58 protein-coding genes (1 of these 58 running past the window's edge) are annotated in these 53973 nt (G+C 70.4%); 27 read left to right on the plus strand and 31 right to left on the minus strand.

The genetic code is table 11. From position 1 onward, the window contains the following. Window positions 1–233: 233 nt before the first annotated feature. Both ACRSBM_RS20060 and ACRSBM_RS20065 read left to right on the plus strand, forming a co-directional pair. On the plus strand, window positions 234–1085 hold the full coding sequence (locus ACRSBM_RS20060) for a universal stress protein (protein WP_434445148.1): 852 nt from the start codon (window positions 234–236) through the stop codon (window positions 1083–1085). A 6-nt stretch (window positions 1086–1091) separates the two neighbouring features. Then, window positions 1092–1508 carry a hypothetical protein gene (locus tag ACRSBM_RS20065; RefSeq protein WP_434445149.1) on the plus strand — a complete coding sequence of 139 codons (417 nt, stop codon included), beginning with the start codon at window positions 1092–1094 and terminating at the stop codon, window positions 1506–1508. 104 nt (window positions 1509–1612) lie between these two features. Here the strand turns inward: ACRSBM_RS20065 and ACRSBM_RS20070 are convergent, their stop codons facing one another. Continuing rightward, entirely contained in the window at window positions 1613–2554 is a 942-nt protein-coding gene (locus ACRSBM_RS20070; RefSeq protein WP_434445150.1) for an alpha/beta hydrolase, read from the minus strand. 68 nt (window positions 2555–2622) lie between these two features. Further along, window positions 2623–3198, minus strand: a complete 576-nt coding sequence (locus tag ACRSBM_RS20075; protein ID WP_434445151.1) for a TetR/AcrR family transcriptional regulator — start codon at window positions 3196–3198, stop codon at window positions 2623–2625. Window positions 3199–3292: 94 nt separating this feature from the next. Here ACRSBM_RS20075 and ACRSBM_RS20080 point away from each other — a divergent pair, with 94 nt between their 5' ends. After that, window positions 3293–4342: an NAD(P)H-binding protein gene (locus ACRSBM_RS20080; protein WP_434445152.1), complete on the plus strand. Its 1050-nt coding sequence runs from the start codon at window positions 3293–3295 to the stop codon at window positions 4340–4342. Here ACRSBM_RS20080 and ACRSBM_RS20085 read toward each other — a convergent pair. Both ACRSBM_RS20085 and ACRSBM_RS20090 read right to left on the minus strand, forming a co-directional pair. Further along, window positions 4335–6338: a neutral/alkaline ceramidase gene (locus tag ACRSBM_RS20085; RefSeq protein WP_434445153.1), complete on the minus strand. Its 2004-nt coding sequence runs from the start codon at window positions 6336–6338 to the stop codon at window positions 4335–4337. The two genes, ACRSBM_RS20080 and ACRSBM_RS20085, sit on opposite strands and share 8 nt — an antisense overlap. Before the next feature lie 25 nt (window positions 6339–6363). After that, window positions 6364–7224, minus strand: coding sequence for an EamA family transporter (locus ACRSBM_RS20090; RefSeq protein WP_434445154.1), 861 nt, complete (start codon window positions 7222–7224; stop codon window positions 6364–6366). 68 nt (window positions 7225–7292) lie between these two features. Here ACRSBM_RS20090 and ACRSBM_RS20095 point away from each other — a divergent pair, with 68 nt between their 5' ends. Both ACRSBM_RS20095 and ACRSBM_RS20100 read left to right on the plus strand, forming a co-directional pair. After that, a complete protein-coding gene (locus ACRSBM_RS20095; RefSeq protein WP_434445155.1) occupies window positions 7293–8141 on the plus strand; it encodes a LysR family transcriptional regulator in 849 nt (282 codons plus the stop codon). An 89-nt stretch (window positions 8142–8230) separates the two neighbouring features. After that, window positions 8231–9844, plus strand: a complete 1614-nt coding sequence (locus tag ACRSBM_RS20100; protein ID WP_434445156.1) for a long-chain fatty acid--CoA ligase — start codon at window positions 8231–8233, stop codon at window positions 9842–9844. Between the two features lie 7 nt (window positions 9845–9851). Here the strand turns inward: ACRSBM_RS20100 and ACRSBM_RS20105 are convergent, their stop codons facing one another. Further along, on the minus strand, window positions 9852–11561 hold the full coding sequence (locus ACRSBM_RS20105) for a helix-turn-helix domain-containing protein (protein WP_434445157.1): 1710 nt from the start codon (window positions 11559–11561) through the stop codon (window positions 9852–9854). Window positions 11562–11697: 136 nt separating this feature from the next. Here ACRSBM_RS20105 and ACRSBM_RS20110 point away from each other — a divergent pair, with 136 nt between their 5' ends. From ACRSBM_RS20110 to ACRSBM_RS20120, 3 genes are all read left to right on the plus strand, one after another. Then, a complete protein-coding gene (locus tag ACRSBM_RS20110; protein WP_434445158.1) occupies window positions 11698–13083 on the plus strand; it encodes an MFS transporter in 1386 nt (461 codons plus the stop codon). A 133-nt stretch (window positions 13084–13216) separates the two neighbouring features. After that, window positions 13217–14731 (plus strand): tannase/feruloyl esterase family alpha/beta hydrolase, encoded by a 1515-nt coding sequence (locus tag ACRSBM_RS20115; protein ID WP_434453143.1) that lies wholly within the window; start codon window positions 13217–13219, stop codon window positions 14729–14731. A 102-nt stretch (window positions 14732–14833) separates the two neighbouring features. Further along, entirely contained in the window at window positions 14834–15304 is a 471-nt protein-coding gene (locus ACRSBM_RS20120; protein WP_434445159.1) for a hypothetical protein, read from the plus strand. Between the two features lie 51 nt (window positions 15305–15355). Here the strand turns inward: ACRSBM_RS20120 and argG are convergent, their stop codons facing one another. After that, complete coding sequence (gene argG / locus ACRSBM_RS20125) at window positions 15356–16801, minus strand: argininosuccinate synthase (RefSeq protein ID WP_434445160.1); 1446 nt, start codon at window positions 16799–16801, stop codon at window positions 15356–15358. Between the two features lie 93 nt (window positions 16802–16894). Then, the gene (locus tag ACRSBM_RS20130; protein ID WP_434445161.1) at window positions 16895–17374 is read right to left on the minus strand and encodes a hypothetical protein; all 480 of its coding nucleotides are present in this window, start codon (window positions 17372–17374) and stop codon (window positions 16895–16897) included. A 76-nt stretch (window positions 17375–17450) separates the two neighbouring features. Here ACRSBM_RS20130 and ACRSBM_RS20135 point away from each other — a divergent pair, with 76 nt between their 5' ends. Then, entirely contained in the window at window positions 17451–18272 is an 822-nt protein-coding gene (locus tag ACRSBM_RS20135; protein ID WP_434445162.1) for a siderophore-interacting protein, read from the plus strand. Window positions 18273–18362: 90 nt separating this feature from the next. On the opposite strand, the gene ACRSBM_RS20140 is transcribed toward ACRSBM_RS20135, so the two are convergent. Continuing rightward, the gene (locus tag ACRSBM_RS20140) at window positions 18363–18737 is read right to left on the minus strand and encodes an acyl-CoA thioesterase (RefSeq protein WP_434445163.1); all 375 of its coding nucleotides are present in this window, start codon (window positions 18735–18737) and stop codon (window positions 18363–18365) included. A 223-nt stretch (window positions 18738–18960) separates the two neighbouring features. Here ACRSBM_RS20140 and ACRSBM_RS20145 point away from each other — a divergent pair, with 223 nt between their 5' ends. Then, window positions 18961–19710: an NPP1 family protein gene (locus tag ACRSBM_RS20145; RefSeq protein ID WP_434445164.1), complete on the plus strand. Its 750-nt coding sequence runs from the start codon at window positions 18961–18963 to the stop codon at window positions 19708–19710. A gap of 4 nt (window positions 19711–19714) precedes the next feature. Here the strand turns inward: ACRSBM_RS20145 and ACRSBM_RS20150 are convergent, their stop codons facing one another. After that, on the minus strand, window positions 19715–20386 hold the full coding sequence (locus tag ACRSBM_RS20150) for a TetR/AcrR family transcriptional regulator (RefSeq protein ID WP_434445165.1): 672 nt from the start codon (window positions 20384–20386) through the stop codon (window positions 19715–19717). A 93-nt stretch (window positions 20387–20479) separates the two neighbouring features. On the opposite strand from ACRSBM_RS20150, the gene ACRSBM_RS20155 reads away from it, so the two are divergent. After that, window positions 20480–21205, plus strand: coding sequence for an SDR family oxidoreductase (locus ACRSBM_RS20155; RefSeq protein ID WP_434445166.1), 726 nt, complete (start codon window positions 20480–20482; stop codon window positions 21203–21205). Further along, entirely contained in the window at window positions 21205–22077 is an 873-nt protein-coding gene (locus ACRSBM_RS20160; protein ID WP_434445167.1) for an SDR family NAD(P)-dependent oxidoreductase, read from the plus strand. The genes ACRSBM_RS20155 and ACRSBM_RS20160 overlap by 1 nt, the downstream gene beginning before the upstream one ends. 12 nt (window positions 22078–22089) lie before the next feature. Here the strand turns inward: ACRSBM_RS20160 and ACRSBM_RS20165 are convergent, their stop codons facing one another. The 5 genes from ACRSBM_RS20165 to ACRSBM_RS20185 all read right to left on the minus strand — a co-directional run bounded on the left by ACRSBM_RS20165 (window position 22090) and on the right by ACRSBM_RS20185 (window position 25401). Then, complete coding sequence (locus ACRSBM_RS20165; RefSeq protein ID WP_434445168.1) at window positions 22090–22809, minus strand: polysaccharide deacetylase family protein; 720 nt, start codon at window positions 22807–22809, stop codon at window positions 22090–22092. After that, entirely contained in the window at window positions 22806–23303 is a 498-nt protein-coding gene (locus ACRSBM_RS20170; protein ID WP_434445169.1) for an MOSC domain-containing protein, read from the minus strand. Before ACRSBM_RS20170 ends, ACRSBM_RS20165 begins: the two co-directional genes overlap by 4 nt. Then, complete coding sequence (msrA, locus tag ACRSBM_RS20175; protein ID WP_434445170.1) at window positions 23282–23779, minus strand: peptide-methionine (S)-S-oxide reductase MsrA; 498 nt, start codon at window positions 23777–23779, stop codon at window positions 23282–23284. The genes ACRSBM_RS20170 and msrA overlap by 22 nt, the downstream gene beginning before the upstream one ends. Window positions 23780–23802: 23 nt before the next feature. Further along, complete coding sequence (locus tag ACRSBM_RS20180) at window positions 23803–24942, minus strand: AI-2E family transporter (RefSeq protein WP_434445171.1); 1140 nt, start codon at window positions 24940–24942, stop codon at window positions 23803–23805. A 63-nt stretch (window positions 24943–25005) separates the two neighbouring features. Beyond that, window positions 25006–25401: a nuclear transport factor 2 family protein gene (locus ACRSBM_RS20185; protein WP_434445172.1), complete on the minus strand. Its 396-nt coding sequence runs from the start codon at window positions 25399–25401 to the stop codon at window positions 25006–25008. An 83-nt stretch (window positions 25402–25484) separates the two neighbouring features. Between ACRSBM_RS20185 and ACRSBM_RS20190 the strand changes: the two genes are divergently transcribed. After that, complete coding sequence (locus ACRSBM_RS20190) at window positions 25485–25856, plus strand: winged helix-turn-helix transcriptional regulator (protein ID WP_434445173.1); 372 nt, start codon at window positions 25485–25487, stop codon at window positions 25854–25856. Here the strand turns inward: ACRSBM_RS20190 and ACRSBM_RS20195 are convergent. Then, the gene (locus tag ACRSBM_RS20195) at window positions 25853–27010 is read right to left on the minus strand and encodes an FAD-dependent oxidoreductase (protein ID WP_434445174.1); all 1158 of its coding nucleotides are present in this window, start codon (window positions 27008–27010) and stop codon (window positions 25853–25855) included. The genes ACRSBM_RS20190 and ACRSBM_RS20195 overlap by 4 nt on opposite strands. 15 nt (window positions 27011–27025) lie before the next feature. Next, window positions 27026–27787, minus strand: a complete 762-nt coding sequence (locus ACRSBM_RS20200) for a DUF4142 domain-containing protein (protein WP_434445175.1) — start codon at window positions 27785–27787, stop codon at window positions 27026–27028. Window positions 27788–27881: 94 nt separating this feature from the next. On the opposite strand from ACRSBM_RS20200, the gene ACRSBM_RS20205 reads away from it, so the two are divergent. Next, window positions 27882–28370, plus strand: coding sequence for a MarR family winged helix-turn-helix transcriptional regulator (locus tag ACRSBM_RS20205; RefSeq protein WP_434445176.1), 489 nt, complete (start codon window positions 27882–27884; stop codon window positions 28368–28370). Here the strand turns inward: ACRSBM_RS20205 and ACRSBM_RS20210 are convergent. Further along, window positions 28317–28874 (minus strand): TetR/AcrR family transcriptional regulator, encoded by a 558-nt coding sequence (locus ACRSBM_RS20210; RefSeq protein ID WP_434445177.1) that lies wholly within the window; start codon window positions 28872–28874, stop codon window positions 28317–28319. The genes ACRSBM_RS20205 and ACRSBM_RS20210 overlap by 54 nt on opposite strands. 200 nt (window positions 28875–29074) lie before the next feature. On the opposite strand from ACRSBM_RS20210, the gene lexA reads away from it, so the two are divergent. Further along, window positions 29075–29731, plus strand: a complete 657-nt coding sequence (gene lexA / locus ACRSBM_RS20215) for a transcriptional repressor LexA (protein ID WP_434445178.1) — start codon at window positions 29075–29077, stop codon at window positions 29729–29731. 33 nt (window positions 29732–29764) lie between these two features. On the opposite strand, the gene ACRSBM_RS20220 is transcribed toward lexA, so the two are convergent. Next, on the minus strand, window positions 29765–30658 hold the full coding sequence (locus tag ACRSBM_RS20220) for a LysR family transcriptional regulator (RefSeq protein WP_434445179.1): 894 nt from the start codon (window positions 30656–30658) through the stop codon (window positions 29765–29767). A 55-nt stretch (window positions 30659–30713) separates the two neighbouring features. On the opposite strand from ACRSBM_RS20220, the gene ACRSBM_RS20225 reads away from it, so the two are divergent. Next, entirely contained in the window at window positions 30714–31376 is a 663-nt protein-coding gene (locus ACRSBM_RS20225; RefSeq protein ID WP_434445180.1) for a type 1 glutamine amidotransferase domain-containing protein, read from the plus strand. A 46-nt stretch (window positions 31377–31422) separates the two neighbouring features. Here ACRSBM_RS20225 and ACRSBM_RS20230 read toward each other — a convergent pair whose 3' ends face one another. Both ACRSBM_RS20230 and ACRSBM_RS20235 read right to left on the minus strand, forming a co-directional pair. Further along, window positions 31423–32727, minus strand: a complete 1305-nt coding sequence (locus tag ACRSBM_RS20230; RefSeq protein ID WP_434445181.1) for a DUF6297 family protein — start codon at window positions 32725–32727, stop codon at window positions 31423–31425. Beyond that, entirely contained in the window at window positions 32724–33329 is a 606-nt protein-coding gene (locus ACRSBM_RS20235; protein WP_434445182.1) for an ABC transporter ATP-binding protein, read from the minus strand. The genes ACRSBM_RS20230 and ACRSBM_RS20235 overlap by 4 nt, the downstream gene beginning before the upstream one ends. Before the next feature lie 89 nt (window positions 33330–33418). Between ACRSBM_RS20235 and ACRSBM_RS20240 the strand changes: the two genes are divergently transcribed. Genes ACRSBM_RS20240 through ACRSBM_RS20250 form a run of 3 tightly spaced genes read left to right on the plus strand, consistent with a single transcriptional unit; the run spans window position 33419 to window position 35663 of the window. Continuing rightward, window positions 33419–34576 (plus strand): LLM class flavin-dependent oxidoreductase, encoded by a 1158-nt coding sequence (locus ACRSBM_RS20240; RefSeq protein ID WP_434445183.1) that lies wholly within the window; start codon window positions 33419–33421, stop codon window positions 34574–34576. Further along, entirely contained in the window at window positions 34573–34995 is a 423-nt protein-coding gene (locus tag ACRSBM_RS20245; RefSeq protein WP_434445184.1) for a MarR family winged helix-turn-helix transcriptional regulator, read from the plus strand. Before ACRSBM_RS20240 ends, ACRSBM_RS20245 begins: the two co-directional genes overlap by 4 nt. Continuing rightward, window positions 34995–35663 carry a CE1759 family FMN reductase gene (locus ACRSBM_RS20250; RefSeq protein WP_434445185.1) on the plus strand — a complete coding sequence of 223 codons (669 nt, stop codon included), beginning with the start codon at window positions 34995–34997 and terminating at the stop codon, window positions 35661–35663. Before ACRSBM_RS20245 ends, ACRSBM_RS20250 begins: the two co-directional genes overlap by 1 nt. Window positions 35664–35743: 80 nt before the next feature. Here the strand turns inward: ACRSBM_RS20250 and ACRSBM_RS20255 are convergent, their stop codons facing one another. Continuing rightward, entirely contained in the window at window positions 35744–36574 is an 831-nt protein-coding gene (locus ACRSBM_RS20255) for an SDR family NAD(P)-dependent oxidoreductase (RefSeq protein ID WP_434445186.1), read from the minus strand. A 58-nt stretch (window positions 36575–36632) separates the two neighbouring features. Here ACRSBM_RS20255 and ACRSBM_RS20260 point away from each other — a divergent pair, with 58 nt between their 5' ends. Then, on the plus strand, window positions 36633–37289 hold the full coding sequence (locus ACRSBM_RS20260) for a TetR/AcrR family transcriptional regulator (protein WP_434445187.1): 657 nt from the start codon (window positions 36633–36635) through the stop codon (window positions 37287–37289). Here the strand turns inward: ACRSBM_RS20260 and ACRSBM_RS20265 are convergent. From ACRSBM_RS20265 to ACRSBM_RS20275, 3 genes are read right to left on the minus strand one after another with little or no spacing between them, the layout of a single operon-like run. Continuing rightward, a complete protein-coding gene (locus ACRSBM_RS20265; protein ID WP_434445188.1) occupies window positions 37286–38035 on the minus strand; it encodes an ABC transporter permease in 750 nt (249 codons plus the stop codon). The genes ACRSBM_RS20260 and ACRSBM_RS20265 overlap by 4 nt on opposite strands. Next, window positions 38032–38760 (minus strand): ABC transporter ATP-binding protein, encoded by a 729-nt coding sequence (locus ACRSBM_RS20270; protein WP_434445189.1) that lies wholly within the window; start codon window positions 38758–38760, stop codon window positions 38032–38034. Before ACRSBM_RS20270 ends, ACRSBM_RS20265 begins: the two co-directional genes overlap by 4 nt. Beyond that, the gene (locus ACRSBM_RS20275; RefSeq protein WP_434445190.1) at window positions 38757–39749 is read right to left on the minus strand and encodes an ABC transporter substrate-binding protein; all 993 of its coding nucleotides are present in this window, start codon (window positions 39747–39749) and stop codon (window positions 38757–38759) included. The genes ACRSBM_RS20270 and ACRSBM_RS20275 overlap by 4 nt, the downstream gene beginning before the upstream one ends. Before the next feature lie 56 nt (window positions 39750–39805). On the opposite strand from ACRSBM_RS20275, the gene ACRSBM_RS20280 reads away from it, so the two are divergent. Further along, window positions 39806–41335, plus strand: a complete 1530-nt coding sequence (locus ACRSBM_RS20280; protein ID WP_434445191.1) for an FAD-dependent monooxygenase — start codon at window positions 39806–39808, stop codon at window positions 41333–41335. Further along, window positions 41325–41855: a hypothetical protein gene (locus ACRSBM_RS20285; protein ID WP_434445192.1), complete on the plus strand. Its 531-nt coding sequence runs from the start codon at window positions 41325–41327 to the stop codon at window positions 41853–41855. The genes ACRSBM_RS20280 and ACRSBM_RS20285 overlap by 11 nt, the downstream gene beginning before the upstream one ends. Here the strand turns inward: ACRSBM_RS20285 and ACRSBM_RS20290 are convergent. After that, complete coding sequence (locus ACRSBM_RS20290) at window positions 41840–42214, minus strand: YciI family protein (protein ID WP_434445194.1); 375 nt, start codon at window positions 42212–42214, stop codon at window positions 41840–41842. The two genes, ACRSBM_RS20285 and ACRSBM_RS20290, sit on opposite strands and share 16 nt — an antisense overlap. Window positions 42215–42342: 128 nt before the next feature. Here ACRSBM_RS20290 and ACRSBM_RS20295 point away from each other — a divergent pair, with 128 nt between their 5' ends. Continuing rightward, complete coding sequence (locus ACRSBM_RS20295) at window positions 42343–42729, plus strand: hypothetical protein (protein ID WP_434445195.1); 387 nt, start codon at window positions 42343–42345, stop codon at window positions 42727–42729. Window positions 42730–42737: 8 nt separating this feature from the next. Here ACRSBM_RS20295 and ACRSBM_RS20300 read toward each other — a convergent pair whose 3' ends face one another. Genes ACRSBM_RS20300 through ACRSBM_RS20310 form a run of 3 tightly spaced genes read right to left on the minus strand, consistent with a single transcriptional unit; the run spans window position 42738 to window position 45083 of the window. Then, on the minus strand, window positions 42738–44423 hold the full coding sequence (locus ACRSBM_RS20300) for a GMC family oxidoreductase (RefSeq protein WP_434445196.1): 1686 nt from the start codon (window positions 44421–44423) through the stop codon (window positions 42738–42740). Then, window positions 44420–44698 (minus strand): hypothetical protein, encoded by a 279-nt coding sequence (locus ACRSBM_RS20305; RefSeq protein ID WP_434445197.1) that lies wholly within the window; start codon window positions 44696–44698, stop codon window positions 44420–44422. Before ACRSBM_RS20305 ends, ACRSBM_RS20300 begins: the two co-directional genes overlap by 4 nt. A 52-nt stretch (window positions 44699–44750) precedes the next feature. Continuing rightward, window positions 44751–45083 (minus strand): putative quinol monooxygenase, encoded by a 333-nt coding sequence (locus ACRSBM_RS20310; RefSeq protein WP_434445198.1) that lies wholly within the window; start codon window positions 45081–45083, stop codon window positions 44751–44753. A 203-nt stretch (window positions 45084–45286) separates the two neighbouring features. Between ACRSBM_RS20310 and ACRSBM_RS20315 the strand changes: the two genes are divergently transcribed. Next, window positions 45287–47251 (plus strand): MDR family MFS transporter, encoded by a 1965-nt coding sequence (locus tag ACRSBM_RS20315; RefSeq protein WP_434453145.1) that lies wholly within the window; start codon window positions 45287–45289, stop codon window positions 47249–47251. 165 nt (window positions 47252–47416) lie between these two features. Here ACRSBM_RS20315 and ACRSBM_RS20320 read toward each other — a convergent pair whose 3' ends face one another. Further along, window positions 47417–50041: a BTAD domain-containing putative transcriptional regulator gene (locus ACRSBM_RS20320; protein WP_434445199.1), complete on the minus strand. Its 2625-nt coding sequence runs from the start codon at window positions 50039–50041 to the stop codon at window positions 47417–47419. Window positions 50042–50312: 271 nt separating this feature from the next. Between ACRSBM_RS20320 and ACRSBM_RS20325 the strand changes: the two genes are divergently transcribed. Further along, window positions 50313–51446 carry an endonuclease/exonuclease/phosphatase family protein gene (locus ACRSBM_RS20325; RefSeq protein ID WP_434445200.1) on the plus strand — a complete coding sequence of 378 codons (1134 nt, stop codon included), beginning with the start codon at window positions 50313–50315 and terminating at the stop codon, window positions 51444–51446. A 100-nt stretch (window positions 51447–51546) separates the two neighbouring features. Here the strand turns inward: ACRSBM_RS20325 and ACRSBM_RS20330 are convergent, their stop codons facing one another. Continuing rightward, window positions 51547–51837: a DUF1905 domain-containing protein gene (locus tag ACRSBM_RS20330; RefSeq protein ID WP_434445201.1), complete on the minus strand. Its 291-nt coding sequence runs from the start codon at window positions 51835–51837 to the stop codon at window positions 51547–51549. Between the two features lie 10 nt (window positions 51838–51847). Further along, the gene (locus ACRSBM_RS20335) at window positions 51848–52381 is read right to left on the minus strand and encodes a hypothetical protein (RefSeq protein ID WP_434445202.1); all 534 of its coding nucleotides are present in this window, start codon (window positions 52379–52381) and stop codon (window positions 51848–51850) included. Window positions 52382–52466: 85 nt separating this feature from the next. Between ACRSBM_RS20335 and ACRSBM_RS20340 the strand changes: the two genes are divergently transcribed. Next, the gene (locus ACRSBM_RS20340; RefSeq protein WP_434445203.1) at window positions 52467–53018 is read left to right on the plus strand and encodes a TetR/AcrR family transcriptional regulator; all 552 of its coding nucleotides are present in this window, start codon (window positions 52467–52469) and stop codon (window positions 53016–53018) included. Between the two features lie 5 nt (window positions 53019–53023). Further along, on the plus strand, window positions 53024–53973 hold the 5' portion of the coding sequence (locus ACRSBM_RS20345; protein WP_434445204.1) for an MMPL family transporter. Its footprint extends 1207 nt past the window's final position; only the first 950 of its 2157 coding nucleotides appear in the window; its start codon is at window positions 53024–53026; the stop codon falls past the right edge of the window.

Consider the following 53973-nt stretch of genomic DNA (forward strand, 5'->3'; position numbering starts at 1 on the left):
CAAAGCACTACTAGTGCCGTGACCGGCAGCCTTTGCCCCGTATTTCGACGTTCAGACGGGTGCGTCGTGGTGCCGGCCCCGCGTCCTCATCCTGGATGGCTGTGGGCGTGGGGCCGGTGCCGCGAGGCGCCCTGCTGGGCGCCGGAAGACGAGGTGAAGGTTGCCGGTCACGGCACTAGATCACATTTAGCGCCACCTCCGACCGGGTACCCCCTGGTCGGAGGTGGTTTCACATGTCCACGGTCGTGGTTGGTTTCGACGGTTCCGACCTGGCGCGCCGCGCGGCGCTCTGGGGCGCCGAGGAGGCGTCCCGGTCCGGTGCGGCGCTGCAGGTCGTCCAGGCGGTGCGCGCTCCGCTGCCGGAGCCCGTGTTCACGCCGATGTCGATCCCGGTGCCGGAGTTCGTCACCGAGGAGACGATGGCCAAGTCCGCCGAGGACCACCTCGCCGAACTCGCCGACGAGCTGAGGCGGAGCTGGCCGGACCTCCGGGTCTCCACGCACGTGCGGCTCGGCCGCCCGGTCGACGTCCTCGCCGACGAACCCGGCGACCTGCTCGTGCTCGGCTCCTCGGGCCGCACCGGCATCAGGGAGATGTTCCTCGGCTCGACCGCCCTCGAACTGGTGGCGACCTGCGGACGTCCCGTGATCGTGACGCGTTCCGGTCCGATGGAAGGCCGTGTGGTCGTCGGTGTGGACGGCTCGGACACCTCCACGGAGGCCATCGCGTTCGCCTTCGACTTCGCCGCCCGCCACGGCCGCGAACTCTTCGCCGTCCACGCGTTCAACGACGCCGGCTGGGCCGAACTCCCCGAGCCCGACGTGGACCACGTGCGCGCGGACCTCGCCCGGTTGCTCGACGACCAGCTCGCCCCGCACCGCTCCCGCCACCCGGAAGTGCACGTGGCGCACGAGGTCGCTTTCGACGCGCCTGCCCGGGCGTTGCTCCGTGCGGCCGAGGGCGCTGCTCTCGTCGCGGTGGGCAGTCACGGTCGTGGCGCGGTGACACGTGCAATTCTGGGCTCGGTGAGCCACGCTGTGCTCCACCACGCGCCGTGCCCGGTCGCGGTGGTCCATCGGAGGTGACGTGTGATGCGCGGGTTGGCTGCCGTGCTGTTGTGCCTGGTGCTGGCTTCGTGCGGCGCCCAACAACCACCAGGCGCTCCCGCGTCGAGCGCACCCACCACCGACACGTCCACGCCCAGCATCCCGGCCCCGCTGCCACCGTCGTCGGCTCCGCTGCCTCCCACCACCACCGCGCCGGCGACCACGCCGTCGCGGGCGTTGGACCCCGGCGTGACGACGGTGCGGGGCACGGTCTCGGCGGGCGTCGAGTCCGGCTGCACGATCCTCAGCACGGAGCGCGAGCAGTACCTGCTGCTCGGCGCCGACCCCGCTGTCGCGGTGGCCGGCGCCGTCGTGGAGGTGAGCGGGCGGGCTGATCCCGGTGCGATGACGACGTGCCAGCAGGGAACGCCGTTCCACGTGACCAGGACTCAGCGCGGTTAGCGTCCTGCGCCTGAAGTTCGCCGCCCTGTTTTCGAGGGTACGCGGGGAGCTTTCGTACTACGTGACAGTACGGAAGGCCCCCGCGTGCGTAGCAACGAGCGGGTTCAGGCTTGGTTCGCCAGGGCCTTGCGGAGGAACGACACGGCCTGGTTGATCGCGGCCTCGGCGGCGTGCGTGCCACGCAGGGCGTTCAGCATCACGAAGTCGTGGATGGCGCCCGCGTACCGCACGGCCGTGACGGGCACGCCGGCCTCGCGCAGCTTGTCGGCGTAGGCCTCGCCCTCGTCGCGCAGGACGTCGGCCTCGGCGGTGATCACCAGCGCCTGGGGCAGACCGGCCAGCTGCTCCCTGGTGGCGCGCAACGGGGAGGCGGTGATCTCGGCGCGCTCGACGGGGTTGGTCGTGTACTGGTCCCAGAACCACTGCATGCCGTCGCGGCGCAGGAAGTAGCCCTCGGCGAACTGGAGATACGAGTCGGTGCCGAAGGAAGCGTCCGTCACCGGGTAGAAGAGGACCTGGGCCTTGAGGTCGACGTCGCCGCCTTCCTTGGCCTGCAACGTCAGCGCCGCCGCCATGTTGCCGCCTACCGAGTCACCGGCGACGGCGATGCGCGAGGCGTCGAGACCGTACGAAGCACCGGAAGCGAGGATCCACTGCACGGCGGCGTAGTTCTGGTTGATCGCGACCGGGTAGCGGGCCTCGGGCGAGAGCGAGTAGTCGGGGAAGACGACGGCGGCGCCCGCGCCGACGGCGAGTTCGCGGACCAGGCGGTCGTGGGTGTGCGCGTTGCCGAACACCCAGCCGGCGCCGTGGATGTAGAGGATCACGGGGAGCTGCCCCTCAAGACCGGCGGGCTTGACCACGCGGACCTTGAAGCCGTCGAGCTCGACCCACTGCTCGTCGATCTCGGGCTTGACCACGGAGCCCGACTGGACGTCGTCGACGGCCTTGCGGCCCTCTTCGGGGGCGATCTCGAACAGGAACGGCGGCGTGGCGGTGGCGGCGGCGAACTCGGCGGCGGCCGGCTCGAGAACTGGGCGCTTCATGGCTTCCTCCTGGCGTTCCGGGGTTGATGCCATAAAGCTAGTGCGCGATTAAATCGTGCACAACGTAATCACTGCCTCACAGCGGGCGGGAATAGATCCAGGGTCGAGCGGATCGACTCGACGACGACGTCGAGACACGAAGAGAAGTCCTCACCCGTGTCGCTCCAGCGCTCGATCGCTCCCTCGAAGCAGATCGTGACGAGCCGCGCCACGAGACGGGCCTCCCCTGCCTCCGCACCGCGTTCCACCAGGGCGTCACAGAGGGCGGTCGTGATCGCGGCGCGCTTGGTGCGTTCGCGTTCCTGCAACTCGGGGCTCGACTCGATCACCGCGCGGCGCTCCGCCGTCCGCTCGACGCGCTCCACGAGGAACACGCCGATCCGGCGGGCGGCGTCGAGCGCGATGGCGGGCGGCGACTCCTCGGCCGAGGTGAGCACCGCCTCGGCCATCGCGGCCGGCAGCAGTTCCGCACCGGCGAACAGCACCTCGCGCTTGTCCGGGAAGTAGCGGAAGTACGAGCGGCGCGTGATCCCCGCACGCTCGGCGATCTGCGTGACGGTCACGTTGTCGTACCCGTGCTCCACGAACAGCTCCAGCGCCGCTCGCCTGAGACGATCTTCGGTTCCGGGATCCCACCTGGCCACAGCCCATCCTAGCAAAGCGATGTCTCAGTGTGTCGTCACCCGTGCTAGCATCAGTGATGACACACTGAGACATCACTTTTGCAGGAGTTCGCACATGAGCATCTGGGTTCTGGGCGCCACGGGACGCGTGGGCCGCGCCGTCACCACTCGCCTGCTCGACCGAGGCGAAACCGTGGTGCTGGTCGGCAGGGAGAGCGCGCGCCTGCGCGAGATCGCGGCGAACACCGGGCTGCGGGTCGTCATCGCCGACACCACGGAGAGCATCGCGGCGGCGATCAGGAAGGAGCGGCCGACCGTCGTCATCAACACCATCGGCAACTACGCCGAGTCCGCGACCACCATCGCCCGTGCCTGCATGCCCGGCGGGCACTACCTCGACCAGGCGGCGGACCTGGCCGCCGTCCCCCGGCTGCTCGGCCTGGACGACGAGGCCGCGGCCGCGGGCAGCACCCTCGTGACCGGCGCGGGGTTCGGCGTCCTCGCCACGGAAGCCGTCGTGGCAACGCTGTGCGAGGGCCGTCCGGCTCCCGCCGCGGTGCGGGTCGACGCCGTGGCATCGGTGGCCGTGGAGGACGGGATGCTGGGGACCGCCCTGGCCGCCTCGCTCGTCGACGTCCTGGCCACGGGTGGTCGCCGCTACCGCGGCGGCAGGCTGGTCAAGTCACGCATCGGCGCGGGCGCACAGCGCCTCACCCTGCCCGACGGAGAGCAGGCCACGACGTTCGAGGCACCCTCCGCCGAACTGCTGGCCGCTCAGCGCGCCGGCGACGCACCGGACGTCACCGTCACCACCGCCGTGCTGCCTGTCCCGCCGATGATCCGCGCCCTGCTCCCGCTCACGGGACGGCTGCTGGCGCTGGAACCGGTGCGCCGCTTCGCGATTCGCCGGATGGAGGGCATCCGGGCGAAGGCCGCGCCGAGGCCCAGGACGCACTCCTGGGGTCACGCGGTGGTCACCTGGCCGGACGGCACGAGCCGCGAGGGATGGCTGCGGGCCGACGAGGCCATGGACTTCACCTCGGGGACGTCCGCGGAGGTGGCGGTTCGACTCGCCAGGGGCGAAGGCAAGCCCGGCGCGTACACACCCGCGGCCGCCTTCGGCCCCGACCTCGCCACCGCGGCGGGCGGCGAGATCATCAGCTGACGGAGAAGCCCGCCGTCGCTCCCGTGAAGCCGGCGATCCTCCCGGTCCAGCCGGACTTCTCGTCGCCGTGGTGCACGATCCGGTAGGTGCCCGCAGGTGTGTCGGCGGGGATCTGCCAGGTGATCGTGGCGTTCGAGAAGGCGATGCCGACGCGTTCCCACTTGTAGCGCGTGGACCAGTCACCGTCGTCGGCCACGCGCACCCACTGGCCGTTCACCTGCCGCTGCACTTCGAGGAACGTTCCGTTGCGGTGCAGGTTGTTCTTCGGGTGCCCGGTGACGAACACGGCCGTGACGGTCTCACCGCGCGCGTACGACGGCTTGGGAGCGCTCAGCACGTCGCCGTACCTCTTGTCGGCGGGCTTGTCGTCGAGCACCACACCGGTCTGCAGGTTGATCTCGGTGAACGGCGGCTTGCCGGGGTTCGGACCGGCCGGCAGGGAGGTACCCGCCTTCATCGACGCGGCGAGCTTGGCGAACTCCTGCTGGTAGGCGGGCGCGGTGTTGCGGCCGAACAGGGTGGAGCCGCCTTCGTACTGCTGCGCGTCGTACTCCTCCGGCGTGGTGACGTACTGGCTGTAGTCGTTGGCGTAGCCCTGGATCAGCACGTTCTGCACCGGCACGCCGGCTTCGGCGGCGACCGCCCTGCGGATGCGGAGACCCGCGGTGATCGTGACCTCACCGGGCACCGCGACGAGGTGCAGCTGGCCGATGCGGACGATCTGCAGCGGCACGATGTTCGGCGTCGCGCCGATCAGGCCCGTTGCCACCAACGAGGCCTTGGGGTACTGGCAGTCCCGCAGCCACTGCGGGACCTCCATCTGCAACGGCTCGAAGAGCTTCTTCCACGGCGACTGCATGCCCTCGGAGAAGCCGGGGAGCGCGGGGCCGTCCTCGATGCTGCCCGCCATCGTCGACGCGCCGACGACTCCCGAGCACGTCGTGCCGGGCCGGCCGTTCGGGGTGTAGCGGCCCTCGACCTGCACGGCGGACATGTCGACGAACCGCATCCGGTAGTCCACGCCGCCGGTGACCGCGGCCTGCGGGCCGCGGTAGACCTCCTGCGCCTTGCGGTTCTGGCGCTCGCCGATGACGCGGGCGTTCTCCCACTCGTTCTCGGTGGGGCCGGAACCGGGCTTCAGGTTGAGGTTCGGTGACATGTCGCCCGCGTTGGTGTTAGGGAACGCCGCCACGAAGCCCGCGGTGTCGTCCAGGTACCGGACGCCTTCGTCGTCGTGCTCCCACTGGTAGGCCGCGTAGCCCTTGTTGTCCGGGCTGATCAGCGTGTTGGCGTTGGTGATCGACGTGTTGTGCGTCGCGAACCAGCTGATCGCGCCGACGTCGTCACCGGACTGCCGGAACTTCAGCACGGTCATCTGCGGGTCGATGCCCTGCGGGAAGAAACCCTTGTCGGGGTTGCGGTCGAACGCGACGCGCGACCGGTTGACCGACGCGTTCGTGAGCTCGCCGACACCGAGGCTGATCGAACCGGGCCGCACGTCGTCGTGCGCTTCGACGACCGACTCGGTGATGCCGTCGACCACGGCCGCCAACGCCTGCGGCTGCAGGCCGAGGATCGAGAGGTTGTAGGCGAGGTTGTGCGACTGGCCGCCGGGCCCGCTGTGCGTGTGCGTGGCGGAGAGCAGCAGGTTCTCGCGGGTGTAGACGTTGCCGTACTTGGCCTGGAGCTTGGCGAGCACGCCTTCCTGCACCGCACGGAAGATCATCGCGAGGTCGGCGTTGACGTACGCGACCCGCTTGTTCGTGGCGCGGTCGACCACGACGTAGGCGCGCGACCGGAGCCGTTGGTGGATGCCCGTCGTCTTCTGGTCGAACTTGGAGTAGCCCATCATGCCGTTCTCGGCGGCCGGGCCGGTGATGTCGGAGATACCCCGGCCCACCAGGTACGGCTCGGGTTCCGCCCACGCGAACGGGCCGCTGACCAGCGCCGCACCGACGAGTGCGGCGACAACCGTCAAGACTTTGGTCCGGCGCATGGACACCCCGCTAAGTGAATTGGATTCACGTTTCGTCCTGCACGGTAGGTGATCCAGACCACTTCGAGCAAGTCACCGCGAGTGCGTTGGCGGTCACGACGAGCAGGATTCCAGCCCAATGGTGGAGTTCGAGCATCTCCCCCAGCAGGACCAGGCCCGCCAGCGCGGCGAGCACCGGGTGCACGCTGCACACCAGGCCGAAGAGCCGCGCGGGCACCTTGCGCAGGGCGATCACGTCGGCCGCATAGGGCACGACGCTGCAGAACACGCCCGCTGCGACCGCGTACAGCACGGCCATCCCGGTCAACTGCCCCTGCACGATAAGGAGCACCGCGACCGGCACGTAGAGCAGCGCGGACACGCTCGTCGCCGCCGCCGGTGCCTGCAGGCCGGGCAGCCGCTGCCCGACCAGGCGGTTGAGCAGGATGTACGCGGCCCAGCTCGCCGCCGCGAGCAGGCCGGCGCCGATGCCGAGGTAGTCGCTGCTCGGACCGGGCAGCACGAGCACGTAGACGCCGAGCGCCGCCACCAGCACGAACAGGAGGTCCCGGCGGGTGCGCGACCCCGCGAGCGCGACCCCGAGCGGCCCCAGGACCTCCAGCGTGACGGCGAGGCCCAGCCCGATCCGGTCGACGGCCGTGTAGAGGCTGAGGTTCATCGTGGCGAACACCAGGCCGAGCGCGATCGTCGGCCACCACTGCGCCCAGGTGAATCTTCGCGGGTCCGGGCGGGCGACCGGCAGCAACACCGCGGCGGCCACGAACTGGCGGACGGCGACGACCCCGGCCGGGCCGATCGTGGCGAACGCGTGCGCGCCCACCGCGGCGCCGAACTGGTTGCTGGCGGCGCTGGCGGTCATCGTGGCGAACCCACCGAGGCTCTTCATGCCGCCAGCCTGTGGTCCGGGCATCGATACGGGAAATGCATGAGCCGCGTCAGCTATACGCTGGACGCATGGATCTGCGGCACCTGCGGGCGTTCGTGGCGGTGGTCGACGCGGGCACGTTCACCGACGCGGCAAGGGAACTCGACCTCACCCAGGCGTCGGTGTCCCGGTCGGTCGCGGCGCTGGAGACGGCGCTGGGCGTGCGCCTGCTGCAACGGTCGACGCGGCACGTCGCGCTCACCGCCGTCGGAACGCAGGTTCTCGAAGGAGCCCGGCGGGTGCTGGACGAGGTCGCCCACCTGCACCGGATCGCGTCGCAGTCGCTGACCGAGCTGCGGATCGGCTACGCCTGGGCGGCGCTCGGCAAGCACACCCGGCGCGTGCAGAAGGCGTGGGCGTCCGGGCATCCCGGGCTGCCACTGGTGTTCGTCCAGTCGAACTCGCTGACCGCCGGGCTGGCCGAGGGCACCGCCGACGTCGCCGTGCTGAGGAAGTCCCTCGACGACCCGCGGTTCGAGACGGCGTTGCTCGGCACCGAGCGGCGCTACGGCGTGGTCGCGACGGACAACGCGTTGGCGCGCAAGCGTTCTCTGAAACTCGCCGACCTCGCCCGGTACTCACTGGCCGTGGACGACCGCACCGGCACGACCACTGTGGACCTGTGGCAGCCGGGGAAGGCACCTGCCGTCGTGCGCAACACGCACAGCGTCGACGAGTGGCTGACCCTGATCGCCGCCGGGCAGGCCGTCGGCATGACGTCGGAGGCCACCGCGAGCCTCAACCCACGGCCCGGTGTCGCCTACCGGGCCGTGGTGGACGCGCCGCCGATCGCGGTGTGGCTGGCGTGGTGGAAGGACCAGCCGCCACGGCACCTCACCGATCTGATCACGCTGGCCTGCGCCGCCTACCGTGCCTGAGCAGTGTGCGAAATCGCTGCCAGAACAGGAAGATGAGTGGAAGGTTCTCCCCTCTCGCCGGTCCGGGAGCTCACTTAGGGTGACTTCTCATGGACGGGCTGATGCAGCCTCGACCGCTCACCATCGCGCACATCCTCGAGCGGGCCGAGCGACTTCACGCGCACAAGCAGGTCGTGACGGCCGGCGTCGAGCGGGTCACCTACGCCGAGGTGGCCGAGCAGACCCGGCGCCTCGCGACGGCGCTCGACTCCCTCGGCGTGCCGGCCGGTGCCCGCGTCGGCACGTTCGCGACCAACACCCGGCGCCACCTCGAGCTGTACCTCGCGGTGCCGGTCACGAAACGGGTGCTGCACTCGATCAACATCCGGCTCTCGGCGGAGCACCTGGAGTACATCGTCAACCACGCCGAGGACGACGTGGTGTTCGTCGATCGCGCGTTACTCCCCCGGATCTGGCCCAGCGCCGGCCGGATGCCGAAGGTGCGGCACTGGGTGGTGCTGCCCGACGACAGCGACGCGGAGATCCCGGCTGATCCGCGTGTCGTGGACTACGACGACCTGGTCGCGGGAGCCGACCCGTTCGAGGGCTCGCTCGAGGACTCGTTCACGCTCGCGGACGAGAACCTGGCCTCGGGACTTTGCTACACCTCCGGCACGACCGGACCGCCCAAGGGCGTGCTCTACAGCCACCGGTCGACGGTCCTGCACTGCCTGGGCACGCTCGCGGCCGGCTTCATCGGCCTGTACGAGAGCGACGTCGTGATGCCGATCGTCCCCATGTTCCACGCCAACGCCTGGGGTCTGCCCTACGGTGCGATGATGACGGGCGCCTCGCTGGTCCTGCCCGGCCCGTCCGCGGAGCCGGCCCACCTGCTGACGCTGATGGCGACCGAACGGGTCACCGTCGCCGGTGCCGTGCCGACGGTGTGGACGAGCCTGCTTCCCGAACTGCGGTCACACGACCTGAGCGCCACGCGGTTCCTGCTCGGCGGCGGCTCCGCGATCGCGCCGGCCCTGTCCGAGACCTACCGTGCCGCGATCGGCGTCCCCATCACCCACTCCTGGGGCATGACCGAGATCAGTCCGGTCGGGACGATCGGCGGCACCCGCACCCGGCACCGGGACGCGCCGGAGGAGGAACTGGTGGCGGTGCGGGCCTCCCAGGGCCAGCCCCTGCCGCTCGTGAACCTCCGCATCGCCGACGTCGAGACGGGAGCGGAGCTGCCGCGCGACGGCACGGCCGTCGGCGAGCTCCAGGTGGCGGGCCCCTGGGTGGCGGGCGGCTACTTCCTCGTGGACGCCGCGGACCGCTTCACCGCCGACGGCTGGCTGCGGACCGGCGATCTCGCCACGATCGACGCCGACGGGTACGTCCGGCTCGTGGACCGGATGAAGGACCTGATCAAGTCCGGCGGCGAGTGGATCTCCTCGGTCGACCTGGAGAGCGCCATCGCCTCGCACTCCGACGTCGTCGAGGTCGCCGTGATCGCCCGTCCGGACCCGGAGTGGGTGGAACGGCCCGTCGCCTACGTCGTGCTGCGCGACGGCAGCGCGGCCACGGGCGAGGACCTCCTGCGGCACATCACGCCTCTGGTCGCCAAGTGGTGGCTGCCCGACGAGGTCTTCTTCCTGACCGCGCTGCCGAAGACGGGCACCGGCAAGCTCTCGAAGAGCACCCTGCGGGACTCGCTGCGCAGTGCCTGAACGTGCTTCAGGCGATCGACCTCAGCTGGTGCAACTGGAGCCCGAGCTGCAGCTCCAGGTCGTTCTCGGTGCGCCAGTCGACGCCCAGCACGTCGCTGACGCGGTCCAGCCGCTTGAGCAGCGTGTTGACGTGCACGTGCAACGCGCGGGCGGTCGCCGCGACGTTGGCGCGCTGGGCGTAGTAAGCGGTGAGGGTGCCGACGAGATCGGTGCCGCGCCGTTCGTCGTAGTCGACGAGCGGGCCGACGGAGGCGGCGAGGAAACGGTCGAGCTCGCGGACCCGGTCGGCGTCGAAGATCATCGCGTAGAGCGCGTACCTGCCGGTCGTGGCGCCCGCGTCGGTGTGGCCGAGCGCCCGCATGACCGCGCCGCAGCGTCCGGCCAGGGAGAAGGCACGGGACCAGTCGTGGTTGACCGCCCGCTCCCCCACGACGGCGACCGGGCCGCCGAGTGCGCGGCGCAGCCGGCGGTGGATCTCGGAGACGGTCCGCTCGTCGTCGGCGCTGTGCACGATCATCGTGGCCCGGCCCAGGTGTTCGCCGGCCAGCCCCGAGCTGTCCCTGGCGATGTCGTGCAGGTGGCGCACGAGGTTCGTGGAGGACGACGCGGGTGAGTCCGCGACGAGGACCAGGTTCAGCCGGTCGGCGTCGATGCCGCGGGCACGGGTGCGGGCGCGCTGGGCCGGGCTGATGCCGGGGCTGCCCACCATGAGCTCGGTCAGCAGCTCACCGCTGAGCCGCTCGCTCGCCTCGGCGACGGCCCGCTCCTTGAGGATGAGCAACCCCAGGATGTGGGTGGCCCGCTCCAGGGTGCGCAGGTCCATGTCGTCCGAGACCCCTTGTCCCGCACCGGCTTCCCGGCTCCACGCCAGCGCGCCGAGGTGGCTGTCGCCCGCCTGGATCGGGGCCACGCTGCAGGCGAGCCCGGCGGCGTCGACCGAGGTCGTGACACGGCCGGAGCGGCTCGCATCGGCCCGGTCGAGCAGTGTGACGGTGCCACCCAGCTGCTCGGCGAGGAGCTGCGCGACGTCGTCCGGCGTCCCGCCCTGGAGCACCACACCGGTCAGGGCCTCGTGGATCGCCTGCGCCCGTTCCACGACGGCCACGTGCTCCTCGATCCTGCGGTAAGCGACCTGCAGGTCCTGCAACGCGGTCCGGCTCTTCTCGTAGAGACGGGCGTTGTCCAGCGCCACCGCGGCGTGGTCGGCGAACGCGCTCAGCAGCGCGATCTCGCCGGCGTCGAACGACCGCTCGGAGCGGTACGCGGCGAACAGCGCACCGACCACCTCGTCCCGGATCACCAGGGGCACGCCGAGGAGTGCGACGAGGTCCTCGGTGCCGACCAGGCGGTCGAAGCCCGCGTCGTGGTCGATCAGCGTCGAGGCGGCGTAGTTGCGCACCCACTGCGGGCGCCGGGTCGCGAGCACCTTGCCCCCGAGCCCGGCACCGGCCGGGATCGTGGCGCTGAGGAACGCGGCGGAGATCGTCCCCTCCGCCGCCCGCGCCGACAGCCTGCCGTCCGCGACCAGGGAGAGGTAGGTGAAGTCCGTGCCCATCAGGTCGTGGGCGTGCCGGACGATCGACTGCAGCACGTCGTCGAGCTCGCCGAGCGCGGTGAGCGACTTGGCCGTCGCGTACAACGAGGCCAGTTCGCGCTGCCGCCGCACGAGCTCGTGCGACTCCGTTCCGTCGTTCGGGTCGATGGCCACGGCGCTCATTCTTCCTCAGCCACCGGTGGCGGAAACTCCCACCGAACCGTGGTGAGGGGTGTGTGATCCAGACCTCAGCCGGGAAGTGTCGCCGCCCTAGCATTGGCCGTCATCACCTGCCGGTTCATCGACGAAGGCGGCATGTATGGCAACCCCTCTGGCCCAGCCCGACGAGCAGTCCGCCGAGCCCGGCGCCTCGTCCACGACCCGGCGTCGCAGCTTCCGCAAGCTGCTGACCGTGGGACTGATCGGAAGCTCGATCGAGTGGTACGACTTCTTCCTCTACGGCACCGCGGCCGCGCTCGTGTTCCCCAGGGTGTTCTTCCCGGAGTCCTCGGCGCTGACCGGGACCCTGCTCGCGTTCAGCACGTTCTGGGCTGGCTTCGTGGCGCGTCCGGTCGGCGGCGTGCTCGCCGGGCACTTCGGTGACAAGTACGGGCGCAAGCCGGTCGTCGTCACCTGCCTCGCGCTCATGGGCGCGGCGACGTTCCTGATCGGCTGTCTGCCCAGCGCGTCCTCGGTGGGTGCGCTGGCCCCGATCCTGCTGGTGACGCTGCGGTTCCTGCAGGGGCTCGCCGCGGGCGGCCAGTGGGGCGGGATCATGCTGCTGCTCACCGAGTCCGCGGGCCCGAAGCAGCGCGGGTTCGCCGGCACGTTCGGGCAGACCAGCGTCTTCGTCGCCGTGATCATCTCGAACCTGATCTTCGTGGCCGCGAGCGGCCTGATGCCGGACGACGCGTTCCTCAGCTGGGGCTGGCGGATCCCGTTCCTGGTCAGCATCGTGATGTTCGCGGTGGTCCTCTACATCCAGTCCAAAGTGGAGGACACGCCGGAGTTCCGCGAGCTGCAGCAGGAGGTGGCGAGGCCCGAGCGCGCCGTCGTCAGGGCACCGCTCGCGAACGTCATCCGGAACAAGTGGGGCACGATCCTGCTCGCCTGCGGGGTGCTCTCGGCCACCAACAGCCTCTTCTACGTCAGCATCGCCGGACTGCTGAACTACGGCACGACCTCGCTGAAACTCGACCGCGACCCCCTGCTGGCGGTCGTGCTGCTCAGCTCCGTGGCGATGCTCGCGGTCCTGCCCTGGGCCGGTCACCTCTCCGACCGGATCGGGCGCCGCCCGCTGATCCTCATCGGCGGGCTGGGGGTCGCCCTGTGGGCCTTCCCGTACTTCGGGCTCGTCAACACCGCGTCACTGCCGCTGATCTTCGTCGCCGTCGTGGTCGGCTTCACGTTCCAGTGCCTCACGTACGGCCCGATCGCGAGCTTCCTCGGCGAGCTGTTCGCGCCCAACGTCCGCTACTCGGGCGCCTCGCTGTCCTACCAGCTCTCCGCGATCGTCATCAGCGGCGGCACGCCGTTCCTCATGACCGCGCTCATCGCGGAGACCGGCAGCACCGTCCCGGTCGCCGCCTACATCGCCGCCATGGGACTGATCACCTTCGTCAGCGCGTGGTTCCTGCCCGAGACGAACCCCGCCGAGATCCGCGAGGACCCGCAGGCCATCCCCGGCACCCACCTCTACCGCTGAAAGGCAGACTGCCGTGAGTGTGAGAACGCGCCGGCTCGCAGTGCTGGCGACCGCGGTCCTGTTGCTCGGCGTCGAGCCCGCCACCGCCACGACATCGTCGGGGACCGAGCCGTCGTGCGCCGAGCTGAACCAGATGAGGATCCCCGCCTCCGCCATCAGCCTCCCGACCACCGGTGGTCGCGTTCAGGCGGCCGCCACCACGACCAGTGTCGTGAGTGGACAGACGATCGAGTACTGCCAGGTCGACGCCGACATCCACCCCGTCGACCCGTCCGCGCCCGCCATCAAGATGCGCCTCGCCCTGCCGCACGACTGGAACCGCAAGGCGATGATGTTCGGTGGCGGTGGCTACAACGGAACGATTCCCGCGCTGACGGCCAATGTCCCGTTCGGCGCCCCGGACGCCCCGGCGCCGTTGGCACGGCGGTACGCGGTGTTCGCCAGCGACTCGGGCCACCAGCAAGGTCCGGTGGCCGTACCGTCGCTGGACGGCTCGTTCGGCGCGAACGACGAGGCGCTGAAGAACTTCGCCGCCGGTGACGCGTTGAAGAAGACGCACGACGTGAGCCTGTTCCTCATCCGGCACGCCTACCGGCGCACTCCCGCCGAGACCTACTTCTCGGGAGGTTCGACGGGCGGCCGCGAAGCCCTCATCGTCGCCCAGCGGTGGCCGCACGCGTTCGACGGCGTGATCTCGGGCTATCCCGCGTGGAACAACCTCGCCGAGGTGCTGGACCTCGGCTACCTCACGCACGTGCTGTCCCGCCCCGGCGCGTTCCCCGGGCCGGCGAAGCAGACGTTGTTGTACGACAGCGTGATCAACGCCTGCGACGGCCTGGACGGGGTCGTGGACAGGGTGGTCTCGAACCAGCGCGGCTGTCACTTCGACCCTCGCGTGCTGCGCTGCCCGGACGGTGCCGACACCGGTCCGCACTGCCTGTCGGATCCTCAGATCGGGGCCGTGACCGCCATGTCCACGCCGTTCCGGTGGCCGTACCGGATCGCGAGCGGCGAGACCGAGTACCCCGGCTTCCCGTTCCTGTCGGGGGCGGACATGCGGACCCCGTTCCTGGGGTTCGGCACGACCGCGCCGGCCAACCCGATGCCGGTCACGGCCGGGTACGGCATGCAGTACTGGGACCAGTGGGTGAAGTACTTCCTGACCCGCGACCCCGGCTACGACTCGCTCGGCCTCGACCCCCGGCGGCCGGGGAAGTGGCTCGACCGGATCAGCCTGCTCTCCACGATCCAGGACCGCAACAACGTGGACCTGCGCCCGTTCGCTCGCTCCGGCGGCAAGCTGCTCCTGCTCCACGGCGCCGCGGACGAACTGGTCTCCCACCGCTCGACGAACGACTACTACCAGCGCGTGCGAGACCTTGTGGGGCCCAGGACGACGGACAGGTTCATGCGGTACTACCTGGTGCCCGGCACCAACCACGCGAACTTCGGCACACCGGCGTTCGCCGCCGGGTGGGACTCGCTCTCGGCGCTCGAACGCTGGGTCGGGAAGGGACAGTCGCCGAAGAACCTCGTCGTGGCCGACGTGACCCACGACCGCACCCGTCCGCTGTGCGAGTACCCGGGCTGGCCCCGGTATCGCGCGGGCGATCCGGACAGCGCGGCGAGCTTCGTCTGCGCGCGGTGACGTCACGCTCGGCGCGCCCTGGCCGTCGCGGTCGGGGCGCGGCGCCGGCGGCGGGCACCCGGACGGGGTAACGATGGAGGGGCCGGAACCGAACCCGCAGGCATGAGGTTCTTGATCACACCTGTGCTCCTCGCCGTTCTCGCGGCGGGCTGCTCCTCGGAGATCACCGGGTCCGGTTCCCGGCCGGACACCGGGTCGTCCACCACTGCGGAGACCGGCCGGCAGGAGACGACCCAGCCGACCACCACGGCGGGTGGGGTCACCGCCCTGAATGGGGTACCTCCCGAGCAGTACGAGAGCCTGCCCTCGCAGTACTGCGACCGGCCCTTCACCGGCGCCCTCGGCAAGCCGATGCTGGCCGTCGTGGTGGAGACCCCGCGGGGGAGGCTGAACTGCGACCAGGCAGGAGCCGTCCTGGTCGACTACTACGCCGAACGCTCCGAGCCGAAGACGGGCCTGCCGCCGGTCGAGATCGGGCCGATGTCGTGCAACCAGGTCACCGAGGGCATCATGCCGCAGGTCGTGTGCGCCGACGCGGACAACGTCATCTACTCGATGTGGCCGCAGACCTGACGCGAACGGGGTGGGCGGGATGATCCCCGCCCACCCCGCCGGTGCGGAGCGTCAGTCGGTGCCGAACTCCATCGCCGCCGAGTCGAGCAGCTCGTCGGCCTCCGAGACCTCGCCGCGCGACGCGATGGCCTCCGCGCCGCCGTCCGGCACGTCGCCGATCAGCTTCGTCGGCTCGGCCTGGGCCGAGATGAGCGCCGACTGGCGGGTGCCGACCATGCCGAGGCCCGCGAAGAGCTCCAGCTTGGCGCGCGAGTCCGCGATGTCGAGGTTGCGCATGGTCAGCTGGCCGATGCGGTCGACCGGGCCGAACGCCGAGTCCTCGGTGCGCTCCATCGACAGCTTGTCCGGGTGGTAGCTGAACGCCGGGCCGGACGTGTCGAGGATCGAGTAGTCGTCGCCCCGGCGCAGCCGCAGCGTGACCTCGCCGGTGACCGCGGAGCCGACCCAGCGCTGCAGTGACTCGCGCAGCATCAGCGACTGCGGGTCGAGCCAGCGGCCCTCGTAGAGCAGCCGGCCGAGCTTGCGGCCCTCGTTGTGGTAGGCGGCGACGGTGTCCTCGTTGTGGATCGCGTTCACGAGGCGGTCGTAGGCGATGTAGAGCAACGCCATGCCGGGCGCCTCGTAGATGCCACGGCTCTTGGCCTCGATGATGCGGTTCTCGATCTGGTCGGACATGCCCAGGCCGTGGCGGCCGCCGATGGCGTTGGCCTCCAGCACGAGGTCGACGGAGTCGCCGAACTCCTTGCCGTTGATGGTGACCGGGCGGCCCTGGTCGAAGCCGATGGTGACGTCCTCGGTCGTGATCTCGACCGACGGGTCCCAGAACTTGACGCCCATGATCGGCTCGACGATCTCGATGCCCTCGTTGAGCAGCTCGAGCGACTTGGCCTCGTGCGTCGCGCCCCAGATGTTCGCGTCGGTCGAGTACGCCTTCTCGACGCTCGACCGGTAGGGCAGGTCACGCTCGAGCAGCCACTCGGACATCTCCTTGCGGCCACCGAGCTCGGTCACGAACGCCGCGTCGAGCCACGGCTTGTAGATCCGCAGCGACGGGTTCGCGAGCAGGCCGTAGCGGTAGAACCGCTCGATGTCGTTGCCCTTGTAGGTGGAGCCGTCGCCCCAGATCTGGACGTCGTCGTCGAGCATGGCGCGCACGAGCATGGTGCCCGTGACCGCGCGGCCGAGCGGCGTCGTGTTGAAGTACGCGCGACCACCGGAGCGGATGTGGAACGCGCCGCAGGCCAGCGCCGCGAGACCTTCCTCGACGAGGGCGGAGCGGCAGTCGACGAGGCGCGCGATCTCGGCACCGTACGTGCCGGCGCGGCCCGGTACGGTCTCGATCTCGGGCTCGTCGTACTGACCGATGTCCGCGGTGTACGTGCAGGGCACAGCGCCCTTCTCACGCATCCACGCGACCGCGACGGAGGTGTCGAGACCACCGGAGAAGGCGATGCCGACGCGTTCGCCGGCGGGAAGTGAAGTGAGCACCTTGGACACGTTGAGAATTATGCACGACGATGCATGACGATGCACATCGGGGTGGCTGTTAGCTGCGCCTCAACGACGTCACCGCAGGTGACAGGTTCCGAATCAGGTCTGGTCGAGCTCGTCGGCCTTGTCTTGCATCAGCCGGACACCACCCTCGTGCTCATCCGCGCGCATCGCCGTGATGGCCGCGAACAGGTGCGCGCCAACGTACGGATCCTGTTCCTTGCGTTCGTAGACCTCGCCGAGGGTGGCGTTGTACATCGCGTGCGACATCGCCGCGAGCAACGCGCGCGTGCGCGGCGCGACACCCTTCGGGGCGGCGGCGTCGATGATCGGCGTGACGCGTTCCCACACCTCGTCCGGCGGGCCGGGCGGGTAGATCTGGTTGAGCGCGAGCAGGCCGTTCTCCAGCGCGCCCATCACCAGCCGGACCTCGTCGGGGTCCGCGGGCAGCAGCCGCGCGACACCCTCGGTGTCCCGCTCGTGGTAGGCGATGGCGAGCCGCAGGCCGATCGCGCGGCTCCGGTTCTTCTCCTCGGGCTCGGCGAACCACCACTGTTGCTGCGCGGTCCTCGGAAACATGTCCGCAGTGTGCGCCCCGGACCATGATTTCGCGCGAGGGCTTAGGCAAGCCTAACCAAAGGTGTAGTTTGCTGGCATGTCGCGCTACTCCGCCTTCGACAGGTTCACGCTCAAGGCCGCCACCAAGGCCGCCGAGATGGTGATGGCCCCCGCGAACCGCCGGGAGGTCTTCGACCAGTTCGTCATGACCGTCACGGCGGTGACCGAGCTCAGCGAGCACATGCGCCGGATCACCTTCCACGCGCCGGAGTTCGCCTCGTTCGCGGTGACCGGGCCCGACGAGTACTTCGGCCTGCTGATGGCGACCGGCCGCGAGCTCGTCATGCCGGCCGACGACCGCATCAACGTCCGGTCGTCGTTGCGCGCGATGCCCGAGGACACCCGGCCGGACCTGCGCTGGTACACCGTTCGCGCGCACCGTCGGGAGGTGGCCGAGATCGACGTCGACTTCGTGGCGCACGGTGACGCGGGCCCCGGCACGCGGTGGGCGCGCCGGGCCATCGCGGGCGACAAGGCGGGCTTCCGCGCGGGCGGCTCAGCATACCGGCCGCCGTCGCAGGGCGCGGTGCTGCTCGCGGCCGACGAGACCGCGCTGCCGGCGCTCGCGGCGATCCTGGAGGTCGAGACACGGCCGGTGCACGTCTTCGCCGAGGTGCCGGACGAGTCCTACCGGGTCGACCTCGACGTGCAGTGGGTGTTCCGCGGCGCGGACGCGCCGGGAACAGCCGTGCTGAAGGCGCTCCAGGACAAGGCGCTGCCCACCGTGGAGTACGCGTGGGCGTGCGGGGAGTCGGCGCTGGCGACCGGGGTGCGGCGGCACCTGGTGAAGGAGCGCGGGGTGGACCGCAAGGCGATCATGTTCAGCGGCTACTGGAGGGTCGGCTCAGCCCGCATGTGAGAGGCCGCCGAGCCGCGACGTCCTGGCCGCCACGACGGAACGCGGCGTGCCCGATCCATTCTCCCGAGACCGTGACGTGCGCAGGCGCCGTCACGAGAGGCCCTCGAAGGCCAGGCGGTACCAGCCGCTCCACGGCGCCGGGCGGCCGTCGGCACCGACCCTGACGATCACCCGGTGGCCGGAGGCGTAGTGGCCGCAGCGGAAGCCGTACCGGGCGCTGGTGCCGCCGATCCGGTCGGCGGTGATCTCCACCGGCAGCAGGCCCGGCGCGGTGAACGCGGCGTGGAACTCGATGTGCAGCTCCTTGACGACGTGGTCGAGCTCGGGATCGCGGGGCTCGAACCCCATCGACTCGAACAACGCCGCCTGCGCCCTCTCCACGTGCAGCGGGAACCGCGAGCTGAACAGAGCGCCGTTGCGGTCGAGTTCGTCGGCGAAAACCGGGCTCTCCCAGCGAAAGCTCACCGCAGCAGCTCCTTGGCACGCGTTCGGACCGGCTTCGCGGTAGATCTTCGCGGAACTCGCGCGAGCGGGGAACCTCGATCGGTCCCGGACATGGCCTGCCGGTGATGTGAAATTCCCGGTACGGCAAAGATTTGGCGAACCACCTAGACGTGAAGGTGGTTCATGTACCACCTTCTGCCTCGCAAGCCTCTCCGCTCCCCTGCTCCCGGAATCGAGGCCCCTGTTGAGGAAGAAGCTCCTGCCCGCGCTGGCCGGCGCACTGCTGATCACCGCGTTGTTCCCCGGGATCGCGTTCGCCGACCCGCCTCGGGCGATCCCCGCCAGCTTCGCGGCCGCGGACGGCAAGTGGCAGCCGGCGTTCGACTACGACGGCGACGGTTGCTACCCCACCCCGGCGATCTCGCCGACCGGTGACATCGCGCCGGGCCTGAAGAACTCGGGCGCGCTGAACGGCAACTGCCACGACCGGTCCGACCTGGACAACACCAACTCCTACAGCCGCTCCAAGTGCAACAACGGCTGGTGCGCCTACCTGTACGACCTGTACTTCGAGAAGGACCAGGCCGTCCCGCTGTGGGACTGCTGCGGCCACCGCCACGACATCGAGCACGTGATCATCTGGGTGCAGAACGACGTGGCCCAGTACGTCTCGACCTCGGAGCACGGCAGGTACAAGACCCACCCGCGCACCAACGTGCAGTGGGAAGGCACGCACGCGAAGATCATCTACCACAAGGACGGCGCCAGCACGCACTGCTTCCGGCTCGCGGGCGCGGGCGAGCAGGCGGAGAACCACTACGGGGTCTACCAGTACCCCGACCTGGTGAGCTGGGACAACTTCCCGGCGGGAGTCCGCGACAAGCTCGTGAACGCGGACTTCGGCAGCGCGTCGCTCGCGATCAAGGACGGCGCGTTCAACCACAACCTCGGCATCGCCAAGCCGGCCGGGATCGCGTTCGACCCGAACGCCTGATCCGCTACTTCGCCACCCGGTTCAACCACTCGGCCAGGAGAGCCCGTTCCGCTGGAGACAGCATCAGGGGCGGGTCCTCCTCCAGTGCCACCCTCAGCGCGATCGCGCGGCTCGGGATGTCCGTCGGCTCGTCCGGCGAGACGTCCGTCGTGATCGCCCTGATCACCTGCTCGCGCGAGAACGTGATCAGCTCCAGGTCGCGGTCCTGCTCCGGCGTCGCGATCAGCGCCAGCACCACGCCCATGCCCGCCGCGTGCACGAACTGCGCCGCCTGCTCGACCGGCACCGTCAGGCGCCCCGCCGACGCGATGCGGCTGATGATTTCGCGCAGCATCGCGTCCGCCTCCAGCCGCGCCGGGCGCTTGCGCGGCTCGCCGTACATCAGCAGGTAGAACGCGGGCCGCGCCAGACCGAACCCGATGTGCAGCTCCCACCCGCGCCGCAGGTCGTCGACGGGGTTGTCGCTCGCACCCATCGCGTGCTTGGTCGCCAGGTAGTCGGCGAAGCCGTGTGCCGCGACGGCGTCGAGCAGCCCGTCCTTGTCGCCGAACAGCCGGTACAGCGTCGGTGCCTGCACCCCCGCCGCGGCCGCGACCGCGCGCGTGGAGACCGCTTCCTTGCCGCCCTGGATCAACAGGTCGGCGGCCGCCTGCACCAGGCGCTCTCGCGTGTCCATGTAACGACGATAACACATCTGCGGTAGCGGTGATTCGATATCGGTGCTACGTTAGTTACGTTATCAACGGAAACAGCACCTAGGAGCATCGCCATGACTCGCGTTGCGATCGTCACCGGCGGATCGAGGGGCATCGGGCGGGCAGCCGCCGAGCGCCTCGCCACCGACGGCACCGCCGTCGTCATCGTGTACGCCGGCAACAAGACCGAGGCCGACAAGGCCGTCGAGGAGATCAGGTCGAACGGCGGCCAGGCCGTCGCCGCGCAGGCCGACGTGAGCGACGAGAACGCCGTCGCCGCCGCGTTCGGCCTGGCCGAGAAGACCTTCGGCGGCGTCGACATCGTCGTGAACTCCGCGGGCATCATGCCGTTGGGCACGGTCGCCGACATGGACCTCGAAGTCTTCGACCGCATCATGCGCACCAACGCCCGTGGCACGTTCATCGTGTCGCAGCAGGCCGCACGCCGGTTGCGCAACGGCGGCGCGATCATCAACATCTCGTCGTCCGTGGTGGGGCTGCGGTTCCCGCAGTACGGCGCCTACGCCATGTCGAAGGGCGGCGTCGAGGCGCTGACCCTGGTCCTGGCCCGCGAACTGCGCGGCCGCGACATCACCGTCAACACCGTCGCCCCCGGCCCCACCGCCACGGCCCTGTTCCTGGAGGGCAAGGACGAGGCGGCCATCGACACCCTCGCGAAGCAGGCCCCGCTCGAGCGCCTCGGCTCCCCCGAGGACATCTCCGAGGTCATCTCCTTCCTGGCGGGCCCCGCTCGCTGGATCAACGGCCAGACCATTCGTGCGAACGGAGGCATCATCTGATGGGCAAGGTCATCGTCGTCACGGGAGCGTCCAGCGGTTTCGGCGCCCTGACGGTCCGCAGGCTCGGCCTCGCCGGGCACACCGTCTACGCGGGCATGCGCGAGACCTCCGGCCGCAACGCTCCCGCGGTGGCGGAACTGGAGGCCTTCGGGACCTCGAACAACGCCGCCGTGCACGCCGTCGAGCTCGACGTGCAGTCGCAGGAGTCCGTGGACGCCGCGATCGCGGCGATCATCGCCGCACAGGGCCGCCTGGACGTGGTGGTGCACAACGCGGGCCACATGGTCACCGGTCCCGCCGAGGCCTTCACGCCGGAGCAGTACGCCGCTCTGTACGACGTGAACGTCCTGGGCACGCAACGCGTCAACCGCGCCGCCCTGCCGCACCTGCGCGGTCAGCGCTCCGGCCACGTGGTGTGGGTGGGATCGAGTTCCACGCGCGGCGGCACTCCCCCGTACCTGGCGCCGTACTTCGCGGCCAAGGCGGCGATGGACGCGGTCGCCGTCTCCTACCGCGCCGAGCTGCTGCGGTTCGGCATCGAGACCACGATCGTCGTGCCGGGCGCGTTCACCAGCGGCACCAACCACTTCGCGCACAGCGGCACACCCGCCGACGCCGACGTCGCCTCCGCGTACGAGGAGTTCTACCCCGGTCTGATGGACCAGGTGGGCGCCCGGCTCGCCGACCTGGAACCCGCGTGGGCCGACGTCGGTGCCGTGGCCGACGCGATCGTGGACGTGGTGGGTGCCGACCGGCCGCCGTTCCGCGTGCACGTCGACCCGTCGTCCGACGGCGCGGAGGTCGTCAACGCGGTGGCGGACCGGGTTCGCGGCGAGTTCCTGCGCCGGGTGGAGCTGGCGGACCTGATCTAGGGCGACCGGCGCTCACCGGGCCGCGAGGAGCGCGGACACGGTGACGAACCGGTAGCCGCGCTCCTTGAGCCCGGTGATGATCGGCTTGAGCGCCTGCCTGCTCTGGTCCCGCCCCGCGTACATGGGATGGAGCAGGATGATCGAGCCCGGTCTGGTGTCCCGCAGGGTCTCCTGGACGATCTGCTGCGCGCCGGGCGTGCCCTCCGAGTCGGGTTCCACGTCCCACATGACCGTCGTGCGGTTGTGTTCCTTCAGGTAGTGCGGCAGGGCGAAGAGCTTCTTGCCATTGGGTGGCCGGAAGTGGATGTCACCGCTGTAACCCGTCTTGCGGATCTCGGCGTCGGTGTCCTCGACCTCCCTGGCCACCGTGCTCGGCAGGACGCCGACCATGCGCTGGTGGTGGTAGGTGTGGTTGCCGATCTCGTGCTTCGCGTCCGCGATCTTCCTGCCCAGCTCCGGATGCTTCGCGAGGTCGCGGCCCATGAGGAAGAACGTGGCGGGCACCTGTTCGGCGTCGAGCAGGTCGAGGACCTGCTGGGTGCCGGCGGGGTCGGGGCCGTCGTCGAAGGTCAGCGCGACGACCTTCTCGATGGTCTCGACGCGGTCGACCAGGTCACCGAAGAACTGGAAGGTGCGGGCGCTGCTGACGTTCCACAGTGTCACGGTGGCGGCGAGCACCACGGCGAGGCCGGCGGCGGTGATGATCGTTGGCTTGCGGCGCAACCACTTCATACGCTCACTATGGCCGCCGCCGCTGATCCGATGCGCAGCACCCCGTCGTCGAGCGGCGTGCAGCGGATGCCGCCCCTGCCCCGCAGGGCCTTGAAGGCACCCGGTGCGACGACCTGGTTCATCCACGCGCAGGGGCTCGCCGGGCGGTGGACCTCGAACCGCACCGGCCCGTCGCCGCTGTCGAGGCTGAAGACGGTGCCGCGGCGCAGCGAGTCGACGTCGAACCCGCGCACGACGACGTTGCGCCGGGCGGTCAGCGGGTCCACCGGCCACGGGTCGAGCGACTCGGCCGCGATCAGCGTGACCGCGGCGTTGCGGTGCGCGGGGTGGTTGAAGTAGCGGTCGCCGACGATGCCGAGCCCGGCGCGGACCACCACGTGGTCACGCGCCACGGGCTCCGGATCGGGACGAGGGCCGTCCGCCGGACGGCCCTCGAAGGCGTGCACGGGTGAGACGTGCAGACCGGCGATCTCTACCTCTCGCCGAGCTGCCATTCCGGCCTCACGTAGTGGCACGTGTAGCCGTTCGGGTAGCGCTCCAGGTAGTCCTGGTGCTCCGGCTCGGCCTGCCAGAAGTCGGACTCCTGCGTGACCTCGGTGACGACCTTGCCCGGCCACTTGCCGGAGGCGTCGACCGCCGCGATCGTCTCCTCCGCGACCCTCTTCTGGGCGTCGTCGGTGTAGAAGATCGCCGAGCGGTAGCTCGCACCGATGTCGTTGCCCTGGCGGTTGCGGGTCGACGGGTCGTGGATCTGGAAGAAGAACTCGAGGATCTGCCGGTAGCTCAGCTGGGCCGGGTCGAACACGATCTCGATCGCCTCGGCGTGGTTGCCGTGGCGGCGGTACGTGGCGTTCGGCGTGCTGGGGTCTCCGGTGTAGCCGACGCGGGTGGAGACGACGCCGGGGTGGCGGCGGAACAAGTCCTGCATGCCCCAGAAACAGCCGCCGGCGAGAACAGCCTTCTCCGTCACGGTGGTACTCCTCTGCTCGATGTTCACTCAGGAGAACGTTCGGTCTCCGCCGGTTCATCCCCCTCCGGATGTGACGTGTCCATTACAGACCTCGCCTCGATGACCTCGCCCAGGTACCTGATGACCACCGCCACCGCGGCGGCGACCGGCACGGAGAAGAACGCGCCCGCGATGCCGTAGAGGCTGGTGCCGGCCGTGACCACGAGCAGCACCACCGCCGCGTGCAGGCGCAGGCCGCGCGACTGCAGGATCGGCTGCAGCACGTTGCCCTCGACCTGCTGCACCACGATGACGATCACCAGCATGATGATGGCCGTGGTCAGGCCGTTGCTGACGAGCGCGACCAGCACCGCCAGCGCGCCCGCGATCAACGCGCCGACGATCGGGACGAAGCCGCCGAGGAACGTCAGCGCGGCCAGCGGAATCGCCAGCGGCACACCGAGGATGAGCAGGCCGAGGCCGATGAACACGGAGTCGATCAGCGACACGACCGCCTGGCTGCGGATGAAGGTGCCGAGGGTGACCCAGATCCGCTCCAGCACCGTCGTGACGTGCCGGCCGGCGCGCTCGCCGATCATGCCGCGCACCCACGGCGTGAAGCGCATGCCGTCCTTCACGAAGAAGAACGCCAGCAGCAACGCCACCACGCCGGTCACGACACCGGACGTCACCGCCCCGGCCCCGGTCAGCAGCCCGCTCGCGATCGACCCGATGCTCGCCTGGACCTGCTCGACGCCCTGGGAGATGAGGTTGTCGAGGTCCGTGTCGCGCAGGTTCAACGGCGGCCCGCTGGCCCAGTCCTGCAACTGGGTGACGGCCGTCTGCGCGCTCCGCGCGATCTCCGGCACGCCCGACGCGATCGACGACGAGATCGCCGCGATCACGCCACCCAGCACGGCCAGCCCGACGAGCAGCACGATCGTCGCCGACAGCGCCGAGTTCAGCCCCTTGGACATCATCCACCTGGCCGGCGGCCAGAGCACCGTGGTGATCAGCAGCGCGAGCAGCACGGGCATGACCACCACCCAGAGCTTCCCGACGAGCCAGAACACCATCCAGAAGCCGAGGGCGCCCAGCGCCACCCGCAGACTCCACCGCGCGAGCCAGCTCACGCCGTGCCCGATGGCCTCACCCTTGTCCGTCCACCTGCGTTCCCGTTCCACTCGTCCAGTCTGTCGTGATCTAGCCCGATCGGGTGGCAGACATGCCGCTAATTCACCGCTGCGTCACCCCTGACCCCAGAATGCGTCCTCCTCGGCCGGGTCTGCGGTGAACAACCACACCTCGGCGACCTTGCCGTCGGCCACGCGCATCAGGTCGACACCGACGCCGTCCATCTCGGCTCCCGGACGCTTCGCCGTCCACCGGACCGGCGCCGCCACGATGTCGCCGTTCACCATCAACGGCGCGTTGCGCCTCAGCGCGAACGTGCCCTCGGACACCGCCATCATGCCGCCGATCATGGCCCCGGCCGCGTCGCTGCCGCGGTGCACGCCCGAGAACCGGTTGCCGCCCGGCTGATGCCACACGACGTCCTCGGCGAGCTGAGCGGCGACGGTGGCGAAGTCTCCCGATTCGAGGGCCTCGAAGTAGGTGGTGGCGACGTCGAGTGGGGTGGTCATGGCTTCTCCGTTTCTCCGTGGAGGGCCTATGCTCACCAAAAGTAACCAATTACCTCAACGTAACTAATGGACGGATGTGCGCCATGTCACAGACCATGCCGGACTGGGGCGTGCTGATGTCCACCTGCCCTTCGCGGACGAGTCTCGCGCGCATCGCGAACAAGTGGACGGCAATGGCGGTCTCGGTGCTGGGCAGCACCGGGCGCCTGCGGTTCGGCGACCTCAGGACCCAGCTCGACGGGATCAGCGGCAAGGTGCTGACCGAGACGCTCCGCGACCTCGAACGGGACGGCCTCGTCACGCGGCACGTGCACGCCGAGGTGCCGCCGCGGGTCGAGTACGAGCTGACGGAACTGGGGTTCACGTTGCACGCGCCGTTGCTCGCGCTGTGCCGGTGGGCCGAGGACCACATCGCGGAGGTGCTGGTGAACCGCGAGGCGTACGACGCCCGTTAGGACGCACTCGTGAGCACGCCGTCCACGTCCGGCACGACCGAGGAACGGATCAGCTTGCGCACGACCGGCAGGCCCGACAGCCGCAGAGCCATGTCGCGCAACGAGATGCGCCACGACGACGAGGGCGCCATCCAGCCGATGAACCGCCGCCCGAACTCCTGGGTGTGCTGCACCGCGGGCTTGAGGCGCGCCTGATAGCGGTCGAACGCGCCGGGGAAGCCCGCGGACAGCTCCTCCACCAGGATGCAGGCCCCGGTCATCGCGAGCGATGCGCCGTGGCCGGCGAACAACGAGACGGCACCGCACGCGTCACCGACGAGCACGACCTTGCCCCGGTGCCACACCGGCATCTCCACCTGGGACGCCTCGTCGAAGTAGACGTCCTCCGGCACAACGGAAAGCAGCGCGGGCGCGACCCAGCCGAGGTCGCCGAACCGCGAGCGCAACGCCGCGGCCGGATCCGAAGGCAACTCGGCGGAAGAGGACCGGTAGAGCATCAACGCGGACAGCGAGCCGTCCCGCACGGCGTAGCAGCCGATCATCCGATGCGGCACGGTCAGCAGCTGGTACCGGTAGCCGATCCGGGCGCTCAGCTCAGGATCCCGGACCGAGAACGCCGCCGTGTGGTACCCCAGGTACCGCACGAACGACGACGACGGCCCGAACACCAGCTCCCGCACCCGCGAGTGCACCCCGTCGGCACCGACGACCAGGTCGAACACGTCGACCGACCCGTCCGAGAACGTCACCCGTCCGTCGTCGATCGAGGAAACCGTGGTGCCGTAACGGATCGGCGCCCGCACATCGTCGCGGATCACCCAGGCCAGGTCACCGCGCAGCAGGCTGATCACGCCGTCCGCGACGGCCTCGTAGGCGGCCGTGGAGATCTCGCCGCGCTTGCGGCCACGGGAGTCCACGCTGGTCACCGACGAGATCGGCGCCCGCCACCGCTCCAGCGCCGGCAGCAGCCCCATCCGCCGCGCCACCTCGTGGCCGGGCCCGAAGAAATCGATCATGTAGCCGCCGGTGCGGAACGACGGCGCCTTCTCGACGACCAGAACGTCCCACCCCGCGCGCTCCAGCCACCACGCGGACGTGAGCCCGGCGATCCCGGCTCCCACCACCAACACTCGTTGGGCATTCGACTTAGGCATATGCCCAATCTAGCACTACGGGTGCATCCTGCGACTACTCCGCCCGCCGGTCCAGATCCACAGGCCCGCGACGACCGCCACGAGCACACCCAGCCCGATCAGGCCGTCGGAGACGCCGTCGCCCTGCGGTTGCTGTTGCTGTGCGACGAACTGCGGCGCACGGGGAACGGTGGGCGTGGGCGTGGCCGGCGAAGGCTGCGCGACCAGCGCCAGCGGGATCGCCTCGGTGTCGCTGAAGTCGACCATCCCGGTGGCCTCCAGCACCGTCATGTGGTCGAGCACGGTGTCCATGCAGACCTTGGCGTAGTCGCGGATCGCCGTATTGCGCGTGCCGGTGCGCACGGCGGCCAGGAACTTGTAGACGCCACCATGGGCGGCGCGAAGCCGGTTCGCGAAGACCCGGTCGAACTCGGCACTGCGCGCGGGCGCGGCCGTCATCTCGTTCAGCCACCCCTGCTGAGCCTCGCTCGGCCGCGTGGGCAACTGCACGCCGAACGTGCGGGCGAGCTCGACGGTGCGCCGGTCGAGGTCGGCGTGCCCCTCGATGAGGTGCCGCGAGGCCTCCTGCACAGCCGGGCTGGACGACTTCTCGAGCCCCATCCGCCCGGCGGGCCCCTCCCACAACCCGGCGAGAGCGACCTTCTGCAACAGGTCACGACCAGCGGGCCCCATCGGCCCGAACTGCGTCTGGACGTGGTCGGGACCCAGGTCCTGCTGCGCGAACGCGGGCGGAGCGCCCACCAGCAACGTCAACAAGGAGACGAGGAGTATCCGCATGCCGGGAGGTACGGACAGACCACGGCGAGCCGACCGTTGCACAGTGCAATGTTTATCGTTTCGTTATCAACCGCGAGCCCTGTAGAACTGACGGGTGAGCGATGTCGACGACCTGACCGACGCGGTCCTCACCGCGTCCCGCCTGCTCGTGGCCGTGTCGGCGCGATCACTCGCGGCGGTCGAGGAGACGCTCACGCTGCCGCAGCTCAGGATGGTCGTCCTGCTCGACAGCCGCGGCCCGATGAGCCTCGCCGCGCTCGCGGACCTGCTGGAGGTCAACCCGTCCACGGCCAAGCGCATGATCGACCGCCTGGTCACGTCCGGCATGGTCGACCGCGAGCCGAACCCCGCCACGAGACGTGAGGTCGTGGTCGTGGCGAGCACGGAAGGCCGCCGCGTGGTGAGCCAGGTGATGGCCCGCCGCCGCGCCGAGATCAGCACGATCGTGGAGCGCATGCCGGAGCACCTGCGGCACGGCCTGGTCGAGGCGCTGACCGCGTTCACCGAGGCGGGCGGCGAACCGCGCTGGTCAGCCCGCGACCAGGCGCCGGAACGGACCCGCGACCGCGCGGAAGTCGACTGAGGAGTCCAACGCGCGGTGCAGCACCAACCCGTCGATGGCCGCGCCCAGCAGCAACGCCACCTCGTCGGCGTCACGAACGTCCGCGGCACGCAGCCAGTCCGCGACACGGGCGCGGAACTCCGCCACCAGCGCCGACAGCCCGGACCGGAGACCGGGCAGCCGGTGCGCGGCCAGGAACGCCTCCGCCAGCAGCAACGACTCCGGGTCGGTGCCGGTGAAGCGGGACAGGTCCTCGAAGATCCGCTCGACCCCCTCGGCCGGCGACACCGACCGCAAGGCCTCCGCGGACTCGCCCAGCACCCGCGAGGCGACCTGCAGCGCGGCCGCCGACAGCAGTTCGGGCACCGACGAGAAGTGGTAGTGCACGAGCGCGGCGTTGACGCCCGCCCGTTCGGCGACCAGCCGCGTGGTCACCGCGCCCCAGCCGACCTCGCCCACCAGCTGAGCGGCGGCGTCGAGCAGTTGTTCACGGGTGCGGCGGCCGCGGTCGGCAGATTTGGGCACGCGCTCAACTTAGCCACCGCGTCGCGTTGTCCGCCCGCGGCTCCTGCCCGCCGGACGCGCTGGCCCACCGGGATGACACGGGTGGCAGGGGCGAGGCGCTCGGCGCGTTCCGGACGAGTCCTCCCACCGAGCCAGAGGTCATCGCATGATCGAACGACCACCCGATCGTGGCCGGCGACCCCGTAACTACTATCTGGCCGATGACCGCCTACGACGATCTTGAACTCGACACGACGGAGCTGCCGGAGCGCCAGCAGAGGATCCTCGTCGCCATCCGCGACTGGGTCGTCGAGCACGGCTACTCCCCCAGCACCCGCGAGATCGGCGACGCGGTCGGCCTCAGGTCCTCCTCCAGTGTCTCCAAGCACCTGTCGGCGTTGGAGGACAAGGGTTTCCTCAAGCGCGGCCCCTCGGTGACGCGGCCGATGGACGTCCGGGTCTTCCTGAGCGAGACGCCGATGTCCGCGCAGGCCTCCGGAGACCAGATCTCGGTGCCCGTCGTCGGTGACATCGCCGCCGGCACGCCGATCTCGGCCGTCGAGCACGTGGACGAGGTGCTGACCCTGCCGCGCGGACTGGTCGGCCGCGGCAGCAACGTGTTCGCGCTGCGCGTGCGCGGTGACTCGATGATCGACGCCGCGATCTGCGACGGCGACACGGTCGTGGTGCGGCAGACGCACGAGGCCTACAACGGGCAGATCGTCGCCGCCATGATCGAGGAGGAGGCGACGGTCAAGGTCTACCAGCGCCGGGGCGGCCACGTGTACCTGGAGCCGCGCAACGAGACCTACCCCGTCATCGACGGCGACAGGGCGGTCATCCTCGGCATCGTCGTGTCGGTTCTGCGCAGTGTCTGACGCAGTGTCCGAAACGGACTGCCGGGCGATCGCCTAGAGGACGCCCCAGTCCCGTGACCTCAGGTGCTCGACGACGGCGTCGGTGACCGGGGTGGTCGCCGCGCGGGTCACGACGTAGAGGGTGTTGAGCGGGGCCAGCTCCGGGTGGTGCAGCAGTTCGACGGAACCGGCCGTGAGCGCGGGTTCGGCGAGGTAGCGCGGCAGGGCGGACACGCCTGCCCCGGCGATCACCGCGGCGAGCACCGCGCGCAGGTCCGGCACGGTGACGGCGGTCGTGTTCTTCGGCCGCCTGCCGAACTCGCTGCGCCAGTACCGGCGGATGATCGGCAGCTCGCCGGAGTAGGCGACGAGCGGCAGGTGTTCGAGGGCGCGCGCCGGGTCGTCGGCGAGCAACCGCGGGTCCACGGTTCTGGCCAGCAGCGGTGGCCCGACCAGGAGGAACTCCTCGTCGGTGAGCGGGGTGGCGGTCAGTCCCGCGCCGGGGCGGACGGCGGACAGCACCAGGTCGAGCTGCCCGGACCGGAGGGCGGCCAGGAGGTCGTTCGCGAGGCCGAGCGTCACCTCGAACCGGAGGCCGCGCCGGGTCAGCGGGGCGAGTGCGGGCAAGCCTCGAACGGTCATGAACTCCGCCGCTCCCCCGATCCCGACGGTGCCGTCGAGGGTGGGTGCGGGGTCGAGTGCGGCCCGCAGCTGGTCGACGTGCTGCCCGACCCGGCGCGCCAGCTCGTCGGCTCGGGGGGTGGGTGTCACCCCACGGCTACCCCGGACGAACAGCGGTTCGCCGAGCTCCCTCTCCAGCTTGGCGAGCTGGCCGCTCACCGCGGGCTGGGTGAGGCCGCGCCGGGTGGCGGCGGCGGTGAGCGAGCCGCCGCGGTAGATCTCCAGGAACGTGGACAGCAGGTCGAGGTCCGTCAACCGTTCAGCCATAAGGCAGCTTATAGCTCGGCCGACGGGTTGCGCTGATCTGTGATGTCCTGAGCGCATGAAGAAGCTACTGATGGTCGTGTCCGGCGCCGGCTCGCTCACGCTGGCGGACGGCACGAGCCACCCCACGGGGTTCTGGGCCGAGGAGGTCGTCGAGTCCGTGCGCGTGCTGCGCGAGGCCGGCGTCGAGGTCACGCTGGCGACGCCGGGCGGTGTGGTGCCGACCGTGGACAAGGCGAGCCTGGACGGCACGTTCGACGACGCCGTCGCCTCACTTGAAGACCTGCGCGCTCCGGCGTCGCTGGCCGGCATGAACGCGGCGGACTTCGACGCGATCTACCTGCCCGGCGGCCACGGCCCGATGGCGGACCTGGCGTCCGACCCGGCGCTCGGCGCGTTGCTGGCGGACTTCCACGACAGCGGCAAGCTCGTCGCGGCGCTGTGCCACGGACCGGCCGGGCTGCTGAGCGCGGTCCGCGCGGACGGCACGTTCGTGTTCGCCGGCAAGGAGATGGCGGTGTTCAGCGACGAGGAGGAGCGCCAGGGCGGCCTGAACGTCCCCTACTCCGTCGCCGGCCGGCTGACCGAACTGGGCGCGCGGCTCGCGCCGGGTGCACCGTGGTCGAGCACGGTGGTCGTGGACGGCAGGCTCGTGACGGGCCAGAACCCGCAGTCCACCGTGGCCACCGCCGAGCGCGTCGCCTCGCTGCTCTCGGCGTAGGCTGCCGCGACCCCGCGTTCGCCGGTCCGGACGCCCCGCAGGCACATCACAGCGTCGCCTGCAGCACAGCGAGCGCCGTGAGCAGCGCCGGGCCACGGCTGAGCTGCACGATCAGGCCCAGCGGTGTCGGCCCGAACAGTCCGAAGTCGACGATCGCGGACCCGTAGTCGACCGGTGGCCGCGTGGCGATCCGATAGACGACGGCCACCGCCCCGACCGCCGAGATGATCGCGCCGAGCGCGGAGACGTGCGGGGTGAAGGCCGTCGTCACGGTGCACCACAGGACGGCTCCGGCCGCGGGGAACACGAGGTGTGCCAGGCGCAGGGTCCGGTCCGGGAGACCCACGGCCCGGCGCATCGCCGCGGAGCGGCACACGAACTTCAGCCCCGCGGCCAGCCGGTCGGTGGCGAGGAACGCGGCGACGAGGTGGACGACCGGGACGGCCGCGGCGGAGCCGCCCACAGCCACGAGCGCGGGAGCGGGCAGGAGCGCCGCCCACACGAGGGCCGCGCTGGGGGTGCGCCGCAGCCGCAGGACGTCCGTCCAGACGAGGACGGCCACCGGGGAGCCTCGCAACCGCGCCGACCTCACGCGTCCGAGGGCGCGCGCACGGCGTTCGGCCAGGATCGCACCGAGCAATGCGAGGTCGAACCAGCTCACTGACACCCGCGCCACCCCGGCCAGCGCCGCTCCCGCCGCGAGGTCCGAGCGGCGCAGGTGCCGCACCGACGCACCCGCCACCGCCGCGAGGGCGAGCGACACCACCCAGGCGACACCGACGGCGTTCCGCCCGACCTCCGGCACGGCGACGAAGCCCGGCGGCACCAGCAGCGCGACCACCGCCAGCCCGGCCAGCCCACTCAACCACCCCTGCGGCCGCACCCGCGCCCGCTGCACCACCGCGGCCGCGGCTACCACGGCCAGACCTCCGGCAGCCCCCAGCACCACGGCGACCAACGGCGCGGAGACAGCGCCCACGACCCCGAACACGACCGCGGGCCACACCGCCCCCACCGCCGCACCAGCCGCGAGCAGCCCGAACAACCGCGGCCGCAACACCGAACCGCGCGACACGGGGGAGCTGAACACCCAGAACATCCGGTCGGCCCCGGCGAAGACCGGACCGAACGCCAGCAGTGCCTTCATCAGCACGGTAGCGCCCAGCACCGACAACCAGAGCGCGGTCCACGCACTCCCCGGCTGTCCCTCCTTCGCCAGGGCGGTGGCGACCAGCCCGTACCCGACGGCGCCGGCGATGGAGAGGTTGACGAGCCGCGCGTACCACCGGGTGACCCGGAACCGCCACGGCACCGGCGTCCGCACCCGGCGGCGCACGTCGAGAACGGTCACAGCGTGACGGACCGGCACGCCACCGCCTCCACCAGCGCGTGGTCGTGCGAGGCGAAGACGACGGCCACCCCGGCCGCCTTCTCCGCCAGCAACCGGCCGCGCAGCCACGACCGCCCGGCCGCGTCGAGGCGCTGCTCCGGTTCGTCGAGCACCAGCACCGAGCGCGGCCGCACGAAGCACGAGGCCAGCCCGAGCCGGTGCCGTTGCCCCGAGGACAGCGTCGGCGGCAGCTGGTCCGCCACCGGTGTCAGCCCGAGTTCCGCCATCACCTCGTCGACGTCGGCCGGCGAGGAGTGCAACCAGGCCAGCAGCCGCAGGTGCTCCACGACGGACACGTCCGGGAAGTAGTCGGCATCGTCCAGAAGGGACGCGACGGCGGCGCGGAACACGGCCGACGACTCGTCCAGCTCGGCGCCGTCGACCAGCACGGTGCCGTGGTCCAGCACCTCGGCGCCGACCAGGCAGCGGAGCAGCGTCGACTTGCCGGACCCGTTCGCGCCCACCACCGCGACGGCCTCTCCCGGCGCGACCGCGAAGGAAAGACCTGCGAAAACGGGAACCCCGCCGTAGCTGAAGCCGGCGTCCCCCACGGCCAACGACATGTGATCAGGGTAGTGGGAATAGGCCGGGCGCCCACGCGTTAAAGTAGATGCAAACGCATTAATCACGAAGACTGAAGGAGGCGGGTGCCGTGCAGTTCGGAATCTTCTCGGTGAGCGACATCACCAGGGACCCGGTGAGCGGCGAGACCCCCAGCGAGGCCGAGCGCATCGACGCGATCATGCAGATCGCCGAGAAGGCCGAGGAGGTCGGGCTCGACGTGTTCGCGATCGGTGAGCACCACAACCCGCCGTTCTTCTCGTCCGCGCCGACCACGCTGCTGAGCCACATCGCGGCGAGGACCCGGAAGCTGATCGTCAGCACCGCGACGACGCTGATCACCACCAACGACCCGGTGCGCATCGCGGAGGAGTACGCGATGCTGCAGCACCTGGCGAAGGGCCGCATGGACCTGATGCTGGGCCGCGGCAACACCGCGCCGGTCTACCCGTGGTTCGGCGCCGACATCCGGCAGAGCCTGCCGCTGGCACTGGAGAACTACAACCTCCTGCACCGGTTGTGGCGCGAGGACGTCGTGGACTGGGAAGGGAAGTTCCGCACGCCGCTGCAGGGCTTCACCAGCACCCCGCGGCCGCTGGACGACCTGCCGCCGTTCGTGTGGCACGGGTCGATCCGCACGCCGGAGATCGCGGAGCAGGCCGCCTACTACGGCGACGGCTTCTTCGCGAACAACATCTTCTGGCCGAAGGAGCACTACATGCGGCTGATCGAGTTCTACCGCCAGCGGTACGCGCACTACGGCCACGGCACGGAGAAGCAGGCCATCGTCGGCCTGGGCGGTCAGGCCTACATCGCGAAGCGGTCGCAGGACGCGATCAAGGAGTTCCGCCCGTACTTCAACGAGGCACCCGTCTACGGCCACGGGCCGAAGATGGAGGACTTCATGGAGATGACGCCGCTGTCGGTCGGCAGCCCGCAGGAGGTCATCGACAAGACGCTGACCTTCCGCGAGCACTTCGGCGACTACCAGCGCCAGATGTTCCTGATGGACCACGCGGGCCTGCCGCTCAAGACCGTGCTGAACCAGCTCGACCTGCTGGGCGAGGAAGTGGTTCCGGTGCTGCGCAAGGAGATCGAGGCGCGGCAGGACCCGGAGACCGCCAAGCCGCCTACGCACGCCGGGCGTGTCAAGGCCAAGTACGGCGACAAGCCCGCCCGCCAGCCGAAGCCGAACGCCAACCGGGGTGACAACGTCACCGGTGGCTCGCCGTACCAGGACGAGCAGTGACCCGTGCCAACGAGGCGTGGGAGTCGCTCATGAAGGCGTACGCCGTGTTGATGAAGCAGTTCAACGCGGAGGACGTCTGGGGCGAGCTGACCATGCGGGAGTACGACGTGCTGTACCAGCTGTCCAAGTGCGACAGTCCACTCAGGATGAGTGAGCTGAACCGCCACGTGCTCCTGAGCCAGCCCGCCCTGTCCCGCATGGTCGACCGCCTGGTCGACCGGGGCCTGGTCGAACGGTGCCCTGACCCCGGCGACCGCCGGGGTGTGCGCCTGTCGCTCACCCCGGCCGGCCGGGAGACCCAGCGGGCGATCGGCCGCCCGCACGCACGCAGCGTCACGCGCGCCCTGAGCGTGCTGACACCGGAGGAACTCGAACAGCTCGCCGTCATCACCGGCAAGCTCAGCCAGAACGAGGAGTAATGGGCCAGAACTTCCAGCTGGTGGTCGTGTCGGCGGGCACGAGCGACCCGTCGTCCACCCGCCTGCTCGCCGACCGCGTCGCCGGACGGGTCACCGCCCTCGCCGGCAAGCGCGCGCAGACCGTCTCCACGACGGTGATCGAACTGCGCGAGCTCGCCTCCGAGATCGCGAACGCGCTGGTGTCCAACCACATCGGCGCGAAGCTGCAGAACGCCATCGCGACCCTGCGGCGCGCGGACGGCATCGTCGCCAGCACCCCCGTCTACAAGGCGGGCGCGAGCGGGCTGTTCACGTCGTTCTTCCAGATCCTCGACAACGACCTGCTGATCGCGAAGCCGGTCGTGCTCGCCGCGACCGCCGGCACCGCCCGGCACGCGCTCGTGGTCGACGACCAGATGCGCGGCCTGTTCGCCTACCTGCGGACCGTCGTGGTGCCGACGTCGTTGTTCGCCTCGACCGAGGACTGGCAGGACAACGGCCTCAACAAGCGCATCGACCGCGCGGCCCTCGAACTGGTGGCACTCATGGCCGCCGGCTTCGAGAAGACCGTCCGCGACGAGTCGTGGGGCAGCTACCAGCACGAGTACGGCAGCGCGGGCGGCACCGAGCTGACGATCGACCTCGACTCGGACCTGATGCGCCTGGCCGCGGGCGGAGGAGCGAACTAGGGGTCTACCTCGAAGTCCCGTTCGACGAGAGTCGCGCCCTTCGCCGCCTCCTCCGGCGCCCAGCAGGGCGCCTCGCGACGCTAGAAGTCCGCACCACGCGAGAGCTTCTCGTTCTCGCGAAGCTCGACCAGCGCACTCTCGTGCATCGCGACGGCGGCGTCGTACGCGGCGCCGCCGAGCACAAGCCGCCGCGGCGGAACAGGTGCGTTCATCGCACTGATCACGGCCCGCACCCCACGTTCGGGATCACCCGGCTGCCTGCCGTCCTGCTCCGCGAACGTCGCGCGAATGCCCTCCACCAGGCCGAGGTAGGCGTCGACCGTCTCGTGCACGGGCTCGTCCCGGAAGCCCGCGTAAGCCTTGGTGCGGAACGCTCCCGGCTCCACGACGAGCACGCGCACGCCGAACGGCTCGACCTCCTGGCGCAGCGCCTCCGACAGCCCTTCGAGCGCGAACTTGGCAGCCGAGTAGTAGCCGAACCCCTCGACGCCGGCCAGCCCGGCCAGCGACGACATGGTCACGATCCAGCCGTCGCCCCTCGCCCGCATGCCCGGCAGGACCGCGCGCACCACTTCGACCACGGCGAACAGGTTGAGGTCGAACGTGCGGCGGACCGTCTCGTCCTGGGTCCCCTCCACCGAGCCGTACCAGCCGCGGCCCGCGTTGTTGACGAGCACGTCGATCCCGCCGAAGCGCTTCTCCGCCGCGGCGACCGCCGCGCGCACCTGCTCGGCGTCCGTCACGTCGAGTTGGAGAACCAGCACGCGATCGCCGTGCCGTGCGGCCCATGCCCGCAGCTCATCGGGCCGGCGTGCGGTCAGCACCACCTGATCGCCCTGTTCCAGCGCGGCCTCGGCATAGGCCAGGCCGAACCCTCCGGGCGTGCCTCCCGTGATGAACCAGGTCCTCATCGCACTTCTCCTTTCGCTATAGCACTCAATGTAGCGCTACAGCGGCTACTATAGCCACATGCAGAACGCACGGGATCGGCTCCTGCTCGCCGCGGCGGAGCTGCTGGAGAACGGCGGCACGGTGTCCACGAGGGCCGTGTGCGAACGAGCAGGCGTGCAGGCGCCGACGCTCTACCACCACTTCGGCAGCAAGCAGGGCCTGATCGACGCCGTGCTGAACCACGGCTTCACCCAGTACACGGCGGTGGAGAGCTCCGGTGACCCCCTCGGCGACCTGCGGGAGGGCTGGGACCGGCACGTGCGGTTCGGGCTGGAACACCCGTCGTTCTACGGCCTGCTCTACGGCCGGGCCGAACCCGGCAGGCCCTGCGCCGTCACGGCTCCCGCGCACGCCGCGCTGCGCGACCGGTTCACCGGGGCCGCCGCCCGAGGCCTGCTGAAGGTGCCCGCGGACGACGCCGCCGAACAGGTGCTCGCCGCGAACGTCGGCGTGACGCTGACCCTGATCACGCAGCCGGAGCCCGACTTCGAGCTGTCCCGGCGCGTCCGCGAGGCCGCGCTGGCCGGCGTGCTGCAGTCCCCCGCGACCGATGCCCCGGCCACCCGAGCGAGCGCCGCGCTCACGCTCCGCGCGCTGGTCGACGTGGATCCGGGCGACCTCACGCCGGGAGAACGGGCGCTACTCGGCGAGCTTCTGGACCGTCTGTCCCGTTAGAGGACCCGGTGTTCCTCAGCCCACGGCACCAGCTTCCGCTCGGCGTAGCTCAGCCCGTGGAAGAGCCCGATGCTGATGACCGCGAGCAGCGCCATCGCCGCGAAGGCCAGTGAGGTGTCGGCGCTGCCGCCGGACGCGGTGATCACGTAGCCCAGTCCGGCGTCGGCGCCGACGAACTCACCGATCACCGCGCCGATGACCGCCAGCGTGATCGACACCTTCAACCCGACGAAGACCTGCGGCAACGCGTGCAGCAGGCGGAGCTTGAAGAACTCCTGCGTGCGCGTGGCGTCGAGCGACCGGAACAGCTCGACGAGCTCGCCCGGAGTCGACTTCATGCCGGACGCGGTCGAGATCACGATCGGGAAGATGCACACCAGCACCACCATGAGCACCTTCGAGGAAATGCCGAACCCGAACCACACCACCACGATCGGCGCGATCGCGACCTTCGGCACGGCGTTGAGGGCGACCAGCAGCGGGTAGAACATCCGTTCCAGGACCGGCGAACCGACGATCAGCAACGCCAGCGGCACACCGATCACAATGGACAGTGCGAAGCCGGCGACCGCCTCCCACAACGTGATCAGCGCCTGCTCCAGCAGGTAGCCCGGCAGTTCCAGGAACGACGCGACGACGTCGGCCGGCGACGGCACGAGGAACGGGTCGATCCCGAACGCGACGGTCGCGAGCCACCACCCGCCGATGATCGCCAGCAGACCCAGCACGGGCAGCACGACCTTCACGCCGTCACCTCCCCCAGCAACCCGCGCAGCTGCCGGCTCACCGCGTCCAGCTCGGCCTGACCGAGCGCACGCGGCCGGGGCAGGTCCACGTCCACGACCCGGTGCACGCGGCCGGGCCGCGGGCTGAGCACCACGATCCGGTCGGCGAGCAGCACCGCCTCGTCGATGGAGTGCGTCACGAAGACCACAGCGCGCGGCTGTTCCAGCTGAACCCGTTGCAGCTCCTCGGAAAGCTCGGTGCGGGTGATCGCGTCCAGCGCGGAGAACGGCTCGTCCATCAGCATCACCCGCGGACTCTGGATCAGCGACCGGCACAGCGACACCCGCTGCTGCATGCCACCGGAGAGCTCGTGCGGCAGCCGGTCGGAGAACCCGCTGAGCCCGACCAGGTCGAGCAGCTCGCGAGCGGTGTCCCGGTGGCCGTTCCGGCCGAAGATCTCGAGCGGCAGCAGGACGTTGGCCAGCACCGACCGCCACGGCAGCAACGCCGGGCGCTGGAACATGACCGAGACGTCCCGGCGCGGCCGGGTGACCTGCTCACCGGCCACGAGGATCTCGCCGCCGGTGGGCGTGAGCAGCCCGGCGACGAGCCGCAGCAACGTGGACTTGCCGCAGCCCGACCGCCCGATCACCGCGACGAACTCGCGCTCGCCCACCTCCAGGTCGATGCCGTCCAGCGCGTGCACGCCGCCGAAGGAGTGCGAGACGCCGTGCAGGGTGATCACTTCGGCGCCAGCCCGAAGGACACGAGGTCGCCCGCGCGCAACGACCCGTCCGGGACCGCGCCGGCCTCGACGAGCGTGCGGACGACCTTCTCGACTCGCGGCTCGGTCAGCTCGCCGATCGGGCCGCTGAACCCGGACGGCCGCACGTACGGCGCCATCAGCCCGACCTCGGCGCTCGCCACGCCCGCGTCCTGGGTCGGCTGGTACTTCTTGAGGATCGCGCCGACCTCGTCCGGGTGCTCGATCGAGTACCGCAGGCCCTTCAGCAACGCGCCCGTGAACCTGGGCACCAGCGCGGCCCTGTTCGCGGCGATCTCCTTCGACGTCACCAGCGCGTTGCCGTAGAGGTCCGGAACCAGGTCGCCGTAGGGCAGCACGACCGCCTTCCTGCCCCTGGCCGCGGCCTCGATCAGCGGCTTGCCGACGACGAACTGGCCGATCCCGTCGACCTGCCCGGCCGCCAGCAGCTGCGGCAGCGCGGGTGGCGCGGACGGCACGAACTGGACCCGCGCCGGATCGATGCCCGCCGCCCTGGCGTAGACCCCGAACATCACCTGGTTCGTCGAACCCGGCTGGTCGGCGATCTTCTTCCCCACCAGGTCCGCCGGCCTACTGATGCCGCCACCCTCCAGCGCGACGATCGCGGCCAGCGACCGTTGCTGGATCGCGGCGACCACGGTGACCGGCAGCTTCTCCTTCGCCACGGTGATCGCGGTGGCGGTGAAGTCGGCGACGCCGAAGTCCGCACGACCGCCCGCGACGAGCTTGAGCACGTCGACACTGCCCGTGCCCGGAGTGATCGTGACGTCGAGCCCCACCTGCTCGAAGAAGCCCTTCTCCTGGGCGACGTAGACGTACGCGTCGCGGCCGAACGTGCTGAACGACGTCAGATAGCTGACTTTGACCTGGTTGTACTCGACGGACCGCGGCGATGCCCCGCAGCCTGCGACGAGCAGAGCTACCAGAACGGCTGAAACCGCTTTCCTCATGATGTTCCCTCCCCCGAAGGCACCCTCGTGGTCGAACATAGAGGCGGGGAGGACGGATGAACACCACTCTGCCGGTCGCCGTCGTCGGCGCGGGGCCGATCGGTTTGATCACCGCGCTGGGGCTGGTCTCGCACGGCGTGCCCGTCGTGGTCTTCGAGGCCGGCGCCGACCTGTCCAGCGAGACCAAGGCGGGCACGGTGCTGACGCGCACGCTGGAGGTGCTGGACCGCTACGACGCGCTCGGACCCGTGCTGGAGGCGTCGCTGCGCATCGACGAGATCGGCGAGCTGGACCGGGCGACCGGGACGTCGACCGGCAGTGTCCTGACCTCCGCGCTGGCCGGGGAGACGCGGTTCCCGTTCGTCGTGAACGTCCCGCAGCACGAGCTGGAGCCCGTGCTCGCCGCCGTTCTGGAGCAACGCGCGCCTGGTGCGTTGCGGATGCGGCATCGGTTGCTGGACTTCTCCCAGCACGCGGACGGCGTGACGCTGCGACTGTCCACTCCGGAGGGAATCGTCGAGTTCGCGGCCGCGTACGTGCTGGGCTGCGACGGCGGACGCTCGGTCGTGCGGGAACGGCTCGGTGTCGCCGTCGACGGGCACACGCTGGAGCAGCGGTACATGCTGGTCGACCTCGTGTGCGACCTCGACGTCACCCACCCGCGCGACTACCCGTACCTGGCGTACTTCGGCGACCGCGAGGAGTGGATGGTCCTCGTGCGGCAGCCGCACTGCTGGCGGTTCGTGTTCCCGCTGGCTCCCGGCCGGGACGCGCCCGGTCCGGACGGGCTGCGGGAGAAGGCCCGGCACTTCATCGGCGAGGTCGACGAACTGGAAGTGCTGGGCAGCAACGTCTACACCGTGCACCACCGCGTGGCGTCGTCGTGGCAGGACGGCCGCGTGTTCCTGATGGGCGACGCGGCGCACCTGATCACGCCGATGTGGGCGCTCGGCCTGAACACCGGTGTGCTCGACGCGTCCAACCTGCCGTGGCGGCTCGCGTGGGTCCACCGCGGCTGGGCGACGGCCGCGTTGCTGGAGGGCTACGAGACCGAGCAGAAGCCGGTGGCCGTCCACGGTTCCGGTGCACTGGCGGAGGCGGCCCGTGTGGTGATGGACCGCCGCTCCGGCTCCGTCACCGGGTGGCAGGACGCGATGACCAGGACGTTGCTCGGCGTGCGGCTGGGTCCCGACTGGTCGATGAGCCGCTCGGGTCCCCTCCGCGTGGGTGACCGGGCTCCGGACCTGCGGGTCTTCGGCCTGCGCGGCCCGGTCCACCTGCACGAGCTGTGCCGGGACTCGTTCGTCGCCCTGCACCTCACCGACGCGCGCCGCCGGCCGTTCCTGCCTGCCGAGGACCCCGCCGGGTTGCGTCAGGTGGTGGTGAGCCGATGGGACGCGCCGCACGACTCCGGTCTGCGTTCCCGTGCCTACTTCGACCCCGGCTCGTCGGTGCGCGACCGCCTCGGCGAGGTCGCGGTGCTGCTGCGACCGGACGCCTGTATCGCCCACGTCGAGCCGTGGACCGCCGGCTCGTGGCGGTCCGTCCAGGACCACTACCTGCGGGAGGTGCACCTTGCGGGGTGACGTCGTGCTGTCGCCGTCCGGTGAGGAGATCGTCCTCGTCGACGTCGGGCAGCGGGTGCTCCACGACGACCCGGTGGTCCGCGTGTGGGAGGTGGCGCTCGCGCCCGGCGAGACCCACCCGTGGCACCTGCACCACAACCCGTACGTCGTGCTGAGCATCGACGGCTCGGAAGGTCGCATGGACTGGCTCGACGGCAGCGAGCCCCGGTTCATCTCGGAGCACCGCGGCGGTCACGTGTACCGGCCCGTGTCACCCGTGCACCGGCTGACCAACATCGGTGCGGCGTTCTACCGCAACCGGCTCGTCGAGCTGAAGGACCTCGGAGAGAACCTCGCCGAGCCGCTGGACATCCGGCCCGACGACGTCAGCGTCCGCACGGTCGCGGGCCAGACCCTCGACCTGGAGGGGCCGCACGTTCTCGTCGCCCTGGACGACGAGGACGTGCGGCTTCACCCAGGCGGGCCGTGTCAGCTCGACGGCGAGTGGTTCGTCGTCGAGCTGCGCTACCTGTTCAGGTAGGGCTCGATGTCCTCCGCCTCGACGACCTGCCGCACCTCCACCGACATCTCCTCGACGCCCGCGAAGCACGTGATGTACTCCTGAGCGACGGCCGTGGCCTCCGCGAGGTCCTTCGCGTTGATCAGCAGGAACCCGCCGACGACCTCCTTGGCCTCGGCGAACGGCCCGTCGACCGCCTTCACCGCCGCACCGCGCCTGCGCACCACCGCGCCTTCCCTCTGCACACCTTCGCCGCCGAGCATCACGCCGTTCGCGCCCAGCTTCTCCACGAACGCGTTCATCCGCTCGACGAGCTCGGTGCTCGGCTCCCACGAAGCCGAGTCGTCTTCACGGACCCGGTGCATCAGCATGAACCGCATGGTCTCTCCTCGTTGTCGACTGGCGGCGATCCACCGCCACCCCTGCGTCGATCGACGTCACGAAGCTTTCGACATTTCGTCCATCATGGCCAGGTGAGTTTTCGCGGCTGGTCGTCCCTCTGCTGTGCATGTGGCTGTTCGGCAACCTCTACGAGCAGATCGTGTGGAACCCGCAGCTGCTGGCCGACCCGCGGCCCGGCTCGCTCGTGGGCACGTTCGCGGCCGGCAGCCCGATCTACTACTACCTGCCGTGGGGACCGCTCGGCGTGGTCCTGGCGGTGTCGACGCGCGCGCCGAAGCCCGCCCTCGCCTGCCTCGCGGTCTCCGTCGCGCTCAAGGTTCTGCTGATCACCCAGGTCAACCCCGTGTTCCGCGACCCGTCCGTGTCGCGGGACGTCGTCCACGACAACGCCGTGCTGTGGGCGTTCGGCAACGGGACCGTCATCATCGCGGTCGCCGCCGCGATCCTGATGATCCAGCGCCAGCGTGGCCGCCTGGCTGAGCTCGGCACGTAGCGGGCCGGTCAGGACACGGGTTCCTCGGTGCTGACCGCGATCGGGCTGCGGAGGTGGGCCACGAGGTGGTCGGCCGTGCGCAGGGTGAGCGCGGCCATCGTCAGCGAGGGGTTGGACGTGCCGAGCGACGGCATGCTGCCGCACCCCACGGCGTACAGGTTCGGGTGGTCCCAGCACCGTTGCCACTGGTCCACCACGGAGTCGTGCGGCGAGCCGCCCATCACGTGCGTGCCGCCGCCGTGCCCCGCACCCCACCAGCACAGGGGCTCTCCGTCGTGCTCGAAGTACCGTTCCTCGTCCGGCTTGTACGAGGTGTGGTCCTCCGCGCCGAGCAGCTCGAAGATCCCGTCCGAGGCCCGTTTCGCGGCCAGCAGCCCGTCCTTGACGTAGTCGGAGAGTCCGTAGTGGATCGACGGGCGCGGATTGCCCAGCGGGTCGGTCCGCGTGTGGTCGAGCGTGACCCGGTTCGCGGGGTCGGCCTCCTGCTCGATCTCGAACTGGAGCGTGAACTGCCGTCCGACGCGCTCGGCGAGTGCCGCCCGCAACGCCTTGCCCCGCAGTCCCGCCGCGACGAGCTCGGCCGTGTCGGTGTCGGGACTGCCGGCCGACCAGCCCCAGCCCCAGTTGCCGATCTCGATGCGGAACGGCGCCCTTGTGCGGCGCTCCGGCCCGGTGCGGAACGCCTCGATGCCCGTCGTCGAGCCGGGCCCGCGGAACGGCCCGACCTGCTGCGGCATCAGCGCCCACGTCAGCAGCGCCGGGTGGTCCATCAGGTTGCGGCCGACCTGGTCGCTGCTGTTCGCGAGCCCGGACATGAGCAGCAGCTTGGCGTTCTCGATGGCGTGCGCGGCCAGGACCACCACGTCCGCTTCTTCCTCGTGCCGCGTGTGCCTGCCGGACGTGTCGTCCTCGTAGCGCTGGTAGCTGACCTTGGTGACACGCCCGAACTCGTCCGCGTGCACCCGATTGACCACGCACCGCGTGCGGAGTTCGACGTTGGCGGACCACAGCTTCTGGGTCCGGTGCGGCGTGTACTTGGCGTTCTCCGGGCAGATCGGCACACAGCTCGCGTAGCCGGCGCACAGGTGCCCGTCCGGCCGGTAGCCGCTCGTCGGGATCCCGTTGCGCGCCTGCGGTGTGCCGACGACCAGCAGCTCGCGCCCGCCGATCCGTGCACCGTCCACAACGGACGCGATGGCGTGGTCGAGGTACGTGCGGGGCAGGGCGTGCATGGGATAGCGGTAGCCGTCCGCGACGGGAAGGTGCTGGCGTTGCTCGTCGGCGTCGGCCGCGACCCCGATCTCCCACTCCGCCGCGCGGTAGTAGGGCTCCAGGACGTCGTAGCCCACCGGCCAGTCGCGACCGCGCCCCAGGTCGGCGGTGCGGAAGTCCTCGGGGTGCATCCGGGGCGTGATCCCGGTCCAGGCGGTGCCGGTGCCACCGTTCATCCGCAGGTACGGGCTCGAGTACGCGTGCGGCCCGGTGTTGATCAGGTAGTCGCTCGACGGCGCCGCCGCCGTTGTGCGGTACGGCTTCAGCGGCGACTTGACCAGCGCCGTGCGGAACCTGGCGAGCGCCTCGTGTTGGTCGGCCTCGGCGCCCGCCTCCAGCACGAGCACGCGGAACCCGTTGTCCCCCAGCCTCTTCGCGATCAGCGAGCCGGCGAACCCGGCTCCGACCACCACGGCCCTCATCGCGTGCTGCTGCGGGGTCTGTGTTCCCAGCTGCCGAAACCAGGCGCCACCGTGCCCGGCGCGGCGACCCCGACGGCCTTCCACGCGAGCCCTTCGGCGTAGGCGCGGGAGCTCGGGATGACCCCGCGCCAGACCCCGGTGTACCACAGTTGGATGATCTCGGCCTCTGACGCGTCCCGCGCCAGCGCACGGTACTGCTCGACCAGTCCGGTCGACCTCAGCTCCTCCGCCGAGAACCCGGTCAGCTCGGCGGACAACTCCACGAAGGCGTCCATCCGGCCATCCTCGACGGAGGATCTGTCGTGCGCCAAACGATACGGACGAGGCTCACCCGCGTGGGGCAACCTCCATCTCACCCAGCTGCGACCAGTCGTCCTGCTCCACCGACTGGCTGACGATGCGCGGCGTCTCCGCGAGGTACCGCGGCAGTTCCCGCTGCGCGTTGCGGAAGTGCTCCGACCGCACGTGCTCGCCGCCCGCGTCCCCGTCCCGGAACGCCTCGACCAGCACGTACTCGTTCGGGTCGTCGAGGCTGCGCGACCAGTCGAACCACAGGCAGCCGGGCTCGGCGCGGGTCGCCTCGGTGAAGCTCCTGCTGATGTCCGGCCAGGCTTCGGCGTGCTCGGGCAGGACGCGGAACTTGGCGGTAATGAAGATCAAGACGGCCTCCTTCGACTGAACGCGGCAAAGCCTAGTCTGTTTGCGCGGTCAACGACCCACCCGGCGCCGTCCGCTCCGCTGCGGGCCGACACCGCCAACGGGCGATCGCCGGGTCCTGATCGCACCCGGTGCGGCGCGGTCCCCATCGTGTTCCTCCCCTGCGAGGTCGTCCAACCTGCGCGATCATCGCCCACGTGCCCGAGATGATCGACACCCGCCGGCGGAACCTGGTCATCGCGGCCGTGCTGCTCGCCATGCTGCTGGCCGCCCTCGACCAGACGATCGTGTCCACCGCGCTGCCCACGATGGTGGCCGAACTGGGTGGCGGCGCGCACCTGTCGTGGGTGGTGACGTCGTACCTGCTCGCCGAGACGATCATGACGGTGCTGATCGGCAAGTTCGGCGACCTGTACGGGCGCAAGAAGACGTTCCTCGTCAGCGTCGCGCTGTTCCTGGCCGGGTCGTTCTTCGCGGGCTGGTCGGACTCGATGGGCACGCTCATCGCGTTCCGCGCGGTCCAGGGCCTGGGCGCCGGCGGGTTGATGGTCACCTCGATGGCGATCATCGCGGACGTCGTGCCACTCAGGGAACGTGGCAGGTTCCAGGGCTACGCGGGCGCGGTGTTCGGCATCGCGACCGTGGCCGGACCGTTGCTCGGCGGGCTGTTCGTCGACCACCTGAGCTGGCGGTGGGCGTTCTACGTGAACATCCCGCTCGGCATCGCCGTCGTGGGCGTCGCCATCGCCGCACTGCCCACGATCCGCACCGAGGGCCGCCCGAAGATCGACTACGCCGGCATCGCGCTGATCGCACTGGCGGCGACCGGGCTGACCCTCGTCACGAGCTGGGGCGGCACCGAGTACCCGTGGGCGTCTCCGACGATCCTGTGGATGGCGGCCGGGTCGATCGTGCTGCTGGTCGCCTTCGTGCTCGTCGAGCAGCGGGCCGCCGAGCCGATGCTGCCTATGAGATTGTTCCGCAGCCGGGTGTTCACGGTGTCGGGCATCCTGAGCTTCGTCGTCGGGTTCGCGATGCTCGGCGGCATCACCTACCTGCCGATCTACCTGCAGTACGTGCGCGGCGAGTCGGCCACGGCGTCCGGGCTCTGGATGCTGCCGCTGATCGCCGGGCTCATGGCCACGGCGCTGCTCACCGGCAACACGATCAGCCGTACCGGCAGGTACCGGATCTTCCCGCTCGCCGGCTCCGTCGGGCTCGCCGCCGGACTCTTCCTGCTGTCCTATTTGGACGCCGACACCAGCTACCTGGTCATGGGCGCGTTCATGATGGTGCTCGGTGCGGGCATCGGCCTGGTGATGCAGGTGCCGGTGATCGTCGTGCAGAGCACCACGAACTACACCGACCTCGGCGTCGCCACGTCCGGCATCAGCTTCCTGCGCACGATGGGCAGCTCGTTCGGCGTCGCGATCTTCGGCACGATCTACGCGAGCCAGCTGCCCAAGCACATGGTGGTCCCGCCAGGGGTGGATCCACGCGCCATCGCGAGCCCGGCCGCGGTCCACGCGTTGCCGGAGGCCATCAGGGCGCCGATCGTCAACGGGTACGCCGAGACCGTGCACACGATGTTCCTGATCGCCGCGCCGATCGGTCTCGTGGCGCTGGCGGTCGCGTTCTTCCTGCCGCAGGTCCAGCTGCGGGACACGTCCCGTGCCGCCGCGGCCGGCAACAGCGGTGTGGGCGAGAGCTTCGCCGCGCCGCCGTCGAACTCCTACGACGAGCTGCGCAAGCTCGTCTCCACGGTGGCCGCGAAGTCCGCGGAGGATCCCGGAACGGCCGTGCTCCGGCGTTCGGGCGTCGACCTGCCGCTGGAACAGGCATGGCTGCTCGGCCGGGTGTACAAGGCGTCGACGGACGACGGGGTGGCCACGCTCGCCGAGATCGCCGAGATGACCGAGGTGCCCGCCGGGATCTTCACCGCCACCGCGCAGGACCTGGTCCGGTCGGGACACCTCGCGTTCAGCGACGACGGCTACCGGTTCACCGACCTGGGCGCGGACGTGTTCACCCAGCTCGTCCGGGCGTGGCGGCACTGGCTGCTCGACCAGCTGCAGGACTGGCACGAGCCGGACCAGCGCGACTTCGCCCAGGCGCTCGACTCGTTCACTGACGAGCTGATCGAGAGCGGCCGCCGGCTGAGCCGCGTCTGACACCCGCTCGTCGTTCCCCACTTCACCCGTTCGTGCCTACCGGCCGGACACGCGGGGACCTTACGTGTCCTACTAGGGCACGCGGGGTCCCCGCGTGCCCTCAGCAAACACGAACGAGTGAGGCGGCGGCTGGGCTGCGCTGCGTTGGTGTGGCGGCCGGGCGAATCAGACTCGCTCGGCCAGGGCCGAGGCCTCCGCGTCGCGGCCCTGCTCCCGGTACAGCTCCAGCGCCCGGTCCCACTGCTCGCGCGCCAGGACGTCCTCACCGGCGGCCGCGTGCACGTCGCCCAGGTGCTCCCGCACGGTGGCCTGCTCGGCGGAGTTGTCCAGTTCCCGGTACAGCGCCAGCGCCTCGTGGTAGTGCGCTACGGCGTCGGCGTGACGGCTGTCGTGGTGGGCGATGTGCGCGAGGCTGTCCAGCGTGGCCGCGGAGCCCTCCGCGTGGCCGAGCTTGGTGTTGAGCAGCATGGCCTCTTCGCAGAACGTGCGGGCTTCGGCGTAGCGGCCCAGGCACGCGTAACGCCAGCCGACTTCGTTCAACGACTCGGCCTCGCGGATCTCCGTCCCGGCCGCGCGGAACATCTCCAGGCCCAGCAACGAGTGCTCCAGCGCCTTCTCCAGGTCGCCCTCGAACTCCGCCGCCCACGCCATCGCCCGATGCGCGCCGCCGTGCGCCTCGTGGTCGCCGATGCCCGCGAACATCTCCAGGCTGCGCTCGAAGTGGTTGTGTCCCAACGAGGACTGGCCCAGCTCGATGTAGTTGGCGCCGAGGCACACGTGCGCGGTCGCCTGCTTGAGCGAGTCGCCCAACGCCTCCGCGGCCCGCAACGCCGGCAGCCACGCGTCCACGTCGTCGAGGGTGCGCCCGCGCCGGAGGTGGTAGTTGTTCAGCGTGCGGCCGATCATCCACGCGACGTCGAAAGCCCTGCGTTCCAAGGCCTGCCGCTGTTCGGCCATCAGGCAGGCGTGTTCGGCGTCGAACCACGCCATCACCGCCGCGGTGGTCTCGAAGACCAGTGCGTGGCCGCTTTCGTGTTCCGGCAACACCTTGTGCGGCTCCAGCTGGAGAGCGGCGGCCCGCGCGGTGGCGGCGTAGAAGTCGGCGAGCCGGGAGCCGGCATCGGCGGAGAGGTCGGCCGCGTAAAGTCCGACCAGGTCGTGCATCCGGTACCGGCCGGGCACGTGCTGCTGCACCAGGTGCGCGTTCTCCAGCTCCCGCACCACCATCCGCGTCCGCGTGACCGGCCGGTCCAGCAGCGCGGCCACCGCCGCGAGGCTCACGTCCTCCGTGCCGACCGTGCCGAGCAGGCCGAACGCGCGCGCCGCCTCCTCCGACAGCGCCGCCACGGACCAGGAGAACACCGCCCGCAGGTTCGTGCCGATCTCCCCCGCGTCCAGCGCGTCGAGTGGCTGCTCCCGCAGTTCCTCGGCGAACGCGGCCAGTGGGAAGTCCGGCTCCATCGCGGCCCGCGCGGCCACGATCGACAACGCCAGCGGCAGTCCGCCACACCAGGTCACCAGGTCCGCGACCACCTCCGGTTCCGCGGCGACCCGCTGCGGACCGAGCCTCGCGACCAGGAACTCACGCGCGTCGGCCGGGTGCAGGACGTCCAGCGACACCGACCTGGCACCGTGCGCCGCCACCAGTCCCGCCAGCTTGAGCCGGCTCGTGACCAGCACCGTCGCGTCGGGACCGGGCAGCAGCGGCACGACCTGTTCGGTGGACCGCGCGTTGTCGAGCAGCACCAGCATGCGCCGTCCCGCGACCACGCCGCGGTAACGGGCCGCCCGCGCGTCCAGGCCGGCCGGGATCGTCTCCTCCCCCAACGCCTCCAGGAACTCACGCAGCACCGTCTCGGGCGGCGTGGGCGCGGCGGACGGGTCGAAACCGCGCAGGTTGACGTACAGCTGGCCGTCCGGGAAGTCGGAGAGGTGCTGGTGCGCCCACTGCAACGCCAGCGCGGTCTTGCCGATCCCGCCCGTCCCGCCGATCGCGGTGATCACGACCGTGCCGGACGATCCGAGCGCGGCCAGTTCGTCCGCCCGGCCGGTGAAGAACGGCTGTGGCGCCGGCAACTGCCGCGGCCCTTCGGCGCGTTCTTCCTCGCTGCCAACGAGAATCCGCTGGTGCGCCTCCCGCAGCGGCTTGCTCGGGTCGACACCGAGTTCGTCGGCGAGACGGCGCCTGACGGTCTCGTAGTGCCGCAACGCCTCCGCGTCGTTGCCGGACCGGTGCAAGGCCAGCATCAGTTGTGCCGCAAGGCGTTCGTCGTGCGGGCGTTCGCCGGCCGACTGCCGCAGCGAGGGCAGGATCGCGGCGTGCCGGCCGTCGGAGAGCGCCGCGTCGTTGCGGTCGAGTTCGGCGGCGACGCGTTCGGCGTGCAGGCTCTCCCGCAGCGCCTCGAACCACGGCGACTCGAGCCCCTCCAACGCCTGTCCGCGCCACAGCCCGAGCGCCGCGTCGAAGTCGCGATCGCGCACGAACTCGCGGAAGCGGAACAGATCCACCTGCGATGGATCTACGCTGAGCCGGTACCCGGCGGGCGAGCGCTCGATGTCCACTTCGAGCAGTTTGCGGAGCCTGGACACGTAACCGTAGAGCGTCTCGCGCGCCCGCAAAGGGGCCCGTTCGCCCCAGACGCGGTCGAGCAGCCGGTCGACCGGCACCGGCCGTCCCTGCTCCACCAGCAGCGCGACCAGCACAGACCGTTGCCGGACGTGCCCGATCTCGACCAGCGCACCGTCGTCGCGCACCTCGACGGCGCCGAGCAGCCCGAACTCCAAGATCACCCCTCAGCAGCGGATTCAAGGTTCATCCTAGGTTCATCCCCGGTCCAGCGGGCAATGTCGGCACGGCAGGAAGGCCCCGGTCACACCTGACTCGGCAGCCCAGCCACGGGGCCTTCCACCACCAGCCCGCCGTCGGCCGCCCGCCGTCGGCCCTCCGCCGTCAGGCGCCCACCGTCGACCCGCCACCAACGGCCCGCCACCATCGGCGCAGCGAAAGATCACCCGAGCGGACCAGGGCGGACCCGTTCCTCCACATGCGACCCTGGAACGGATGAGCATCACGCGAATCGGGTCGTTCAACGTGGAGAACATGTTCGAGCGCCCCAAGGTGATGGGCCGCGGCGCGACCAAACACGCGGCCCCGATCCTGGCCGCCCACGCCCGTTTCAACGAGCTCATCGCCGCCGAGACCTACCCCCCGGAAATCAAGGAAGAACTCAAGGAACACCTTACGACGCTGGAGTTGCTGCGAGGTGACCGGAGCAAGTACGCGGTGCTGCGGCGCATCCGCGGCCGGTTCCTCGCGCGGCACCGCACCGGCGAAACCTCAGTCGTGGCAAGCGGTCGCGAGTCGTGGGTCGGCTGGGTCGAGCTCACCACCGAGCCGATCAGCGAGCTCGCCACGCGACACACCGCCCAGGTGATGCGCGACGTCGGCGCCCACGTCCTCGGCGTGGTCGAGGCCGAGTCGCGCGAGCTGCTGCACATGTTCTCCTCCAGCATGCTCAAGCACGTCGGCTGGACCCCGTACGACGAGGTCCACCTCATCGACGGCAACGACGAGCGCGGCATCAACGTCGGCCTGCTGACACGTGACGCGCACGAGGTCATCACGATCCGCACGCACGTGTACGCGCGGGACAGGTCGGGCGTGATCTTCTCGCGCGACTGCGCCGAGTACCACGTCCGCACGCCCGCCGGGCCCGAAGTCGTCGTACTCGTGAACCACCTGAAGTCCAAGGGTTACGGCGCTCCCGGCGACCCGATCGGCGCCCGCCGCCGGTTCCGCCAGGCGGTCCGCATCGCCCGCATCGTCAACCGGCTGCGCGACGAGGGCCACGACCACATCGCCGTCGTCGGCGACCTCAACGACACCGCGGACAGCGAGGCCCTGCGGCCGTTGTTCCAGCGCACGGGTCTGCGGGACATCAGCGAGCACGAGAACTTCGAGTGGGACCACCGGTTCGGCACCTACCGGGGTGTGAACGAGAAGGGCAAGATCGACTACGTCCTGCTCACCCCGGAACTGTTCGCGAAGGCCACCGGCGGCGGCGTCTTCCGCAAGGGCGTGTGGCGTGGTCCGCGAACCCGCAACCGTTGGGACGTCTACGAAACCATGACCAACGAGGTGCACGCGGCCAGCGACCACGCCGCGATCTACGCCGACATCGACTGGACCCGCTAGGGCGTGTCCCGTGAGTCCGTTCGATGAGAGTCACGGTCGAGAGTCCCGGAGGCGGTACCCTCGGCCGCGACTATCGCGGACGAGACTCACGGGACACGCCCTAGACCACCTCGACGGTCACCTCGATGACATCGCCGGGCCCGACGTCGTTCTTCTTGCGCACCGCGGCCTTAATCGGCAGCACGTAGCAGCCGGACTGCTTGTCCGGGAACACCGACGTCGACCACGTGCTCGCGCCCACCCCGGCCCGCACCTTGACGGCACCGAAGCCCGCACCCGGCGTGGCGATGTCGCGGATCTGGTCCGAGACGTCGTCGGGCAGCGTCACGAAGGTCCACGTGTCCATGCGGCGGGCGTCCCAGAGCCACAGTTCCGCGTCGAAGACGAACATCGGCCCATTCTCACAGAGGCTCGCCGATGCGGAAGTCCTGGTCGAACCGCGCGGCGAGCTCCTCGCCGATCCCGTGCGGCGCCCACTTCCGCACCAGCTCCACGAAGCCGATCAGGTCCTGTCGCACGCATTCCAGGTGCCCCGGCAGCTCCGCGATCGCGATCTGACACGTGGGTCCGCCGGCGCGCTCCTCGTCCTGCCGCAACGTCACGACGCCCGCGGCGACCTCCACGCCCGGCGTCGGCGAGTGCCCGAGCCACGGCACCTCGCCGTCGAGCAGCCCACCCCAGTCGCGCCAGTCCTCCAGCCCGAAGCAGCAGCCGGGTCCGATCCGGACACCGGTCTCGGTGTCGCGCACCGCCAGACCGCCGGACATGATGATCAGCTCCCGCTCCAGCAAGCCGAGGCAGGGCTCCGGTGAGTCCTCGTCGCGGTTGTACTCGTCGATGGCCGCGAGCGCGGTGTCGAACTCGTGGCGGGTCATCCGTCCGGACAGCACGAGGTGACCGCCGGTCACCTCGACGACCGCCTTCATCTCGACCACTCACCCATTATGGTGACGAAGGCCACCGACCATTTCGGTCGGTAAACCTACCGAATCGGTTGGTAAACGCCGTAAAGTCGTGTTCATGCCACGCCAGCCCAGGTCCGGCGTCGACGAGAAGATCCTCGATGCCGCCGCCGCGCTCTTCGCACGGCACGGCTTCGAGCAGACCTCGTTGAAGTCGCTCGCCGATGCTGTCGGCCTGTCCAAAGCCGGTCTGCTGCACCACTTCCCGAGCAAAGACGCTCTCTTCGAAGCGGCGTGGGAGCAGAGCCGCGTCATCTGCCGGCACGTGCTGGACCTGGTCGCGCCGATGCCGGCCGGGCCCGCTCGCGAACGGCGGTCGCTGGAGTTGCTCACCGACTACGCGCTCGACCGTCCTGGCATGGTCTCGCTGCTGTTCCGGTCGATGACGGCGCCGGGTGAGGACCCCCAGCAGGCGCAGGACGAACTACTGCTCAACGAGATGTTCGTCATCGACCCCGAGACGGACCTGCCCCGCGCGATCCGGATCGTCGGCGCGCTCAGCGCCATGGCCGTGCTCACCCTCCTGGCCAACCAGCAGGGTGACAAGACGCTGTGGCGCCCCTTGATCCTCGCTACCTGTTACGACGCACTCGGGCACCGGGAGGCCTGACCACCATGGCGAAACTGCTCTACAGACTGGGTATGGGTGCACATCGGCACCGCCTTCCGGTCATCCTGATCTGGCTGCTCGTGCTGGTCGGCTCCGGTGTCGGCGCCTTCACGCTCGGCGGCGAGACGTCCAACTCGATGTCCATCCCCGGCCAGGAGTCGACGACCGCGCTCGAGCGCATCCAGGAGAAGTTCGGCTCCGGCGAGAGCGCGTCCGCCCGGGTCGTCCTGCAGGCGCCGGACGGCCAGAAGCTGCCGCAGCACGTCAAGGCGATCACCGACCTGGTGGCCGACGAGTCCGCGCTCGACGGCGTGCGATCCGCGACCAACCCGCTCGACCCCGCCGCGCCGAGCGTCAACCGCGACGTCGACGTCGGCTACAGCACCGTGACCTACGACGTGAAGCCCGGTGAGGTCACCGACGAACAGCGCGCCGAGCTGCTCAAGGCCGTCGACAAGGCGCGGGCCGCGGGGCTGACCGTCGAGGTCAGCGGCACCGCGATGCAGGAGACGCCGCACGTCGGCGGGCCGAGCGAGGCCATCGGTGTGGTGCTGGCGCTGGTCGTGCTCGCGCTGACCTACGGCTCGCTGGTGACGGCGGGCATGAACCTGCTCAGCGCCGCCATCGGCGTCGGCATCGGCACGCTCGGCATCACGATCGCCACCGGGTTCATGGACCTGCAGTCCACCACGCCGATCCTCGCCTCGATGCTGGGTCTCGCGGTGGGCATCGACTACTCGTTGTTCATCATCAACCGCTACCGCCAGGAACTGCGCCGCGGCTCGGACGTCGGCCACGCCGTCGCGACCGCGGTCGGCACCGCCGGGTCGGCCGTCGTCACCGCCGGTCTCACCGTGGTGATCGCGCTGGTGGGTCTCGCGATCGCGAACATCCCGTTCCTCACGCAGATGGGTGTCTCCGCCGCGGCCACGATCGTCGTCGCGGTGCTGATCGC

This window comes from Lentzea xerophila (assembly GCF_051094245.1).
Classification (GTDB): Bacteria; Actinomycetota; Actinomycetes; order Mycobacteriales; family Pseudonocardiaceae; genus Lentzea; species Lentzea xerophila.

What these genes read in the sequence shown, in the direction of transcription:
- ACRSBM_RS20115 (WP_434453143.1), top strand. Translation starts at nt 13,217, where the DNA reads ATGAGGATCCCCGCCTCCGCCATCAGCCTCCCGACCACCGGTGGTCGC.
- ACRSBM_RS20160 (WP_434445167.1), top strand. Translation starts at nt 21,205, where the DNA reads ATGGGCAAGGTCATCGTCGTCACGGGAGCGTCCAGCGGTTTCGGCGCC.
- ACRSBM_RS20290 (WP_434445194.1), bottom strand. Translation starts at nt 42,214, where the DNA reads ATGCGGTTCATGCTGATGCACCGGGTCCGTGAAGACGACTCGGCTTCG.
- ACRSBM_RS20195 (WP_434445174.1), bottom strand. Translation starts at nt 27,010, where the DNA reads ATGCCTAAGTCGAATGCCCAACGAGTGTTGGTGGTGGGAGCCGGGATC.
- ACRSBM_RS20085 (WP_434445153.1), bottom strand. Translation starts at nt 6,338, where the DNA reads ATGCGCCGGACCAAAGTCTTGACGGTTGTCGCCGCACTCGTCGGTGCG.
- ACRSBM_RS20165 (WP_434445168.1), bottom strand. Translation starts at nt 22,809, where the DNA reads ATGAAGTGGTTGCGCCGCAAGCCAACGATCATCACCGCCGCCGGCCTC.
- ACRSBM_RS20120 (WP_434445159.1), top strand. Translation starts at nt 14,834, where the DNA reads ATGAGGTTCTTGATCACACCTGTGCTCCTCGCCGTTCTCGCGGCGGGC.
- ACRSBM_RS20260 (WP_434445187.1), top strand. Translation starts at nt 36,633, where the DNA reads ATGCAGAACGCACGGGATCGGCTCCTGCTCGCCGCGGCGGAGCTGCTG.
- ACRSBM_RS20105 (WP_434445157.1), bottom strand. Translation starts at nt 11,561, where the DNA reads ATGAGCGCCGTGGCCATCGACCCGAACGACGGAACGGAGTCGCACGAG.
- ACRSBM_RS20130 (WP_434445161.1), bottom strand. Translation starts at nt 17,374, where the DNA reads ATGTTTCCGAGGACCGCGCAGCAACAGTGGTGGTTCGCCGAGCCCGAG.
- ACRSBM_RS20200 (WP_434445175.1), bottom strand. Translation starts at nt 27,787, where the DNA reads ATGCGGATACTCCTCGTCTCCTTGTTGACGTTGCTGGTGGGCGCTCCG.
- ACRSBM_RS20070 (WP_434445150.1), bottom strand. Translation starts at nt 2,554, where the DNA reads ATGAAGCGCCCAGTTCTCGAGCCGGCCGCCGCCGAGTTCGCCGCCGCC.
- ACRSBM_RS20235 (WP_434445182.1), bottom strand. Translation starts at nt 33,329, where the DNA reads ATGTCGTTGGCCGTGGGGGACGCCGGCTTCAGCTACGGCGGGGTTCCC.
- ACRSBM_RS20090 (WP_434445154.1), bottom strand. Translation starts at nt 7,224, where the DNA reads ATGAAGAGCCTCGGTGGGTTCGCCACGATGACCGCCAGCGCCGCCAGC.
- ACRSBM_RS20190 (WP_434445173.1), top strand. Translation starts at nt 25,485, where the DNA reads ATGTCACAGACCATGCCGGACTGGGGCGTGCTGATGTCCACCTGCCCT.
- ACRSBM_RS20250 (WP_434445185.1), top strand. Translation starts at nt 34,995, where the DNA reads ATGGGCCAGAACTTCCAGCTGGTGGTCGTGTCGGCGGGCACGAGCGAC.
- ACRSBM_RS20060 (WP_434445148.1), top strand. Translation starts at nt 234, where the DNA reads ATGTCCACGGTCGTGGTTGGTTTCGACGGTTCCGACCTGGCGCGCCGC.
- ACRSBM_RS20280 (WP_434445191.1), top strand. Translation starts at nt 39,806, where the DNA reads ATGAACACCACTCTGCCGGTCGCCGTCGTCGGCGCGGGGCCGATCGGT.
- ACRSBM_RS20325 (WP_434445200.1), top strand. Translation starts at nt 50,313, where the DNA reads ATGAGCATCACGCGAATCGGGTCGTTCAACGTGGAGAACATGTTCGAG.
- ACRSBM_RS20340 (WP_434445203.1), top strand. Translation starts at nt 52,467, where the DNA reads ATGCCACGCCAGCCCAGGTCCGGCGTCGACGAGAAGATCCTCGATGCC.
- ACRSBM_RS20110 (WP_434445158.1), top strand. Translation starts at nt 11,698, where the DNA reads ATGGCAACCCCTCTGGCCCAGCCCGACGAGCAGTCCGCCGAGCCCGGC.
- ACRSBM_RS20225 (WP_434445180.1), top strand. Translation starts at nt 30,714, where the DNA reads ATGAAGAAGCTACTGATGGTCGTGTCCGGCGCCGGCTCGCTCACGCTG.
- ACRSBM_RS20300 (WP_434445196.1), bottom strand. Translation starts at nt 44,423, where the DNA reads ATGAGGGCCGTGGTGGTCGGAGCCGGGTTCGCCGGCTCGCTGATCGCG.
- ACRSBM_RS20255 (WP_434445186.1), bottom strand. Translation starts at nt 36,574, where the DNA reads ATGAGGACCTGGTTCATCACGGGAGGCACGCCCGGAGGGTTCGGCCTG.
- lexA (WP_434445178.1), top strand. Translation starts at nt 29,075, where the DNA reads ATGACCGCCTACGACGATCTTGAACTCGACACGACGGAGCTGCCGGAG.
- ACRSBM_RS20315 (WP_434453145.1), top strand. Translation starts at nt 45,287, where the DNA reads ATGATCGACACCCGCCGGCGGAACCTGGTCATCGCGGCCGTGCTGCTC.
- ACRSBM_RS20170 (WP_434445169.1), bottom strand. Translation starts at nt 23,303, where the DNA reads ATGGCAGCTCGGCGAGAGGTAGAGATCGCCGGTCTGCACGTCTCACCC.
- ACRSBM_RS20330 (WP_434445201.1), bottom strand. Translation starts at nt 51,837, where the DNA reads ATGTTCGTCTTCGACGCGGAACTGTGGCTCTGGGACGCCCGCCGCATG.
- ACRSBM_RS20100 (WP_434445156.1), top strand. Translation starts at nt 8,231, where the DNA reads ATGGACGGGCTGATGCAGCCTCGACCGCTCACCATCGCGCACATCCTC.
- ACRSBM_RS20185 (WP_434445172.1), bottom strand. Translation starts at nt 25,401, where the DNA reads ATGACCACCCCACTCGACGTCGCCACCACCTACTTCGAGGCCCTCGAA.
- ACRSBM_RS20155 (WP_434445166.1), top strand. Translation starts at nt 20,480, where the DNA reads ATGACTCGCGTTGCGATCGTCACCGGCGGATCGAGGGGCATCGGGCGG.
- ACRSBM_RS20080 (WP_434445152.1), top strand. Translation starts at nt 3,293, where the DNA reads ATGAGCATCTGGGTTCTGGGCGCCACGGGACGCGTGGGCCGCGCCGTC.
- ACRSBM_RS20275 (WP_434445190.1), bottom strand. Translation starts at nt 39,749, where the DNA reads ATGAGGAAAGCGGTTTCAGCCGTTCTGGTAGCTCTGCTCGTCGCAGGC.
- ACRSBM_RS20095 (WP_434445155.1), top strand. Translation starts at nt 7,293, where the DNA reads ATGGATCTGCGGCACCTGCGGGCGTTCGTGGCGGTGGTCGACGCGGGC.
- ACRSBM_RS20135 (WP_434445162.1), top strand. Translation starts at nt 17,451, where the DNA reads ATGTCGCGCTACTCCGCCTTCGACAGGTTCACGCTCAAGGCCGCCACC.
- ACRSBM_RS20150 (WP_434445165.1), bottom strand. Translation starts at nt 20,386, where the DNA reads ATGGACACGCGAGAGCGCCTGGTGCAGGCGGCCGCCGACCTGTTGATC.
- ACRSBM_RS20305 (WP_434445197.1), bottom strand. Translation starts at nt 44,698, where the DNA reads ATGGACGCCTTCGTGGAGTTGTCCGCCGAGCTGACCGGGTTCTCGGCG.
- ACRSBM_RS20295 (WP_434445195.1), top strand. Translation starts at nt 42,343, where the DNA reads ATGTGGCTGTTCGGCAACCTCTACGAGCAGATCGTGTGGAACCCGCAG.
- ACRSBM_RS20220 (WP_434445179.1), bottom strand. Translation starts at nt 30,658, where the DNA reads ATGGCTGAACGGTTGACGGACCTCGACCTGCTGTCCACGTTCCTGGAG.
- ACRSBM_RS20065 (WP_434445149.1), top strand. Translation starts at nt 1,092, where the DNA reads ATGCGCGGGTTGGCTGCCGTGCTGTTGTGCCTGGTGCTGGCTTCGTGC.